This is a genomic window from Bradyrhizobium sp., from assembly GCF_035652035.1.
Classification (GTDB): Bacteria; Pseudomonadota; Alphaproteobacteria; order Rhizobiales; family Xanthobacteraceae; genus Bradyrhizobium.
Map to the genome: position 1 here is coordinate 56,516 of NZ_DASREO010000098.1, position 55,187 is coordinate 111,702.

Here is a 55,187-nt window from a genome sequence, read left to right on the forward strand (position 1 = left end):
AGGCGGCGCTGCTGTCGCCTTCGACCGGCATCATTGACAGCCACGCGTATATGTTGGCGCTACGCGGCAACGCGGAAGACGCCGGCGCTGCCTTTGCGTTTCATACTCCGCTGCTCGGCGCGCGCGCGCGCGGCGGCCGCTTCGAAATCGACGCCGGTGGTGAGGCGCCGATGTCGCTCGAATGCCGGCTTCTGGTCAACGCGGCCGGCCTTGGCGCGACGTCAGTGGCGCGCAGCATCGACGGCATGCCGTTCGAAAAAATCCCGCCGGCTTACCTGGCAAAGGGCAACTATTTCAGCTGCTCGGCCCGCGCGCCGTTCTCGCATCTGATTTATCCGGTGCCCGAGCCCGGCGGTCTTGGCGTGCATCTCACGCTCGATATGGCGGGACAGGCGCGGTTTGGACCGGACGTGGAATGGGTCGATCATATCGATTACGCCGTCGATCCGGCGCGCGCCGAGCGGTTTTATCCGGCGATCCGCCGCTACTGGCCGACGCTGCCCGACGGCGCGCTGATGCCGAGCTATTCCGGCATGCGGCCGAAGATCGTGCCGCCTGCGGTCGCCGTACAGGACTTCATGATCCAGGGGCCGAAGGACCACGGCATCGACGGGTTGATCAACCTGTTCGGAATTGAATCGCCCGGGCTGACGTCGTCGCTCGCCATCGCCGACCATGTCGGCGAATTAGCTGACGCGTAAAAGCGCGTTTCGGCTCCCACAACATGTCGCGCGCACCGGTCGGCACCGACAAAGCCGACCAGACGCGGCGATCAAAGTGAGCGTTGGATCTTGGGCTGCGACTTAATGCAACGTGGCGCTGTTGGAGTGCTTCAAGCGCTCGATTTCGTCCTTGACCATCAGTTTCCGGCGCTTCAGTTCGACAATCTGCAAGTCATCTGTTGAAAGGTGTAGAAGAGCTTCGTGCAATTCGTTTTCGAGAACCTTGTGTTTCCGTTCCAGTTCAACGAGATGTGCATGAATTGCCATTCGAAACCTCCTCGGTTGGGTTAAGACCTCAGATTCGATCCGGACCAAGAAGTCTACACCAAGCCGTGAATCTGTCGATGGCTTTGAAAATGGCTTTCCTCATTTTTCACCGGCATCTGTAACGAATCGTGAGCCGGGCTTGCATCCGTTAATCATGCGCCCCGCAAGGTTCCCGCCTTGCGCTGCGCAAGCGCGGTGGAACAAAAATTTGGCGCTCAAGGCTTGCGGGCGCGAACTGGAAGGTCAGAACTGCCAGCCGCCCGGTCGCCCCACGCTTTCCAAGCCGTGGATGCGGCTCTCGAACTTGCTTGCGGAGCGGCTTGCCAGGGAGGATAGTCACAATTCCGCTTGCCGGAACTTTTCGCAAATCTCATCCGCGTTTTCGATTAAGTAGACCATGACCGACGAAGATGAGCGCGAACTCCAGTCCGAGCTCGCAAGGCTGCAACAGGAGCACCGCGACCTCGACGCGGCGATCGATGCGCTGCATCAGTCGCCGGCGCCCGACCTCCTGCGGCTGCAACGACTGAAAAAGCGCAAGCTGCAGTTGCGCGACCGCATCGCCTTCATCGAAGATCAGATCACGCCCGACATCATCGCCTGAGGCAGCCTGCGCAAAAGCATCGCGCACAAAAATGACGCTTGACTTCGTAAGAACAAAAAGAGAACATTCAGACATCCCCAAACGTCGCTTTCCGAGGACTTCGCCATGCCCGAACCTGCTTCGTTTCCCTTTAGCCCGAGCTACGAACTGGCCTGCGACCGGCTGATCGCCATGTGCAATGGCGACCCGCGCAGCACGATCAAGGCCCTGATCCTGGCGAACGAGTACCTGGAAACCGAATTGAGCGAACTGCGAACCAAAGCCGTGAGTCTCGGCGCCGTGGTCCGGCGGGCGCGTGAAAGAGGCGACGCGGCCTGATCATTGGACAGGAGGAACGTCAATGGCGAACGTCACGTATTACGTCGCAATGCCCTTCTTGCAGGATGAAACCGGCATGCTGGTCGCAGGCGCAGCCGAGGAGTGTCAGCATTCGACCGGCGCGTTGCGGCGCGCGGAAGCGATGTCGCGCGCGGCCGGGAGCATTGGCGCAGTTGCGTTCTGTCGCAGCGGTGATCCGATGGCCGGCGAGTTCGGCGATGCGCGCGTGCTCAGGAAGTTCGGGCAGGTGCCGGACGATCTGGTCGGACTTTAGCTTCAGCGCAGTTCGCGGAAGAACGCGCGCACCTCGCGCGCGAGCAGATCGGGTTGTTCGAGGGCGGCGAAATGGCCGCCCTTTTCCATCACGGTCCAACGCCGGATGTCCTTGAACACGCGTTCGGCGATACTGCGCGGAGGCCTGAGGATTTCGCGCGGGAATTGCGCATAGCCGGTTGGGACCGTGATGGCCTCGCCGGGCGGCACAATCGCTGCCGAGCCATGGAGTCTTGCGTAGTAGGGCCAGAATGACGACCCGATCGCGCCGGTGAACCAATAGAACGAGATATCGGCGAGCATTCGGTCGCGGCTGATCGCACTTTCGACGTCGCCGCCACAATCCGACCAGGCGCGAAATTTCTCGACGATCCACGCCGCAAGGCCCGCCGGCGAATCCGTCAGCGCAAACGACAGCGTCTGCGGGCGCGTGCCCTGAATCCATTGATAGCCGGTCCCCTCGCGCGTCCAGTGCGCGAACTCGCCGAGATAGCGCTTTTCGTCCTCGGACGGATTTTGGATCGCGTTGGGATCGCGGCCGGCGGCCATCATGAAATTGACGTGGATGCCGATCACCTTTTCCGCATGGGCATAGCCGAGCCGGCTGGTGACGCCCGCGCCCCAATCGCCGCCTTGCGCGGCAAAGCGCGAGAAGCCGAGCACCTCGTGCATCAGCAACGCCAGGCAATCGGCCATTTCGGACACGCCATATCTTTTCTGGCCGGGCGTGAACGAAAGCCCGTAACCCGGGAGCGACGGCGCGATCACCGTGAACGCGTCCTTGGGATCGCCGCCGAACCGCGCCGGATCTGTCAGTCGCGGAATGATGTCGAGGAATTCGAATACCGAGCCGGGCCAGCCGTGCAACAGCAACAGCGGCATCGGGTTCTCACCTTTGCCTTCGACATGCAGATAATGCAGGTCGATGCCGTCAATCGGCACACGGAATTGCGGAAAGGCGTTGAGCGCCGCCTCTTCGGCGCGCCAGTCAAACCCATTGCGCCAGTATTCCAGGAAGCCGCGCAAATAAGCGACGTCGGTGCCGTAGGCCCAGGCCTCCCCTGGTGCGGAGTCCGGAAAGCGCGTCCGAGCCAGGCGGTCGCGCAGATCGGCGATCTCGGCATCGGCCACATGAAGCGTGAATGGCTTGGGCTTGTTCATGGAGTTGCTCGTCTGTCTGGAGAGGACGAAGGATACAGCACTTCATGGCGGCGCTGCGCCTTGCGCACGTACATCGCCCGATCGGCATCCGCCAGCGCCTTGGCTGCTTCCGAATGCGGGCCGAGGATCGTCACGCCAGCGGAGACGCCGGTCGCAACCGTGCTGCCGGCGAAGGCAAAACCGAGCCGGTCGATATCCTCCTCGAGCGCGGCCGCCTTTGCATGCGCGTCGGTTTCAGAAAGATTCCACAGCAGCAACGCAAACTCGTCGCCGCCGAGCCGCCCGATCACGTCGGAGGCGCGCACCTGCCGCGACAGCACGGCGACGATGGCCTTCAGCACCTCGTCTCCTGCCGCGTGGCCGAAATTGTCATTGATCGGCTTCAGCCGATCGACGTCGAGCACGATCAGCGCGCCAGAGGCATGATAGCGCTGGATGTAGGAGATGGCGCGGACGAGCTCGCGCTCGAAACCGCGCCGGTTCAGAATTCCGAGCAGGAAATCCGTCTCAGCCGCCGCCTGCAACTGCTCGATGCGCGCGAGCGCCTTGTCCAGTTGACTCCTGAGTCGCCGCACTTCCGCCTTCGCATCGTCTTTCGCCGGCCGATGTCGCCTGACCTCGGCGGAGCGCCGCAGAAGAGCTTTGCCGCTGGCGGAAGCCGGCTTGCGGGAAGCTTTCGACGCCGGTCTTTTGGCTTTCTTCTTCATCGGTCATCCCCGGAGCCATAATCCCGGCTTTTGAATTCGTAGCCCAACTGCTTACATCTGTTAACGCTAGCCGCCGGCCCGACGCGAAGAATGCTTGCGTGTTCGCACCAAGACAGGATAGTCCATTGTCGCTCCCTTGCTAACCTTGCCGAACAGAGGGCCGATCTTATAATCGGACCTAGAGCCATTCTCTTTTCTTCAGAAGAATTAACGATATGTCCGCGCCGATCGCCATCATCATGGGAAGCCAGTCAGACTGGGAAACCATGCGCCACACCGCCGAGACACTGGGTGCGCTGGGCGTGGCTTGCGAAAAGCTCATCGTCTCCGCGCATCGCACGCCGGACCGGCTCTATGCGTTCGCCAAGGGCGCGAAGGCCAAAGGCTTCAAGGTGGTCATTGCGGGCGCTGGCGGGGCCGCACATCTGCCGGGCATGGCGGCGTCGCTGACGGAACTTCCCGTGTTCGGCGTACCGGTCGAATCGAAGGCGCTCTCGGGCGTCGATTCGCTTCACTCGATCGTGCAAATGCCGGCTGGCGTTCCCGTCGGAACGCTGGCGATCGGCAAGGCCGGCGCGATCAACGCGGCGCTGTTGGCCGCAAGCGTGCTGGCGCTGAACGACAAGGCGCTTGCGGAACGTCTCGCCGCCTGGCGCAAGAAGCAGACCGACGCAGTTGCCGAGCGTCCGGAGGAATCCGCGTGACCCTTCCATCACGGGTGACGCTGAAGCCGGGCGACACCATCGGAATTCTCGGCGGCGGACAACTCGGCCGGATGCTGGCCATGGCGGCGGCGCGGCTCGGCCTGCGCTGCCGGGTCTTTTCACCGGATCCGGATTCGCCGGCTTTCGACGTGGTGGCGAACGCCACCTGCGCCGAATATGCCGATGTCGAGGCGCTCGAACTGTTCGCCGGCGATGTCGACGTCATCACCTATGAATTCGAGAACGTCCCCGCAGCCTCGGCCTTGATCCTGGCGGCGCGGCGGCCGGTCCTGCCCGACCGCAAGATTCTGGAGACGACGCAGGATCGCCTGATCGAAAAGGATTTCGTCGCCCGCCTCGGCATCAAGACCGCCGACTATGCCGACGTGTCGTCGCCGCAAACCCTGGTCGCCGCGATCGGGCGGATCGGACTGCCCGCAGTGCTGAAAACCCGCCGCTTCGGCTATGACGGCAAGGGGCAAACCATCATCCGCTCGGGCGACGATCCGGCTCGTGCATGGGAGGACCTCGGCACCAAATCGGCGATCCTCGAGGCCTTCATTCCATTCGAGCGCGAGATCTCGGTGATTGCGGCGCGCTCAGCCGACGGTGAGGTCGAATGCTTTGACGTCACCGAAAACGAGCATCGCGATCATATCCTGAAGGTGTCGCGCGTGCCGGCGGCGGTAACGGACGAGCTCGCTGCGCAAGCCCGCGACGTCGCCAAGCGAATCGCCGCGGCGCTCGACTATGTCGGCGTGCTGGCGGTCGAGATGTTCGTGGTCAACCGCGACGGCACGCAAGAAGTCCTCGTCAACGAGATTGCGCCGCGCGTGCATAATTCCGGGCACTGGACGCTGGATGGCGCGTCGATCTCGCAGTTCGAGCAGCACATCCGGGCAATTGCCGGATGGCCGCTCGGCAAGCCGCTCCGCCACGGCGAGGTCACCATGACCAACCTGATCGGAGACGAGATCAACAGCTACGTCGATTGGCTCGGCGTTCCCGGCGTTACCGTTCACCTTTACGGCAAGGGCGCGCCGCGGCCGGGACGCAAGATGGGGCATGTCACCAAAGTCGTGCCGCCGGGCCAAAAATAGCCCGCCAGACTCGACAATCCCTCGGCCAGAGCTACGCCGACTTCAAGCCTTCGACGACCCCGGTCGGTTCCGTGCTCAGCCAGCGATAGACGACGCCTCCGATTACGCCGCCGATCAGCGGCGCCACCCAGAACAGCCAGAGCTGGCCGAGCGCCCATCCGCCCACGAACAAGGCAGGCCCCGTGCTGCGAGCGGGGTTCACGGAGGTGTTGGTGACAGGAATGCTGACGAGATGGATCATCGTCAACGTCAAGCCGATCGCCAGCGGCGCAAAGCCCACAGGCGCCTTGCCGTGGGTCGCGCCCATGATGATGAACAGGAACATCGCCGTCATCACCACCTCCATGATGAAGCAGACCACCATGTCGTATTGACCCGGCGAATGCGCCCCGTAGCCGTTGGCCGCAAAGCCTTTGCCAAGATCGAATCCCGGAGCTCCGCTCGCGATCACGTAAAGCAGGGCTGCGGCGACAACGGCGCCGACAACCTGTGCGATGACATAGGGCAGGACCTGGCCAGCCGGAAAACGCCCGCCGGCGGTCAGACCGACCGTCACGGCAGGATTGAGATGGCAACCCGAGATATGGCCAATCGCATAGGCCATGGTCACCACACTCAGGCCGAATGTCAGCGCCACCCCGAGCAGGCCGATACCGACCTGCGGAAAAGCGGCGGCAATCACAGCGCTGCCGCATCCCGCAAATGTGAGCCAAAAAGTACCAATCAATTCAGCGGCATATTTTTTCGCTTCCATGGGAGCCTCCCGGATTTCGCCCCCGGCGATCATCCTCGCGAAATTCGTCCAAAAAGTTGCAAATAAAGTTGCAAGTTCCTCAAATCGGGATACCCGCCCAGCGGTTTCCGCGCGGTCCGAACAACCCTGCCCCGACCGAAATTACCGTTCCGCTGGTGGACATTGCACCATTTGTCTGATACATCCGCGCGCTCAAAGGTCAGGAGTGAGGCCCTTTTGCCCGCCCGTTGACCTTACCAGAATCCAATCCGATCAATGGAAAGAGGATGCCGCGTGCAGGTTCTCGTTCGCGATAACAATGTCGACCAAGCCCTCAAGGCGCTGAAAAAGAAGATGCAGCGCGAGGGCATTTTCCGCGAGATGAAGCTCCGCGGTCACTACGAAAAGCCCTCCGAGAAGAAGGCTCGTGAAAAGGCCGAAGCCGTGCGCCGCGCGCGCAAGCTCGCCCGCAAGAAGTTGCAGCGTGAAGGCCTGTTGCCGATGAAGCCGAAGCCGGTGTTCGGCGCCGGTCCCGGCGCGGAGCGCGCTCCGGGTGGCGGCCGCGGCGGTCCGGGCGGATCTCGCGGGCCGCGCTGACCGATCCGATTCGAATAGACGTTTCGACGCGGGCCATCCGGCCCGCGTTTTATTTTGTTTTTATGCCACGGCTTTCCGCATCGATTGTCATTTGGCCGATGCATTTCATTCCGCCTCAGGTTACGAGTAAGCGGGTGAGCGTGTGAGTATCCCGCACGATGATCGTCCCGATCGCTGGAATCGTTTCCAATCATTCGCGTCGCGGACTGCGCGCTTTGACGGCGGCCATCCTGGCCGCGATCGCGCTCGGCGGCTGCTCGATGACGCTGGGATCGCTGACCCCCTCCTCCTCAGAACCCAAGGAGGAGCCCGCGCAAGTCACCTCCTCGGCCAACATCGCCTCGCTCTCTGAAACCATCAAGAAAAACCCCAACGATCCACAGGCCTACAACATGCGGGGATCCGTGCTGGCGCAGGCCGGAAAGACTGAGGAAGCGCTGGCCGATTTCAACAAGGCGATCAGCCTCGATCCCAATTACGGACAGGCCTTCGCCAATCGCGGCCAGATCTACCGCAAGACCAAACGGACCGATCAGGCGATGTCCGATTATGAACGCGCGCTGGCGCTCGATGCCAACTATGCCCCGGCCTGGCTCGGCCGCGGCCTGGTCCACAAGGCGCGCGGCGAGGCCGCGCAAGCGCTGGAGGATTTCAACAAGGCGATCGCGCTGCGTCCGGACGATGCCGACACCTATTACAATCGCGGTCTGCTCTACCAGGGCGAGAAGCAGCATCAATTCGCGATCGAGGACTTCTCGACCGCCAACGGGTTGATGCCGCAACAGCTCGAGCCGCTGCTCGGTCGCGCCTTGAGCTATCTCGCGCTCGGCAAGGCGAAGGAAGCAGCCGCCGATCTCGATGAAGCCGTGCAGGATGATCCGCAAAACGCCCAGGCCTGGATGACCCGGGGCCTCGCCTATGAGCGTCTTGGCGACAAGACCAAGGCCGCCGGCTCCTACGGCCGCGCCATCAACCTGCGTCCGAAGGATGAGGCGGCGCGATCCGCCTTTGCGCGCGTCGGCGGCAAGCCTGGCCAGAGCTACGAAACTTTCTGAAAATGAATTGCTGGCCGGCGCAGCCGCCAAGCCGTTCAGGCGGCGGACCTGCGGTCAGTTTTGCTGCGGCTTTGGCAACACGGAGTTGAACAGTTTCTTGGTGGCCGAAAGCACATCCTCGGCAACCGAAGGCCGCTTCACCGGCTGGTCCACGGCATCGGCCCGCAAATCCAGCGGGGGGTGCGGATCGGGAATATCGGCCGGCGGGGTGGGCCGCATCGGGTCGTCAGTCCGCGCCACGGGGGGCCTGGGGTCCGCGGTTTGCGGCGTCGACACCATGATGGCCGGCGGCAACGGCTGGAGCGAAGGCGCGGTCGCCACCGGCGCTGGCGCGCTCGGAGGTGCGGCCGGCACAGCCAAGGTGCGAGGCGGTTCCGCTGGTTTCGGCGGTTCAGGTGCCCGAACGGCTTCCTGCGTCCGGTTCAGGCGCTCAATCGCCTGGCGCGCCAGATCGTTGGCGTCAGGGGTGGGGGCAGGTTCAGCCGCCGGGGCGGTTGCGGGCGTCGCGACCACCGGCTCGGCCGACGGGACAGGAGCCGGGGTCTTGGAGACAGCTTTGGACTCACGTGGCGCCGGATGGTGGGGGCGCGTCTCAACCGGGGCGGCAGGCGGAATGCTGGCGGTTTCCGCAGGCCGATCGGCCTTCTCAGCCGGCTTCTCCTTTTCGGCAGCCTTTTCGACGGACGCCTTCTCGGCCGCCGATTTCTCGCTGATCGACTTTTCCGAGATGCCTTTCGCACGGACGCCGGGTACTGGAATATTACCGAGATCGGCAGACTTCTCTGCGGGCTTCGAATCGGTCTTCGCGGTGGCCTTCTTGGGGTCGGCGGTGGACACGGCGGCGGCCGGATCGGCGGCGGGCGTCTTGGTGTTGATGTAATGATTAACGATATAGGCGCCGACGACGGTGGCGATCACCGACGGCAAAATATCCATCGCAAATTTGGAGGCTAATTTCAGCATGCCGGCCACTCCCGCGCGGGTCCTGATGCCCAAGGTTTGAGGCATATCGGTGGCAATTCGGTAAACGGCGGGTTTATGACTTCAACTCCACTTCAAGAAAGACGATTTCGGACGCAGTTTCGTTCAGCACGTCATGTTCGACACCGGCCTTACGGAAATATGACTGGCCGACCCCAAGCTGGGCCTTCGAGCGTTCCCCGTTGGGCGCCACGATGGTCATCTCGCCCGCGGTCACGGGAACGATAACATAGTCCATCTCGTGAATGTGGTGTCCCGTGGCCGAGCCGGGAGCGAGCCGCCAGCGCGTCACGCGCACCTCGGGGGTGTCGACCTGAACATCGGACGCGGCGCTGATCATTTTTCGGCTTTTTCTCCCGCTCAGGGAACGAATACCAGGAACATGAATACCGCAAATACCACAAGGTGGACCAGCCCGAAAAGGATGTTGGTCCGGCCGTTTCCAAGCGTCAGCATGCAGAGAATCAGCGTCAGGGCCAAGAGCACCATATTCTGCGCGCTAAGCCCGAGCACGAGCTGCTTGTCGAGCACATAAGCGGCCAGCGCCACCGCCGGCACGGTCAGCCCGATCGTCGCGAGCGAGGAGCCGAGCGCAAGGTTGATGCTCTTCTGCAGATTGTCCTTTCGCGCGGCGGTGACGGCCGCGACGCTCTCCGGCAACAGAATCAGGATCGCCACCAAAACACCGGCAAAGGCTGGCGGCGCGCCGATCATGGCCGCGCCCGCGTCCACCACCAGCGAGAACTTCTTGGCGAGCAGCACGACGGCCAGAAGCGAAACCAGCAACAGGGCGATGCTCAGGAGCAGCGCTCGATTCGATACCGGCGGCCCATGATCGTGATCATCCGCGGGGCTGCCGACGAAATACTCCCGATGCCGCACGGTCTGCGTATAGAGAAACACACCATAGAGCAGGATGGTGACGAAGCTGACGAAACCAAGTTGCCCTGTCGAGAAGACAGGCCCCGGCGTCGTCAGCGTGTAGTTCGGGAGGATCAGCGTGATGGTGGCGAGCACCGCAAGAACGCTGAGATAGAGGTTCGATCCGCTCACCTGGATGTCCTGCTCGCGGTAGCGCAGGCCGCCGGCCAGGATGCAGATTCCGACCAGCGCGTTGCAGACGATCATCACCACCGCAAACACGGTGTCGCGAGCCAGCGCGGTCACCGCCTTCTCGCTCAGCATCAGCGACTCGATCAGCGCAACCTCGATGACGGTGACGGCAAGCGTCAGCAGCAGCGTGCCGAACGGTTCGCCGATCCGTATCGCGATCATGTCGGCATGATGAACCGCGGCAAACACAGTGCCGAAAAGGATCACCAGCAAGACGGTGGCAAATACCAGACCTGCAGCGGAAGGCGCGAAGTCGTAGTGAAGTGCGGTGATAACGGCAAACAGCAGCACGGAAAGCGCCGGAAAAATCCATGCCGAACGCGGCATCGGTTCATGGATGCTCATGCGACGATCCCCCAAGCCGCAGCGACGAACGCAAAGCCGAACACCGAGAGCCGTTAGCCATCTGGAGCTCCAATGAAACGCCGCGCCGTTTCGATGGCGCCGAAGTCGTCGAGGTTCTCGTGACCGCCGCCGGGAAAGCGGACAAATTGCTTGGGCTCATGCGCCAGCGCAAACAGGCGCTCGCCAAAGCGGATATTGATCGCGGGATCGGCGTCCCCGTGCATGACAAGAAGCGGCACGTTGACATGCACAATGCGTTGGTCCGAGCGGAATTGATCGCGCATCAACAGACGCACCGGCGCGATGGGAAAAAGCGAAGCAGCGACGTCTACCGTCGACGTGTAAGGCGCTTCCAGGATCAATTTCCCGACGGGATGTTCGGCTGCGATCGCCACGGCGACGCCGGACCCAAGCGAGAAGCCCCATGCAACGATCGCCCGCGCATCGTAGCGCGCGATCGTGAAGGCATAGGCTGCCGCCGCATCCTTCAAGAGCCCCTCCTCGCTCGGAGAGCCCGTCGATCCGGCATATCCGCGGAACGACAGCGCGACGAGCCCGGTGCCATCGGAGGTTAGTTGACGGAAGCGGCTGACGCGGCCGGCCAGGAAATCGCCATTGCCGTGGAAGAACAGAATGACAGGGCGGCCCTGCCTGGCACGCACATGCCAGACGATGACATTTTCGCCGTCCTCCGTCGTCAGCACATGTTCTTCAGCTTCGCCAAAACCGACCGCGGCCGGAGCCGTACGTCCGACCGGCGGGATCGGAAACAGCATGTCGCGCTGCTTGACGTACAGAAAGACGAGCGCCCCGAGATAGAGGAGCGCGCCGGCAGCCCCAATCCATTTCAGGACGTTCATGTTTCCATCAGGCGGTCACATCGCCTTGACGATGTTCTCGGTGACCTTCTTGGCGTCGCCGAGCAACATCATGGTGTTGTCGCGATAGAACAATGGATTGTCGATGCCGGCATAGCCGGATGCGAGCGAGCGCTTGATGAACATCACCGTGCCGGCCTTCCACACCTGCAGCACCGGCATGCCGTAGATCGGCGAGGTCTTGTCTTCTTCCGCGGCCGGATTGGTGACGTCGTTGGCGCCGATCACAAAGGCGATGTCGGCCTGTGCGAATTCCGAATTGATGTCCTCGAGCTCGAACACCTCGTCGTAGGGCACGTTAGCCTCGGCGAGCAGCACGTTCATGTGGCCGGGCATGCGGCCCGCGACCGGGTGAATGGCGTATTTCACCTCGACGCCCTCTTTCTTGAGGATGTCAGCCATTTCGCGCAGCGCATGCTGGGCCTGCGCCACCGCCATGCCGTAACCGGGCACGATGATGACCTTCGAGGCGTTCTTCATGATGAAGGCGGCATCGTCCGCCGAGCCGAGCTTGGCCGGCTTCTGCTCGCCGCCACCGCCGGCTGCCACCGTCTCGCCGCCGAAGCCGCCGAGGATCACCGAGATGAACGAACGGTTCATCGCGTGGCACATGATGTAGGACAGGATCGCGCCGCTTGATCCGACCAGCGCGCCGGTGATGATCAGCGCCGAATTACCCAGCGTGAAGCCGATGCCGGCCGCCGCCCAACCCGAGTAGGAATTCAGCATCGAGATCACGACCGGCATGTCGGCGCCGCCGATCGGAATGATCATGAGCACGCCGAGCGTGAGCGCGAGCGCGGTGTTGAGCCAGAAATAGACCTCGTTGCCGGTCAGAACGAGACTGACGATGCTGACCACCAGCGCGACGGCGAGCGCAATGTTGATCACATGGCGCGCCGGCAGGATGATCGGCTTGCCACTCATGCGGGCCGACAGCTTCAGAAACGCGATCACCGAGCCGGTGAAGGTCAACGCGCCGATCGCGACGCCGAGCGACATCTCGACCAGGCTCTGCGAATGGATGTGCCCGGGCGTGCCGATGCCGAAGGCTTCCGGCGCATAGAAGGCTCCGGCCGCAACCAGCACCGCAGCCATGCCGACCAGCGAGTGGAACGCCGCGACCAGTTCGGGCATCGACGTCATGGGCACGCGGCGGGCGATGACCGCGCCGATGCCACCGCCGATCACGACCGCGACGATCACGAGCACCCAGGCGGTACCGTCGGCAGGCGGATGGCTCGCCAGCGTGGTGGCGACCGCAATCGCCATGCCGATCATGCCGAACAGGTTGCCCCGGCGCGACGTCGCCGGGCTCGACAGCCCGCGCAGCGCCAGGATGAACAGCACGCCTGCCACCAGATATAACAGCGCAGAAAGATTGGCGCTCATCTCAGGTCCCCCATTTCCTTGTCACCCCGAGGTGGTTGCCGATCACTTGGATTTCTTCTTGTACATTGCGAGCATGCGCTGGGTGACCAGGAAGCCGCCGAAAATGTTCACGCAGGCAAAGATCAGCGCGACAAAGCCGAAGCCGCGCGCCCAACCGGTGCCAGACGAAACCATTGCGACGCCGACCGCCAGCAGCGCGCCGACCACGATCACCGAGGAGATCGCGTTCGTCACCGACATCAGCGGCGTATGCAGCGCGGGCGTCACCGACCACACCACGAAATAACCGACGAACACGGCGAGCACGAAAATCGACAGCCGGAACACGAAGGGATCGACGGCCTGCGCGAGTTGCTCCATGGCTTCTCCTCCTATTTCGGCTGGAAGTTCGGGTGGACGACGGCGCCGTCTTTGGTCAGCGCGGTGGCCTTGACCAGTTCGTCGTCCCAGTTGACGGCAAGCGCCTTGCTCGCCTTGTCGACCATCGTCTCGATGAACGAGAACAGGTTGCGCGCGTAAAGACTGGAGGCGGACGCGGCGACACGGCCGGCGACATTGGTGTAGCCGACGATCTTGACGCCATCGACCTCGGCGACCTCGCCGGCCTTCGCGCCCTCGACATTGCCACCGCGCTCGACCGCGAGGTCGACCAGCACCGAACCCGGCCGCATCGACTTGACCATCTCGGAAGAAACCAGCTTCGGCGCCGGACGGCCCGGGATCAGCGCGGTCGTGATCACAATGTCCTGCTTCTTGATGTGCTCGGCCGTGAGCGCAGCCTGCTTGGCCTGATACTCTTTCGACATTTCCTTGGCGTAGCCGCCGGCGGTCTGCGCGTTCTTGAATTCCTCGTCTTCGACGGCGAGGAATTTCGCGCCAAGCGATTCCACCTGCTCCTTGGTGGCGGGGCGCACGTCGGTCGCGGTGACGACGGCTCCCAACCGCCGCGCGGTTGCGATCGCCTGCAACCCTGCAACGCCGACACCCATGACGAATACTTTCGCCGCCGGCACCGTGCCGGCCGCCGTCATCATCATTGGGAAGGCGCGACCGAAGGCTTCGGCGCCCTCAATCACGGCGCGATAGCCGGCGAGGTTCGCTTGCGAGGACAAAACGTCCATCACCTGCGCGCGGGTGATGCGCGGCATCAGCTCCATCGCAAAAGCGGCAACGCCGGCATCGGCCATCGTCTTCAGCGCGGCGTCATTGCCGTAAGGGTCCATGATGGCGACGACGAGGGCGCCGCGCTTGTATTGGGACAGCTCGGACGCTTCCGGCCGCTTCACCTTGATGACGATGTCGGCGTCCTTGAGCGCGTCCGCAGAGACCGTCGCGCCAGCCGCGGTGAAATCCGAATCGAGCAGGCCCGACCTGATTCCGGCACCCGGCTCGACCGTAACTTCGGCGCCGAGCGCCTTGAATTTTTTCACCGTATCGGGTGACGCGGCGACCCTCGGCTCGGACGGATCGATTTCCTTGGCAACGGCAATCTTCATGGGGCCTCCGGCGGCGCGGAACACTCGCAGGCGTTAATGTGCGCTTAGATTGGCAAATCCGGCACCGGCCTGGCAACCGGGCACGGGCTGGCTTTTCTCGAAATTGCGCCGCAAGCAAGCGGCGCAATTGTCGGAAAATCAGACGAGGAAGATCGCCATCAGGATGAGGATCACGATCACGGCAGACGAGCCGTACTTCACCAGCTTGATGAAGCCCTCATAGGTCTGCTCGTGGGCCACGTAATCGTTGCCGTCGGCCGTCGTGTAGGCCACTTCGCTATGGTCTGCCATCTCTCTGTCCCCAGTGAATCTTGAGTGTTACCGGGGGAATTAGCGCAAACCGAAAGGCGGGGCAACGCCACACTTCCTATCGGGCCATTTGGAAGGCCAATTATCCGAGTTTCCGTCGGAACTTGTGGGATCGCCGGCCGGCTATCCCATCGTCTCCAGCTCATCGATCATGCCGGAAATGACCGACAAGCCCCCGTCCCAGAATTTCGGGTCTTTGGCGTCGAGGCCGAACGGCTTCAATAGTTCGGAATAGTGCTTGGTGCCGCCCGCCGACAGCATCGCAAGGTAACGTTCGGCAAAGCCGCTCTGCGCCTTTTCATAGGCGCCATAGAGCGAGTTCACGAGGCAATCGCCGAAGGCATAGGCGTAGACATAGAACGGCGAATGGATGAAGTGCGGGATGTACATCCAGAAATTTTCATAGCCGGGCCTTATATCGATCGCCGGCCCCAGGCTCTCGCCTTGCACGCCGAGCCAGAGTTCGCCGATGCGCTCGGCCGTGAGCTCTCCATTCTTGCGCTCGGTGTGGACAGCGCGTTCAAACGTATAGAACGCGATCTGGCGCACCACGGTGTTGATCATGTCCTCGACCTTGCCGGCGAGCAGGGCCTGTCGCTGTTTCGCGCTCTTTGTCTCACCGAGCAGCCGACGGAAGGTCAGCATTTCGCCGAACACGCTCGCGGTCTCCGCCAGCGTCAGAGGCGTCGGCGCCATCAGCGCTCCATTTTTGGCCGCAAGCACCTGATGCACGCCATGGCCGAGTTCGTGGGCGAGTGTCATCACGTCGCGCGGCTTGCCCTGATAATTCATAAGCACGTAAGGGTGCGCTGACGGCGTCGTCGGATGTGAGAAGGCGCCCGGCGCCTTGCCCGGCCGCACCGGCGCGTCGATCCAGCGATCGGTGAAAAAGCGCTCGGCGATGGCGGCCATGTCCGGCGAGAAGCCGCGATAGGCCGAGAGCACCATGTGCCTCGCATCGCCCCACGCGATCGCGCCGGTCGCCGCAAACGGCAGCGGCGCATTGCGGTCCCAGTGCGGCAGCTTCTTCTTTTTGAACCAGCCGGCCTTCAGCCGATAGTAGCGGTGCGAGAGTTTCGGATAGGCGGCGCGCACCGCGGCCACCAGCGCATCGACCACCTCGCGCTCGACACGGTTATTGAGATGACGCGAATCTGCGACATCCTTGAAGCCACGCCAGCGGTCGGAAATTTCCTTGTCTTTGGCCAGCGTGTTGGTGATGAGCGCAAAGGTCCGCTCATTGGCCTTGAAGGTCCTGGCCAGCGCCTCGGCAGCCGCCTTGCGCTTTGCTCCGTCACGGTCCTGCAGGAAGTTGAGCGTCGGCTCGATCGCCAGCTCCTTGGCCGCAACCTTGAAGCGCAGCGATGAGATGGTCTGATCGAACAGCCTGTTCCAGGCGCTGTAGCCACTCTGCGACTTCTCGTGAAACAGCTGCTCGACGCGATCTTCCAGCTGGAACGGCTTGTCCTTGCGCTGGTCCTCGATCCAGGGACGGTAAAGCGCAAGCTGCGCGTCGGCCATCGCGTTCTCGATCACGGCGTCATCGATGCGGTTGAGCTCGAGTGAAAAGAACAACAGATGCAGCGAAGCGTTCGTGAGCCTCTCTGAGACATCGCCATAGAATTTCGAGATCACGGGATCGACGCTGTCGCCGGCATGCACCAGCCCCGCATAGGAGGCGAGACGGCCGGCAAGATCGTCGATCGCCTCATAGCGCTTGACGGCTCCCGCCAGCCATAGACCGCCGCCCTCGCCTGCGGTTCGCTCCGCCAGTTTACCTTTGTAGTCGTTCTCAAACGCGACACATTCGCCATCCAACGTGTCGAGATCGCGCGTCACTTCCGGCGCACCGATCCCGGAATAGAGATCGGACAGATTCCATTCCGGCAGCTTGTCCGCTCTGGAGGCTGCTTTCCTGGAATTGGTCTTGCGTTGGGAGGTCGACTTGCGAAGGGCGGATGAGGAGCGCGAGGTCATCTTGTTCGAAATCCGTATTCGTTCAGAAAGGCGGCAGGCGAGATGCCGGGGACGGGAAGGTTTAAGCGGTCGTTAATCGACGTCCGCCACAGTGCCCCGATTCGAGACAGATAGTTGTTGCGTGCGAGGAACACCATGCCTGCCACCATTTTGATCGCCGACGACGATGCGGTGCAACGCCGCCTGGTCGAGAATATGGTGCAAAAATGCGGTTATGAAGCTGTCACAGTCGATTCAGGTGATGCCGCGATTGCGCTGTTGACCGCCCCCGATGCCCCCGTCATCGACGCCCTGGTACTCGATCTTGTGATGCCCGGCCTGGACGGCATGGGCGTTCTCGCCAAAATGCGCGAAGCCGGCCTTGCCGTCCCGGTGGTGGTGCAAACCGCCCATGGCGGCATCGATAATGTCGTCTCGGCGATGCGGGCGGGCGCGCAGGACTTTGTCGTCAAGCCGGTCGGGATGGAGCGGCTCCAGGTCAGTCTGCAAAATGCGCTCACCACCAGCGCGCTGAAGGGTGAACTGCAGCGCATCCGTCACAGTCGCGAAGGCCGCCTGACCTTTGCCGATATCATCACCCGCAGTGAAGCGATGGCGGGCGTGATGCGCACGGCGAAAAAAGCCGCGGCCTCGACCATTCCGGTCTTGATCGAGGGCGAATCCGGCGTCGGCAAGGAACTGTTCGCCCGCGCCGTTCACGGCAGCGGCGAGCGCAAGTCAAAGCCGTTCGTCGCCGTCAATTGCGGCGCGATCCCCGACAACCTCGTCGAGTCCATCCTGTTCGGCCACGAAAAGGGAGCTTTCACCGGCGCGACCGAACGCCATGCCGGCAAGTTCGTCGAAGCTTCCGGCGGTACGCTGTTTCTCGACGAAGTCTCGGAATTGCCCCTGTCAGCTCAAGTGAAACTGCTCCGCGCATTGCAGGAAGGAACGGTCGAGGCGGTCGGCGGACGCAAACCGGTGAAGGTCGATGTGCGGATCATTTCCGCGACCAACCGCAAATTGCTCGACCGGGTCAAAAGCGGCCACTTCCGCGAAGATCTGTTTTATCGGCTTCACGTCTTGCCGCTAACGGTCCCGCCATTGCGAATGCGCCGCGAAGACATCCCGCATCTGGTGCGGCACTTCCTCGCCCGCTTCTGCGCCGAGGAAAACCGCCACATCACCGGCGTCAGCGGCGAGGCGATGGCGCATCTCTCTCAGCTCGACTGGCCCGGCAACATCCGGCAGCTCGAGAACGCCGTTTATCGCGCGGTGGTGATGAGCGACGGCGATCAACTGACGGCGTCTGACTTCCCCCAGATGGCGGGCCCTCCGGCGACGATGTCGACGACATTCAGTGAGCCGCTGATCGTCGAGCCGGGATTTCATGCGACCGCCCCGGATATTGTCTCGGGTAACGAAATACCGATTGCGCCTCACCCTGTGACGGCGGCAGGTTCGCTCGCAATGCTGACCGGCGACGGTGAAGTCCGGGCGCTGGAGGAGTTGGAGAGCGAGATCATCCGCTTTGCGATTTCGCATTATCGCGGCCAGATGTCCGAGGTGGCGCGCCGCCTGAAAATCGGCCGCTCGACGCTTTACCGCAAACTGGACGAAGAGGCCTCCGACTCCACGAGCGGTGGAGCGGATCGGGCAGGCTAGCGCTTGCGATGAGCGCTACGCCGCTAACGCACGGATGCAGCGATCGAAATTCCACCGGGCCGGAACATTTGAACCGTTGCCCGCAGGTGACAGACAAATGGCGGCCCTCATGGCAAAAACTCCGGGCAAAGCGATGCAAATGGGCGCTTCCTGGTCAGTTTGTCGTGAGTTGGGTCTCCGGCTGCTGGCCGCATGAGGGGTGCGCATGTATCGTCTGGACATGAATCGTTGCGGCAGCCATGCCAAATCAGGAACGCTGGGGCACAATTTCAACGAAATGAGCTTCAGAATCCGACTGGGCCGCGCTTTCGCGAAAGCTTTGACGGACAAACCAAAGCTGCCTCGCTAACGGGGCAGTTCACCCAAGGGGTGTGATAATGCGTGACTGTTGGAAGAACCGTAGGGGATACGACCGCGTCTTGATGACGGTCGCAGCAACCTTCCTCACGGTATCGGCGGGATCGGCGCTGGCGCAAAACGATGGCCCGCGAAGCTCGGCCGCCGAACTTGCGATCGACGCCGCAGTCCCCCGCCCCGAGCCCGCCAACGTCCCGCCGCCCACCGCCGCCGATTTCAAGATGGACACTGCATCGCCGGATGCGAACAAAGCCGCTGCAGCGCCGGCGACGACCACGACCAAGCCGGCAGATGTCGCGACTGTTCCGACCTCCGAGCCCGCCAAGGCGGACGCCGCCAAGTCCGAACCTGTGAAGGAAGAGGCAAGCAAGGCGCCCGCCGACGCTCCCAAGAACGACACCGCGACCGTGGCCCCGCAGGCGCCGGCGCCGGCCGCTGCGACTGCTTCGCCCGAGCCGGCCAAGGAGCCTGTCAAAGCGGCAAGCAACGTTCCGCCTGAGGATCAGCCCGTCGCCGACAAGCTGCACGAACTGTTCGGAGCGAAGTCGGCGCGCTATTTCGACCGCAAGGCGGAGCGGGCGGCGGTGGAAAAATTCTACACCGCGCGCGACTTCGCACCGATCTGGACGCAGAGCGGCAAGCTGACCGACAACGGCAAAGGCGTCGTGGCCCGGCTGAAGGATGCGGCTTCCGATGGACTGAACCCGGCCGACTATCCGATTCCGGATTTCGCTGCGGCGACCACGCCCGATGCGCTGGCGGAAGCGGATCTGAAACTCACCGCCAGCATGCTCGACTATGCGCGCCACGCCCAGAGCGGCCGGATGCACTGGTCTCAGGTGTCGGGTGACATTCAATATCCCGAACATCCGGTCGACCCGAACGAAGTGCTCGCCAACATCACGTCGGCCAAGGACGCGTCAGTTGCCCTCGACGGCTACAACCCGCCGCAGAAACTCTATCAGGCGCTGAAGAAGAAGCTCGCCGAGTTGCGTGGCGAAGGCGACGGGCCCGTGGTCCAGATCGCCGATGGCCCGGCGTTGAAATATACGCCGGCGCGCAAGAAGCAGGCAGAGGTCGTCGAGGAAGACGACCGCGTGCTGCAGCTGCGCGCCAAACTCGGCATCACCGAGAATGCCGATGACCGTCACTACGACGCCAAGGTCGCCGAAGCCGTCCGCAAATTCCAGGCGACGGTCGAACTGAAGCCGACCGGCGTGCTCGACGAGCGCACCGTCAAGGCGATCAACAGCCCGAAGCGCGATCGCCAGATCGATACGGTCATCGTCAACATGGAGCGCTGGCGCTGGCTGCCGCGCGACCTCGGCGCGGCCGCGATCGGCGACGCCTATGTCATCCTCAACATTCCGGACTACACGCTCAAGGTCATGCAGAACGGCGCGCAGGTCTGGACCACGCGGGTCGTGACCGGCCAGCCCGGCATTCACGCCACCCCGCTTTTGACGGAGACGATGAAATTCATCACCGTCAACCCGACCTGGAACGTGCCGCCGTCGATCATCTACAACGAGTACCTGCCCGCCTTGCAGCAGGACCCGACGGTGCTGGAGCGCATGGGACTCAAGCTCGAGCACAACCGCGACGGCAGCATCCATATTTCGCAGCCGCCGGGAGAGCGGAATGCGCTCGGCCGCATCCGCTTCAATTTCCCGAACAAGTTCCTGGTCTATCAGCACGACACGCCGGACAAGAATCTGTTCGCCAAGGAGGATCGCGCCTTCAGCCATGGCTGCATGCGGGTGCAGTATCCGGATCAATACGCCGCGGTCCTGCTCAACATCACCGAGCCGAACGGCCACTACACGCCGGAAAAAATCCGCAGCATGTATGGGCAGAGCGAAATTGACCTGAAATTCCCCACCCCGATTCCGGTCAACATCACCTACCAGACCGCGTTCGTGGATGACGCAGGCAACCTGCAGATCCGCAAGGACGTCTATGGCCGCGATGCCACCATGCTGTCGCTGCTGCGCGGCAAGGGCAAGGATCTGGAGAACGTCGTCGCCCACTCGCAGCCGAACTACGTGAAGCCGGTCGGCGACTTGCGGATCGCGAGCGACAACTCATTCTCCTCCGGACCGTCCTTCTTCGAGCGGCTGTTCGGCGGCCCGAGCCAGTACCCGCCGGCCCCGACCAGCCGCCGCCGGGTCTATCCGCAACAACAGCCGCAGGGCTGGTACCAGCGCTGAATCGGCAGCCTGAATTACCGAGCTAAATCAAAGGCCTCGCCGCCCGGCGGGGCCTTTGATGATTAACCATTGTCCACCCCGAATTAACCACTGGGCTAGCTTTCGCCACACTCGCTGGGTTAACTTTGTTCGTCGCATTGGGGAAAACGGGTTAAGCCTCACTTAACCCTCCCGCGTTAAGGTTGCATTTACCCTATTTCGCCACACGGGGTCGCGAAGGGGTTTAACGCGTAAGTCTGTTGGGGTGGCTTGTTACGTGCTGACCGGTTTCGCACGACAATCTGGTTTGTTGTCCTGGTCCAAGGCCGGCTGTCAGCTCGGGCTGACCTCGGCGCTGCTGCTCGCCGGGATGGGCTCCGTCCACGACGCGACCGCCTTGAACGAAACCCGCACGCTGTCCTTCCATCACACGCATTCCGGCGAAGACCTCACCGTCACCTTCAAGCGCGACGGCCGCTTCGACGAAGACGCGCTGAAGCAGCTCAACCACTTCCTGCGTGACTGGCGCAGCCAGGACCAGACCACGATGGATCCCCACCTGTTCGATATCATCTGGGAGGTCTATCACGACGTCGACGGCAAGAAGCCGATCCAGATCATCTCCGCCTACCGCTCGCCCGAGACCAACGCGATGCTGCGTCACCGCTCCGCCCACTCAGGCGTGGCGCGCTTCAGCCAGCACATGCTTGGCCACGCGATGGACTTCTACATCCCGGATGTGCCACTCGAGCAGATCCGTTTCGCCGGCCTGCGCCTGCAGCGTGGCGGCGTCGGCTTCTACCCGACCTCGGGATCGCCGTTCGTGCATCTCGACACCGGCAATATCCGCCACTGGCCGCGCATGACCCACGACCAGCTCGTGCGCGTCTTCCCTGACGGACGCACCGTCCACGTTCCTTCCGACGGCACGCCGCTGAAGGGCTATGAACTTGCCCGGGCCGACATCGAGCGGCGTGGCGACGGAGATAGTGCAGCCAAGGTCGGCAAGCCGAACCTGCTGGCACGCCTGTTCGGCAACAAGCCGAGCGATGACGAGGACGAAGGCATAGCGCCGGCTCAACAGGGACCGATTGCCCAAGGCAAGCCGGTCGCGACCGTCCAGGTCGCCGCCGCGAAGCCGACTGAGGCGGCACCGACGCCGCGCGCCAAGCCAGCGGCGGCTACGCTGCAACTCGCCGCAGCTGATGTACAGACCGTGCAGCCGGCGAAACCGAGGCAAACGACCACTGGCGAAGCCAAGACACTGACTTCGGCACTAACTGCGGCGCTGACCCCGGCCGATATCATCAACGCGCGCGGTTTCTGGGATGACATGCCGGCTGCGCCAAACCAGGCTACGCCGGCACAGGTTGCCGCCATCAGGGCCCGTCAGGTCCTGGCTTCAACCGACCCGCAATCGACGTCCAGCGTTCCTGCCGTCTATCAGGCGATGGCTTATGCGCCCGATGCGGCCGCGCCGGTTGATCATCCCGTTGCCCGTAGCGTGCGCACCGCGCAAGCCAGCCACAACACTGGAGCTTCGAGCGACCTCACCAGCGTCGCAAAGAGCCAGAGCGGCGTCGTGGCGACCTCAACGCATACGGCAGCCGCAGCTGACGATGTGTGGACACGGATGATGATGCTGGCGCCGAGCGCGAGCACGTCGATGTCGGTGACGATGCTCGGCGATCCCAACATGACGCAGTTGAGCAAGCTGTTCGCCAAGCCGCAGACCGTGATCGTGATGGGCTTCTCGGACGATCCGCAAGCAGGCCTCGCCACCGATCATTTCAGCGGCCCGGCGATTGCGCCGCTGACGACACAATCCTTCCGCACGGCGTCGCTGCGCTGACGTCAAGGCCGCTACCGGCGGCCCTGGAAGCGAAGCCTCACAGCATCCCCAACGCCTGCAAATACGTCTCCAGGATGGTTTCCTGTTCCGCGCGTTCGTTCGCATCCTGCTTGCGCATGCGGATGATGGTGCGCAGCGCCTTGACATCGAAGCCGTTACCCTTGGCTTCAGCATAGACGTCGCGGATATCGTCGGAGATGGTCTTTTTCTCTTCTTCGAGACGCTCGATGCGTTCGATGATGGCCTTGAGCTGATCCTTGGCGAATCGCGTCGCGGGGGCTTCGTCGTCCTTGACGGCGGCAGCAGAGGTGGCCATCGCATACTCCTGAAATCGACTGGTGTTGAGGCTGAAAAAGAATGCGCCGCACGTTTCATCGCGAGGCGCATGTCGTGAAATGACCCTCAAGATTAAGGTCGCTTACGTCAAGGCAACATCATAGCTCATCCACAGCGCGCCCACAGGAAGACGGCCGCTCACCGTCTCAACGGCTGCTCGCAAGGCGGCCGATCAATGTCCCGGATTGACTTTGCTCATCGCCGCGAGTTGCTCCGGTGATGCCTTTCCCTGAAATTTTTCTTTCCAGGTCTCATAGGGCATGCCGTAGATGGCTTCGCGGCTTTCGTCCTTGCTCATGGTCACGCCCTTGGCGTCGGCCTCTTCCTTGAGCCAGTTGGACAGGCAGTTGCGGCAGAAGCCAGCCAGATTCATCAGCTCGATGTTCTGCACGTCGGTGCGGGAACGCAGATGCTGCAGAAGGCGCCGAAAGGCTGCGGCTTCGAGTTCCGTTCTGGTTTTGTCGTCGATTGCCATGACCAGTTCCGTCCTTGATCCCTTGATCTCACGGCATGACATCGCAAATCGTCATGCTTCAACAGAGGTAAGAAACTGTCACATATTTTTCCACATCGCGACGCAAATATTGCGCCGCTTTTCAGGGCCTTGGCCCCGACCAATGGCCCGACACGCATGCGAAAATCCGCTTGACCCCCGGGCCAGCCCCACGCGAAACCGTCAATATCTTGATATAGCTTGGCCGCAATGATCCCTAGAGATTCGCTTTTTCCGCCCCAGACCGCGAAGCGCCTCGGCGCTGCCTTGATACCTGCCCTGTCGTTTGTGGTGGCCTGCCTGTGGAACGGATCGGCGGCGGCTGACTTTCGTCTCTGCAATAATACATCCAGCCGGGTCGGCATCGCCCTCGGCTACAAGGACGCGGAGGGCTGGACCACCGAAGGCTGGTGGAACGTGTCCTCGCGAGCCTGTGAGACGCTGCTGCGCGGCACGCTTGTCGCTCGGTACTATTATATCTACGCGATCGATTACGATCGCGGCGGAGAATGGTCGGGACAGGCTTTCATGTGCTCGCGCGACAAGGAGTTCACGATCCGCGGCGCGGATAATTGTCTGGCGCGGGGGTTCGACCGGACCGGCTACTTCGAGGTCGACACCGGCGAGCAGCGCGCCTGGACGGTGCAGCTGACCGATTCCAACGAACAGCCGGCGCAGCGCGTCCCCGGCCTTCCCGGACCGATCGGTCCGGATGGCGCCGGCAATATTCCGGGAATCTCGGGTTCGCCGGGCGGCCTCGCCCCTGGCACGGGCCTGCCGCCAGCCGCAGCGCCTGGGACCAAGCCATGAGGCGGCTGCGCCGTATCAAGATCCTTGCAACGCTTGGCCCCGCCTCTTCCGACAGCGCAGTCATCAGGAAGCTGTTCGAGGCGGGCGCCGACGTTTTCCGGATCAACATGAGCCATACCCCGCATGACAAGATGCGGGAGCTGGTCAAGACCATTCGCAATGTCGAGAGCAGCTACGGCCGCCCCATTGGCATTCTGGTCGACCTGCAAGGTCCAAAACTCCGCCTCGGCTCCTTTGCCGAAGGCGCCGTGCAGCTCCATAACGGACAGAGCTTTACGCTCGATTCCGACAAGGCGCCCGGCGACAACACCCGCGTTCAACTGCCGCATCCGGAAATTCTCGCAGCGCTGAAGCCCGGCCACGCGCTCTTGCTCGACGACGGCAAGGTGAGGCTGATTGCCGAGGAAACCTCGCCCGATCACGCCGTCACCCGCGTCGTGATCGGCGGCAAGATGTCGGACCGCAAGGGCGTCAGCCTGCCCGACACCGATCTTCCCGTCTCGGCCATGACGCCGAAAGACCGGGCCGATCTCGAAGCCGCGCTCGTAACCGGTGTCGACTGGATCGCGCTCTCTTTCGTGCAGCGCGCAGAGGATGTCGTCGAAGCCAAGAAGCTCATCCGCGGCCGCGCCGCGGTGATGGCAAAGATCGAAAAACCGCAGGCGATCGACCGCCTCGCCGAGATCATCGATGCCTCCGATGCGCTGATGGTGGCGCGCGGCGATCTCGGCGTCGAACTACCGCTGGAGCGTGTGCCCTCCTTGCAAAAGCAAATGACGCGGATGGCGCGCCGCGCCGGCAAGCCGGTGGTTGTTGCGACGCAGATGCTGGAATCGATGATCCAGTCGCCGGTGCCGACGCGCGCCGAGGTCTCCGACGTCGCGACCGCGGTCTATGAAGGCGCCGATGCCATCATGTTGTCGGCGGAATCGGCAGCCGGCAAATATCCGGTCGAAGCGGTCTCGACCATGAATCGCATCGGCGAAGAGGTCGAGCGCGACCCGACCTATCGCGGCGTGGTCAATGCGCAGCGCGCCGAGCCCGAGCCCACTGTCGGCGACGCCATCGCCGACGCTGCGCGGCAAATCGCCGAAACGCTCGACCTTTCCGCGATCATCTGCTGGACCAGTTCGGGATCGACGGCGCTCCGTGTCGCGCGCGAGCGGCCCAAGGTTCCGGTGGTCGCGATCACGCCGAACCTCGTCACCGGGCGCAAGCTCTCAGCCGTGTGGGGCGTGCACTGCGTCGTCGCCGAGGATGCGCATGATCTCGACGACATGGTGAGCCGGGCCGGCAGCATCGCGTTTCGCGACGGCTTTGCGCGCGCCGGCCAGCGCGTCATCATCGTCGCCGGCGTGCCGCTGCGCGCACCCGGCACCACCAACATGCTGCGCATCGCCTCCGTCGGTCCGGACGACGACGCCGATATGTGAGCGCGCGCTCCTGCGCGCGTCAGAGCAGCTTCGCGTCCAGCATGATCTTGGTGTTGAGAAGCTTCGAGATGGGGCAGCCGGCCTTGGCCATGCCGGCCAGCTCCTGAAACTTCGCGTTGTCGGCGCCCGGAATTTTCGCACTCAGCGCAAGATGGACCGAGGTGATGGCAAAGCCGTCGCCGACTTTTTCAAGCGTGACGTCGGCTTTGGTTTCCATCGCTTCGGCGGTGAGCTTGGCTTCGCCCAGGATTAACGACAGAGCCATGGTGAAACAGGCCGCGTGCGCGGCGCCGATCAACTCCTCCGGGTTCGAACCCGGCTTGCCCTCGAAACGGCTGCCGAAGCCGTATGGGTAGTCTTTCAGGGCGCCGCTCTTGGTCGAAATCGCGCCTTTGCCGTCCTTGATACCGCCTTGCCATTTGGCAGATCCCGATGTGGTCGTCATGTCGGAGCTCCACAGGCTTGAGGTGAACGAAGATGATATTGGCTGGTTAATGCGGCGGAATTTTCTTGGTTTCTTTTCCCTCACCGCTCGCCGTCGGAGTTCCACTCAGCATTCGTTAACCAGAATGCTCCTTCGGCCAATCGTGACCGAGACACGTTGGCGACTTTTACCCGCCCTTAGACCGATCCGGCCTAAAGCAGCTGATATTTGGCACCTTGCAAGCGTCGATCGCCGGAGAGCCACGTCATGTCTGCGCTGGAGGCTTACGGCTCGAAGTTCGATCAAAAGCCAAAGACGATCGGGACCCATGTCCAGACGTCCGGCGTCTACACCTTCCTGATCGCTGTCACCGGCATCTACTACCTCGCAAACGCGTCGCTGCTGCTCTGCCACTATGACCTGGGATGGCACCTGGCCGCAGGCGACCTGATCAGAGAGCGCGGCAGCGTTCCGTTCCAGGATCCCTGGGCGTTCACCCTTGGCGACCGGCAATGGTACAATCTGTCGTGGCTCTGGGACGTGATCGCGAGCGTCCTGCTTGAGTACACGGGCTTTAGCGGCCTCACGCTGTTCGCCGTCGCATGCGGCGCCATCATCGTCGGCTATCTGACGTCCGTCTGCCTGAGCCGCAGCGCTTCGCCGCTCGCAGTCTCGATCGCCGTTTTGTCCGCATGTCTGCTTTACCCGGCTTTTGCGACGCCGCCCAACGTCTACCTCGCCGTCTCGCCGAATACGGCGACGATGGTGTTTTCCGTCATTTTTTACGCGCAATGCCTGAAGCGAACGCGGCTTCTTTTGTTACCAGTGATGATGCTGCTCTGGGTCAACCTGCACGGCGGCTTTCCACTCGGCTTCCTGATCCTCGGCATCTTTGGCGGCGTTGCGCTGCTCAAGCGCGATTGGGCAGATTTCAAAGCCTACAGCTTTGCGGCAGCCGGCTGTATCGTTGCGATCTTCATCAATCCGCTCGAATGGCACATCTACGACGGTGTCGCGGCGACACTGGGCCACTTCGTGCAGGCTCACATCACCGAATGGGAGTCGTTTGCCCACAACGCATCCATGCCCGGAAGCATTCCGGGCATCGTCTGCGTTTCGATCTTCGTTGTGCTCGAACTGCTGCACCGGGATTCACGCCCCATTCCCATCGAGGCGCGGTTGCTTGCCTGGCTGTTCTTGTTTCTGGGACTTTATCAGTATCGATACATGTCCTTCTTCTTCCTGTTCTCGGCGGTGCCGTTAGCCCTTCATCTTGATCGGTTGCTTCCCGAAAAGCTGAATCATTCTGACGTCCAGCGGTCGCTACTCGCCGCTGGCATCGTCGGAATATGCGCGCTGCTTGCAACCTTCATGCACGTACGGCCGACCCTCGGGCTTGCGGACGATCTCCTTTCGGAGCAGGACGCACGCTATCTCCAGACGAATTTTTCCCATACGCGGATCCTCAATCACTGGAACGTCGGCGGACCTCTCATTTTCCGCACACACGGCACCGTGCCGGTGTTCATCGATGGCCGGGCGGCGACCGCCTATCCCGATCAGCTCTTGCGCGACTACCTCACGCTGCCCAAGTGGGACATCGACGAGGCCGCCTGGGACAGCGTGATCGAGAAATACAAGATCGAGGCGGTGTTCTGGCCGACGGCGCATGACGTGCTGAAGCACTTCCTCGTCGACAAGCGCGGCTGGAAAGAACAATACGTGGGCCTGCACGAGACACTCTACGTCAAGCCATAGGGCCCCGTCAGATGACGCGAGGACTCGCGGTCGCTTACGCCCCCGCGACCGCCTTGGCAGGAAGCGCGGCCTGCACCACGAGGCCACGGGCGCGGGCATCCATCACGCCCACCGCGCGAAGCGCGAGCAGCGTCACGGTCTGAACCGCATCGCGCAGTTTGCCCGGATCATCCATGTTTTCCGCGGCGAGCGGCCCCACCAATGCTTCGTGCAGGGCGCCGAGCAGCGCGGTCGCGGCGAGGTTGGTGTCCTGCGCCGGCAGATGGCCGGCACGGACCGCCGCTTCGATCCGGCTTGCAATCTCGTCAACCACCGCGCGGCGGCTTGCCAGGCGCGATGCCGTGACGTCGACATCGACGGGCTCGGCCAAGATGCCCCAGGAGAGTTTTCGCTGTGACAACGTATGCACCGCGACCGTGGTGACGGCGGCTGCAAGCGCCGACGACGGCCCGGGCGCGGCATCCGCGGCGCGGCGGATCGCCGACAATTCATCGCGCGAAACATCGGCGATCAGTTCGGAAATCAGATCGGCCTTGGACGGGAAATAGCGATAGACGGTGCCGGCGGCGACATTGGCGCGGACCGCGATCGGCGCGATCTGCACCGCGGCCATGCCTCCTTCGGCCGCAGCATGTCGCGCCGCCGCCAGAATGGCGCTGCGGCGCGCCGCGAGGCGTTTGACGACCTGGTGGGTCCGTCGATAGACCATGATTGCGTTTCTCGCTCCCGGCGCCCTTCTGACCGAAAAGCTGGCCGAGGTGCGTTCAGTTCTTGGCAGCCAAAGGCCGCTTCTCAAGAAGTGAACAATAATTCATGACGGATGACAAGCTGTTTTGGAATCTAGTGTCCCGATTCCGAAGTTCGTAGCATCTTGCGGAGCCACGTTTCGAACTTCGGAATCGAAGGGACACTAGCAAACCTATAAATCTAGTGTGGCTTTGGTTCGGAAGTCCCCATGACGAACTCGCGGCAGCAAAGATGCGGACTTCCGAACCGCCACACTAGGCCTGACCGGCCGGCACTGCTGGTGATTTTCCGTCGCGCCACCACGGCCCCACGCGTTGAACAATCAGCGCCGTGACCACCAGCGTCGCTCCAAAACCGGTCGGCGCGCCGAGGAATGGAAAGATGATGCATAACGCCGCGGCAAGGCCGAGCGCTGGCAATTCGTGCCGCTCAAACCCCTCGTCCAGTCCGACGCGAACGACAAACGCGATCGCAATTGCGAGCACCATCTCATCGTAGAGAAAGAGATAAGGCGTCACCAGCAACGTACCGGCCGCCAGCGCAGCGGCTTTCAGCTCATGCCGGACCTCGCGGCTGCGCCAGAGGCACACGAGCAGAACGGCGACAGCAGCGCTCATGATCCACTGCAACGCCCAGGCGAGCGATTCCGACCCGCCGAAATAACGCGTCAGCCCGAAGATGCTCTGCAGCTTACCCCAGGGCGCACGCCCCTCGACCAGGAAGGCCTTGTTGAACATCGGCAGCCAATGCACGAACGCCTGCCAGCTTTCGGTCCCGAAGGCGAACCACGAGAGCGCGGCCAGCAGCACCGCGACGATACCTGCGGTGACGAACACGCGCCATTGCGAGGCCGCGATCAGCACGAGCGGAAACAGCAATCCATATTGCGGCTTGTAGCTCAGAAGTCCCAGACAGATGCCGGACAGAACCGGCCACCGCGGCATCAGCACCAGCGTGCCGCCGATCAGCGATGCCGTGAGAAATCCGTTCTGTCCGACCAGCGCATTGGTGAACACGACCGGAAAGGCGGCGGCGAGCAGGAAGCCAAACGAGCGGCCGACGATCGCGCGCATCGCGGCGAGATAAGGCAGGAAGCTGATCGCCGCCCAACCGGCAAAGGCGACCGCGTAGGGAAAATGCGCAAGCGTTGCTGCGACGAACAGAAACGGCGGCGGATAATGCCAGGCGAAGTTGCCAGGATAGCTCTGGCCGAGGACGGCGACCTGAACCTGCTTCTGGAGGTCCCAGTCATAGGCGAGTGCCGGATGGCCATCGAGCACGAAGCGACCTGCGGACCAGACATTAACGAAATCGGTCGGGACACCGAGCCCGTTTCCATCAAAGATCCACCAATGGGCGGTGAGTGCATTTTGCAGCAGCGCTGCGTTGATCACGCACAGGATAAGACAGCCGATCAGGAGCGCCGGCGGGACCGCGCTCCTGCCTGCGGGCATGGTGATATCGGATGTCAGCATGGCCATGCGAGGTCCTAAGGCTGCTGAAGAGGCACCTCCCATCAGCTTTAGGCCGGCCGGCTTGCCGAAATCTTAAGATATCTGCACTTGTCGCGGCGAATGGGCGCCTTCAGGCGACGGCCCCCTTCGAAGCGACCACTTCCCGGCCATGCATCAACGCCATGTAGAACAACGCGCCCAGAGCAGCCCCGATCAGCCAGCCCCAGTCTCCGACACTGGCGATTGCGCCATAGGCGCCGGCGAGCGACAGCCCGATCGAAACCGCGGCTGAGCCCGCGAGCGCCAGCAGCGCCCGCGCGTTCCAGCCACCCTCGAAGTGCAGCGAGCCTTTCGGCGACATCGTGTAGAGGTCGTTGAGGACGACCTGCTGGCGCTTCACGAGGTAATAGTCGGACACCATGATGCCGAACATCGGTCCCAGCGCTGCGCCGAAGATGCTGACGAAGATCGTGATCGCCTGCGGGCTCGAGACGAAGATCCACGGGCACACCATCACCGACAGGATCGATGTGATAAGACCGCCGAGGCGGAAGTCGATCTTCTCCGGATAAAGGTTGGAAATATCATAAGCGGGCGAGACGAAGTTGGCGACGATGTTGATGCCCATGGTCGCCACGATGAAGGTGATCGAGCCGAGCGCCACCACGATCGGATTGCCGATGCGCTCGACGATCCCGACCGGGTCCATGATCGCTTGCCCGAACACCTTCACGGTGCCTGCCGTGACGATCACGGTGACGATCGCGAACACGATGAAGTTGACGGGAAGGCCGAGAAAGTTGCCGACCCTCATCGCCCGCTCGTCCTTCGCGAACCGGGCGAAGTCGCCGAAGTTGAGGAGCAGCGCAGCGAAATAAGCGACGATCAGCATCGCCGCATTGGCCATGTGGGCCAATGTCGAACCTTCGGCCGGCGGAGCCAATTGCAACGACAGGCTCGAGACGCCGCTCTGCGCCACGACCCAGATCGCCAGCGCAAACATCACGACGTAGACGGCGGGTCCGCAGAAATCGATGAACTTTCGAATCGTCTCCATGCCGTTGAGGAAGATCAAAAGCTGGAACAGCCACATGAATAGAAAGCTGGCCCAGCCCAGCATCGAAAGTCCGACCAAACTGGAGTGTGTCCACGCTTCGGCGGGTGGATAGAACGTCAGCACCAACACCTGGACCGCCTTTGAGGCAAAATAGGTCTGCACGCCGTACCACACGATGCCGACAATGCCGCGAATGCCGGCGGCAAGATTGGCGCCCATCACGCCGAACGACATCCGCGCCACCACCGGAAACGGCGTACCGTATTTCAGCGAGGGTCGCCCGATCAGGTTCATCAGGAAGTAGACGGCGATGATGCCGACCGTCATCGCCAGCAGAACTTCCCATCCCGTCAGCCCGAGAAAGAAAAGGCTCGCCGCAAAAGTGTAGCCGCCGACCGAATGCACATCCGACATCCACATCGCAAAGATGCTGAAGGTGCCCCAGGTGCGCCCGTCAGGTGCCACCGGCGCCAGATCGTGATTGTAAAGCCGGGCGTCTGCATCCGGCACGGCAATGACGGGCGTGGCGTTCGAATGGCCTGACATCGGCAGCTCCTGTGCTAGTGCCCGCTTTTCGAAGTTCGTACTCCATCGCAGCACCCACTTTTACGAACTTCGAAAAGTCACGGGCACCAGCGAATTTAGAGTTCTAGTGCCGCTTCCTATTTGAACTTCCCGAAGAGCATTCGCCGCTTGCGGTGCAGGAACTTCAAATAGGCGGCACTAGCAGGAAGACTGGCAGATTATTTCAGGCAAGTCCCGCGCCAAGGAGACGCAAGTCACATAATCCCTTCGCTTGAAAAGGGCCGGAACGCTTACCGCTGATCCTTCGGAATGACGAACTTCAATCCGGACCAGACGTCGTCGATGGCGCAGACCTTGATATCGACGAGACCGAGCGGAAGCGCGGTGTCGCGCACGACGATGTCGCTGAGATCGGTTGCAACGCCGGAAGATTTCTTCGGCCAGGAGACCCAGATCATGCCATCCGGTGCGATGACCTTGCGATAGAAGCGCAGCTTGGTGGCGAGCCCGCTGGCTTGCGTGACGAATACGTGCACTACGTCGAGTGGCGGCTTGGCTTTGGCCTGCACCGAGGCGCCAGACGGCAACGGACCCACGATCTTGTCGTAAGCCGACGGCGCGCCATCCGCAAAAATGCAAAAGCCCGGCTTGATGCCGAGCTTCTGCGCTACAGGTTTGCCGGAGTAACCAGCCATCCCGCTGATGTCTTAAGCTTGCGGCTGCGGCTCCAATCCCGGATCCGGGTCGGGACGCGGACGCGGCTTGCCGGCGGGCGGCACCGCCGAAGCACGCGGCGTCGACGGCTCGAGCACCGACTCGCGGTTCGGCTTCTTGCCCTTCAAGAGATCGACGATCTCATCGCCGGTCAGCGTTTCGTATTCCAGAAGGCCCTTGGCCAGGGCTTCCAGATCGGCGCGCTTCTCCGTCAGGATCTTGGTCGCATGTTGATAGCCTTCCTCGACCAGCCGCTTAATCTCGCTATCGATCTTCTGCACCGTCGCCTCGGAGGCGTTCTGGGTGCGCGACACCGACATGCCGAGGAACACCTCGTCCTGGTTCTCACCATAGGACACCGTGCCGAGTTCCTCCGAGAGGCCCCAGCGAGTGACCATCATGCGCGCCAGCCGCGTCGCCTGCTCGATGTCCGAAGCGGCACCCGACGTCACCTTCTCGCGGCCGAACACCAGCTCTTCCGCGACACGGCCGCCCATCATGATAGCAAGGCGCGAGGTCATCTGCTCCAGCGACATCGACAGCTTGTCGCGCTCCGGCAGCTGCATCACCATGCCGAGCGCACGGCCGCGCGGAATGATGGTCGCCTTGTGGATCGGATCCGTCGCAATCACGTTGAGGCCGACGATGGCGTGGCCGCCTTCGTGATAGGCGGTCAGCATCTTCTCTTCCTCGGTCATGACCAGCGACTTGCGCTCGGCGCCCATCATGACCTTGTCCTTGGCCTCTTCGAACTCGGCCTGCGTCACCATGCGCTTGTTGCGCCGTGCGGCCGTCAGCGCCGCCTCGTTGACGAGGTTCATCAGGTCGGCGCCGGAGAAGCCGGGCGTGCCGCGGGCGATGGTCTTGAGGTTGATATCCGGCGCGAGCGGCACCTTGCGGACGTGAACCTTGAGGATCTGCTCGCGGCCGACGACGTCGGGATTGGGCACCACGACCTGACGGTCGAAGCGGCCGGGCCGCAGCAGCGCCGGGTCGAGCACGTCGGGCCTGTTGGTGGCCGCAATCAGGATCACGCCCTCATTGGCCTCGAAGCCGTCCATCTCAACCAGCAACTGGTTCAGCGTCTGCTCGCGTTCGTCGTTGCCGCCGCCAAGGCCTGCGCCGCGATGCCGGCCGACCGCATCGATTTCGTCGATGAAGATGATGCACGGCGCGTTCTTCTTGGCCTGCTCGAACATGTCACGGACGCGGCTCGCACCGACGCCGACGAACATTTCGACGAAGTCCGAACCTGAAATGGTGAAGAAGGGCACATTGGCTTCGCCGGCGACCGCGCGCGCGATCAGCGTCTTGCCGGTGCCGGGAGGGCCGACCAGCAGCACGCCGCGCGGAATCCGTCCGCCGAGCCGTTGATACTTGCCGGGGTCACGCAGGAATTCGACGATCTCCTGCAAATCCTGCTTGGCTTCGTCGACGCCGGCGACATCCTCGAACGTCACGCGGCCATGTGCTTCGGTCAGCATCTTGGCGCGCGACTTGCCAAAGCCCATCGCCTTGCCGGCGCCGCCCTGCATCTGGCGCGACAGGAAGATCCACACGCCGATCAGCGCAATGAAGGGCAGCCACGAGACGAGCAGCGAGACGAACCACGGCACGTTGTCGCCCGGCGGCTTCGCCGTGATCGAGACCTTGCCGTTGTACAGGCGCGAGACCAGCGTCGGATCGTTCGGCGCATAGGTCTGGAAGCTCGAGCCGTTGCTGAAGGTGCCGTGAATCTCCGGGCCCTGGATCACCACGTCGCGAACGTGGCCCTGATCGACCTCGGTCAAGAGCTGCGAGAAGGAGATATCCTGCGAGGCGGCGCGCTGACCAGGATTCTGGAAGAGCGTGAACAAGGCCAATAGCAGCAGAACAATAATAACCCAGAGGGCGAAATTGCGCAGATTGGCGTTCATTGATTTTCCTTCGTGGTCGCGCGGATCGCGGCCCTATTCCCTTGGGTCAGCGGCTTGCAGAGAATCCCTTTAAAGCGCCTCGCGTTAATCTAGGTGCCGGGGCGGTTGCTGCCAAGGGAACTACATAGGACTATTTAGCCTATTCCGGGACTGTTGCGCTTCAAATCATGTCCTGAAAACGGGGTGAATTCCGGGGTGGTTAAGGCCCGCAAAACACAGGACTTTGCCAGCCGGGCCGTTTCAACCCCGGTGGTGGCGGCGCGGCGGAGCCGGCGCGATGACGATTCGCCCCTCCGCAAGGCTGACGACGGCGCCCGCAAGCGTTTGTTTCAGCCGCACCTGACGCGTTTTGGAGACCAATTGCGATGCGCGGTCCAGGTGAGCGAGCAAGGCCTCCGCTTTGCCAAGTTCCGCCGGCCCTTCATGACCGATCCGGTCGATTGCACGCAACAATAGCCGCAACCTGATCTCATCGGGCAGGCCAGCGAAAGCCTCCGCCTCAAACGTTGCCTGCGGCGTTGTTGCGGCCGGTCGCGATCCCGTCACCTGATCGCGAAGCGCGAGGTAGCGCGCAGCGCCATCGGCCAGAACTTCAATTGCCGCGTTGGCGCGCGCCAGCCGCGACGCCAGCCTTGCGAGATTACGCGCATCGCCACCCTCGGCGCTCAAGCCGTCGATCACGCTACGGATGCGCGGCCGGGCAAAGCGCGTGTCGCGGTTGGTCGGATCGTCAGCATAGCCGATCCCGGCTTTTTGCAGCGTCGCGATCAGCTGCGATTTCGAAATGTTCAGAAACGGCCGGGCAATCAGCACGCCCTCTCGTTCGCTCTCGCGCGCCATCGCCGCAAGGCCACCGATGCCGCTGCCGCGGAGCAGCCGCATCAACAACGTTTCAGCCTGATCGTCGCGGGTATGCGCGGTGAAGATATGACTGGCGCCGTGTTGCCGCGCGGCGCTGGCGAGCAGACGATAGCGGGCGGCGCGCGCCGCGGCTGGCACTCCGGATTTGGGTTTCTCGCCGCTCCAGCGCATCGTTCGATGGGCGACGCCGAGACTGCTTGCAAGGCGTTTGACGTCGCGCGCTTCGCGCGCGGACTCGCCCCGCAAGGCGTGATCGACGGTCACCGCCAACAGATCGGGGCCGCGCGCCAATGCTTTGCGCCAGCGCGCCGCAAGCCACATCAAGGCAATGGAATCGGGACCGCCCGAAACGGCAAGGACGACGGCCGGCGCGCCCTTCCAGTCCGCAAACAGGGCCTTCGCCTGCCGCACCGAGATCGGAGATTTGTCATCCTCGGACATGTCACCACCGGCTGACGGGAAAGGGCGAGGCCCTCCCCTTGCGCCGTAAGCTAGCACTTCGTCCGCTTTTGCTCACGCTCGACGGTCGACTTGATGCTGCCGGCCGCGCGCGGATATTTCCGCGTTACCTCGCCGAAGGCGGCGCAGGCGGCTTCCTTCTCCTTCAGCGCGGCGAGCGACTGCCCAAGCCGCAGCAGCGCATCAGGAGCTTTCGCGGAGCGATCGTATTTGGTCGTCACCGAAAGAAAGGCTTCGGCGGCCTCTCGGTAGCTCTGGCGCTGGAAGAAGCTTTCGCCGAGCCAAAATTGCGCATCGGCCACCAGAGGATCGGCAGGATATTTCCGGGTGAAGTTGCGCATGGTTTCTTCGGCCAGCGCATAGTCCTTGCGCTCGATATAGCCGACGCCGAGATCGAACTCGTCCCTTGGCGTTGCCGAAGGCGGCAGCGTGGTCAGCGCGCCGGTCGCGTTGGTGTTACGCGGCGGTGGCGGCGGCAGCCCTGCCCCGGAAGCCCCGCCGTTATTGGCGATGTCGAGCGGGCCACCCGCTCCACGCCCGCCCGGTGCGCCGATCGGCGCGTCAGGCGAAATCGGCATTTGGCCTCCGCCGAGCGCCCGCGGTGCGCCGGGGGCATTCGGATTCTGGGTCGGATCGAAAGCATCGCCGCGCCGGCCGCCGCCGCGTGGGCTGGCCTGCTCCTGGACGATGGGTGCGGGAGCCGCAACCTGCGACGGATACCCTCCGGGCGCGGACTGATAGCCGCCAGGCGGCGGTTGGTAGCCTCCCGGCCCCGGCTGCGCGGGGGGCAGCGCCGCCGCATTGGCCACAGGCGCAGGCGATCCCGCCTGACCAGGCGCACCTGGCTGGGCGTTGCCCTGAAGCATCCGCAAACGCTCTTCCAGCTGCCGGTTGCGATATTGCAGTTCCTCGTTCTGCCCGGTGAGCTGACGCAGCTGGCCTTCCAGCTGCTGGATCCGGACCTCCGGATCGACCTCGTCGGATTGCGCCAGCGCCGGCGCCGACCACGCGAGCGCGCTCAGCCCGAGCAACACTGCCGACGCAGCAGCGCGGGTGGTTCTATGAATAGTGGGTGACATTTGAGCCTGACAGGCGGTGATGACGGATCAGCTTGAGTGAGGGAGTACGCCAAAAATGTGACTGAAACAAATCACAAAGCCTACTCACAAAGCACAACCGGCACCGTCCAGGGTGAACGGCGCCGGCGAAATCACGCTTCCGGTCAAACGGCCTTATGAGCTCGCGTTCAGCACCGTGACCGCGCGACGGTTCTGCGACCAGCAGGAAATGTCGTTACAAACCGCAACAGGACGTTCCTTGCCGTAGGAGATCGTGCGCATCCGCGACTGATCGATGCCGCGCGAAGCAAGGAAGGTTCGCACCGACTGGGCGCGCCGGGCGCCGAGCGCAATGTTGTATTCGCGGGTACCGCGCTCGTCGGCATGACCTTCGATGGTGAAAGTGTAGCGCGGATAGCTCTGCAGCCACTGCGCCTGCTTCTCGAGGGTCGCAATCGCCTGCGGCGACAGATCGGTCTGGTCGCTTTCAAAGAAGACGCGATCGCCGACATTGACCACGAAGTCCTGCTGGCTGCCGGGCGTGGCGGCATTCGCCATCGAGTCGCCGAGCGGATTCTGCTTCGCGCAGGCTCCCATCGACAGTGCCACCGCAAGCACTGCGGCCAGCTTCAAACCCTGGAGGATACGCATAGGGTGATTCATTCGGGAGCCTCCACGCTCACGTTTTCGACTTCGATCCGGTCTACAGGGCGATGGTTAAACGAACGTTCCGTCAACCTTGATGGGACGTTGCCGAACCCCCTCAAATGCCCCAGGTCGGCGAAAAGCGGCTGCGATGGTTAATGAGTTGTAAATGTGGCACGAGGGTGAAGGCAAGGCCATTCGGCGGATTTTACCGCCTTTTCAAGACCATGGCCTGTGGGCAGGCAAATGGAGCACGGCCCGGGGCCGGGCCGGCATCAGGCGGTCGGCGAGATGGGAGCCTGCACGAACGGGAACTCCGGCAGATCGATCACCGGCGGCAGGCCGCCACGGCGCTCAAACAACATCTCCCGCTCCACAGCCGTCGAGCGCATGATCGGAAAGCGTTCGAAGATCCTGTCGCGAACGGCGCGATAGTCCGCCGCCATCAGGCACAGCGGTTTGACCAGGGTCGGATAGGGCCGCGGCTCGCACAGCGCCTCTTGCAGAAACAGGCGGCGATAGAATGCCCGATGTTCGGCGCGCACAGTTGCCGTTCCGATATCGGCATCGAAGTGGCCGCAAGCGAGATAGCCGAGCCGCACGGTGAGATAAGGCAACTCGGGATATTCCGCTCTGCTCTCGGGATCGGCGACGAAGCGGTTGGGGTCGACGATAATCTTGCCTTTGGCGAGCTCCGGCTCGAGCAAATCGCGGAAGGCATCGACGGCCGGGGTCTCCTCGTTGTCGGGTGTCGCAACGCTGACGCGAAGCGAGCTCCTCAACTTGCCATCGAGATAGACGCCGAAAAGCCAGGAGTTCGGTAGGTCGTCAAAGCGATCGGTGAGGCGCTGATCGGCGCGCGGCTCGATCGCCCCCTCGTGCAGATAGGCATTATACCGCAAGCGGTAAATTGCCTCTCTTTCAACTTCCGAGATTGCCAACCGGTAGTCGACTTGATCCAGGAGGTCCGTTTTACGCTCGACGAGGCCGCTTCTTGTTTCTTGCACCAAACTCAACCAGGCCTCCTCGGGGCGACCCACTTGGCCACCTACAACCGAAGGTTAATGGTTTCTTACCGCAAGTGCAAACAAATCGGCGGAAAAGGGTTAATCCCCGCGTCACGGAAATTTGCCGGCCACCGCGATACTACGGTAGCGGAAGGGCAAATCGCGACGCGCGAAGGCGCGTTCAGGCGATCGATCTGGTGGGCAGGATTTCTTCGGCCGCGCGTCGGCCGTGAGATGCATTCAGCAATTGCAGGATGCGCGGCGCCGGGACCGGCCGGCTGAACAGGTAGCCCTGAGCCTCGCTAACCGTGCCATCGGCGTTGACGAGTTCGAGCTGTTCGTTGGTCTCGATGCCTTCGACCACGACCGACATGCCGAGGTCTGCGCTCAGGCGCGCCACGCCGCGGAGCAGCCGCAGCGGACGATCGGTGTCGATTCCTTCCAGGAACGAACGATCGATCTTCACCTTTTGCAGCGGGAAGTTATGCAGGTAGCTGAGACTCGAATAGCCGGTGCCGAAATCGTCCAGTGAAATACGCACGCCGAGCTCGCGCAACTGAGCCAGCGCCTCAAGGGTGAACTGCGTGTTGCGCAGCAGCGCCGATTCCGTGATCTCAATCTCGAGCCGATGCGCCGGCAAGCCGGAAACGTCGAGCGCGTAGCGAACTTCGCCCAGCACGTCCCGCTGATGAAACTGCTGCGGCGAGAAATTGACCGCAACGCTGACGGCGTCCGGCCACTTCGTGCACTCCAGGCACGCCTTGCGCAGGATCCAGCGGCCGAGATCGACAATCATGCCCATATCTTCGGCGACCGGAATGATTTCCGCCGGCGAAACCACGCCGCGAACCGGATGATTCCAGCGCAGCAGCGCCTCGCAAGTCGATATCCTCCCGCTCTGCAGATTGACGAGCGGCTGATAGAACAGCTCGAACTCCTCGTTCGCGATCGCCCTGCGCAGGTCGAGCTCGAGGATGCGGCGCGCCTCGACGACTTGCGCCATCTCTTCGCGGAAGAAGCAGAAGGTGCCGCGGCCGTCCGCCTTGGCGCGATAGAGCGCCATATCGGCGTTCTTCAAAAGCGTATCGGCGCTGACGCCCGAGGTCATCGCGATGCCGATGCTGGCGCCGATCTCGACCAGGTGGTTGTCGATCTTGTAGCGCTCGCTGAGGTGATCGACGACGCGGTGCGCCAGCGCCGCTGCCTCGTCCGGCGACTTGATGTTCTGCTGGAACACGACGAATTCGTCGCCGCCGAAGCGCGCCACGAAATCCTCAGGCCGCAACATCGCGCGCAACCGGTCGGCGACCGCGCACAAAAGCTGATCGCCGCAGGGATGGCCGAGCGTATCGTTGACCTGCTTGAACTGGTCGAGGTCGATGAACAACAGCGCCGACATCTCGTTGGCGTCGTGCGGGGCAGCGAGAAGATGCTCGATCTCGTCGCGGAAATTGACGCGGTTCGGCAATCCCGTGAGTTCGTCATAGCGCGCCAGATGCGTGATCCTGGCCTCGGCATTGCGCCGCTCGGTGACGTCTTCCAAAAGCACGACCGCGCCGCCATCGGCCATCGGCTGGAATGCCCAGGACAGCGAGCGGCCGCGGGCCACGTCGGGGTCACTCGTGATGATGCCCTTGGCTTGCGAATTCTCGATTTCGGACAGGATGACTTTCCCGCTCGCTTCCGACAGCGAGCCCGCGCGAACGCTCGCCTCGACCACGTCGGATGCGGTGGCGCCAGCGTGCACAAGATCGTCCGGCAGGTTCATCATCGCGCTGAAGCGATGATTCATCACGGCAAGACGCCCGTCGGCTGTGAACATGCACAGCCCGTGCGGCATGTTGTTGAGCGCGGTGTCGAATTGATTGGCGATCGACGCAATGGTTTCGCCGGCGATCAACGCCCTGACGTGGACCTGGTGAAGATCCTGCGTGATGCGCTTGAAGGAAATGAAGAACAGCGCGTTCAGCAACCCTAAGGAAACGTAGTACACGCCACCATGCAGAAACAGCGCAAGACACATCGGCACGCAGGCATAGAAAACCTGCTGATGGGCGATCGACGGACGCCCGTAATTGCGGCCGGTGCCGGCGGCGATGTAGCCGATGGTCACGGACAGCGCCAGCAGTTGGGCGACCGGATCGTCTTTCGCGAGCAGTGTGATCCAGCACCAAATGCCGAGGGCCGACGCATAAAGCACGGCGCCGATCCTGTAGCGCCGCTCCCACTGAACGGCCGCTTCCGGCGTCAGCGTCGACTTGCTGCTTTCGTAAGCATGCATGTCGTGGGCGCGCGCCGCGCCGACCGCGATGATGAAAATCGCGCACGGCCATAGCAGCACGATGCCGGTCTTCCACGCCGTCAGCAAAGCTGCGATCGCGGCGCAAACCGTTCCGGCGAACGACGCCAGATAGTTCTGGAAGAGCGAATCCACCAACGCGACATAAATCGCCGGCGGTAACGCCGTCGAAGGTCCGCCTCGCCGAAGTCCTAGCAGATGCATTCTTGTCTCGTGAAACGCGTCGGGCTCGCTTTAAATACGGCACGAGGCGTGAAGTATTCCTAAGCCAACATCGTTAGCAAAACATTGGGCTCGCTGGCCTTTCCGGCGGAGCTGCCTCGCCGCCGACGCGCTGCTCAGAAAGGCGGCATTCGGCTGCAAATCTTAACCACACGTTAAAATTTGACCTTAACGCCGCCTTAACAGCTGTTGTAAACTTGAGGGGTCGCGGTAGATATTCGCGCAACCGTTGTGGCGTTCAGAGGTTCGAGATGGCCGAGAAGGAAGTGGCGCGCTCTGCAAGGATGGGCGACGCCTGCGTACGGGACATCCCGCGTCTTCTGACCAAGGAAGAAATTCGCGACCTGTCGCAGATCGACAGCGTGAAATTTACCGCCGCCGTAGCGCTTGAGTTTGGCCTGATCGCCGCAGCGATCTGGATCAGCCAGACCTGGTGGAATCCGCTGGTCTATATCGCGGCGATCATCGTCATCGGCTCGCGGATCAACGGTCTTGGCGGATTGATGCACGAGGCCGCGCACTATCGCGCTTACGCCAACCGCACGATCAACGATATTGTCGGCGAGATCACTGCATTTTTGACTACGGCTTCGATGGCCGGCTACCGCAACAGCCATTTCGCCCATCATCGCGAATTGAACGGCGAGATGGATCCGGACTGGATGCGGAACGTCGGCCTGCACGAGTTCGAATTTCCCGCCCCCCGCAGCAGCGTGCTGTTGCACGTGGCGCAGTATTTCTTCGGCCTCAAGGTCGCAACTGCGCTTGGCGGATTTCACAAGAACAAGGAAACACGCGACGTGCCGGCCATCGTCACTCGCGGCCGCCTGATCTTCATGGCCGTGCTGCTGGTCGCTTCAATTGTGCTCGGCTTCTGGAAGCTCTTGCTGCTGTACTGGATGGTGCCGCTGATGACGGTGTTCCTTGGCATCCGCTATGTCCGCAACGTCGCGGAGCACTATGCGGTCGAACACGAAAGCGTCCTGAGCGAAAGCCGTACGGTGATCGCCCCGTTCTGGCAACTCTGGCTGATCGCGCCCTGGGGATTGAACTATCACCTCGAGCACCACCTGTTTCCGGGCGTGCCCTGCTTCCGTCTCGCCGAGCTTCATCAGTTGTTGATGACGCGCAACCCGTATCCTCAAATGGCGCACGTCACCCACGGCTATTTCGGCGGGTTGCTGCGTGACTGCGAGTCGGTCCATCCGGGCGAAGTGGCAACGTCCAAGCCATAAATCTGCACCGACCGGCGCTGACCTGTGCGCCGGACTCCTCGCGGCCTGATCTCCTGAAAATCAGGATAGCAGCGGCGACCACGCTGGATCGGAAGCAAATCCGGGCGTCGGAACTTTCTGTTCGAAACGGCCGGAAATATCCACCGTGAACAGGTTCGGACCCGGACCGAGATCGCGGAAGAACATCACGACTCGCCCGTTTGGCGCAAAGGTCGGCCCTTCATTGTGGAAGCCCGAAGTGAGAATGCGCTCGCCCGATCCGTCGGGCTTGATGATGCCGATCGAGAACTGTCCGCCGCCCTGCTTGGTGAAGGCGATGTAATCGCCGCGCGGCGACCACACCGGCGTCGAGTAGCTGCCACCTTCGCCAAAGGAGATGCGCTGGGCCTGGCCGCCGCCGGCCGGCATCACATAGATCTGCGGCTTACCGCCGCGGTCGGACTCGAAGGCGATGTGGGAGCCATCCGGCGAGTAGGACGGCGAGGTATCGATCGCCGGCGTGTCGGTGAGACGCGTGGTCGATTTCGACCGCAGGTCCATCACGAAGAGGTTAGAGTTGCCGCCCTGTTGCAGGCTCATGATCACGCGCTGGCCGTCCGGCGAGAAACGCGGCGAGAACGTCATGCCCGGGAAATTGCCGACGATTTCGCGCTGCCCGGTTTCGATGTTGAGCAGATAGACCCGCGGATCGCCCTGACCGAACTCCATATAGGTGATTTCCTGGGTCGAGGGCGAGAAACGCGGTGTCAGCACGAGATCGCTGCCGCGGGTCAGGTAACGGACATTGGCGCCGTCCTGGTCCATCAGCGCGAGCCGCTTGACGCGCCGCTCCTTGGCGCCGGTCTCATCGACGAACACGACGCGGCTGTCGAAGTAGCCCTTCTCGCTGGTCATGCGCTCATAGATCTTGTCGGAGATGATGTGCGAGATCCGCCGCCAGTTTTCCGGCTGGGTGAAATATTGCTGGCCATCCAGCGGCTGGCCGGTCGCGACATCCCAGAGGCGGAATTCGGCCTTCAGCCGTCCGTCACCTTGCCGCGTCATGCGACCGGTGACCAAAGCTTGCGCGTTGATGGACTTCCAGTTGTTGAATTGCGGCACCACGTCGAAGTTGACGACCTTGTCGATGTAGGCCGCCTGATCGATCGGCGCGAACAGCCCGCTGCGCTTCAGGTTGTTGGTGATGACCTGCGTCACGCCGACGGCAACATCGCCATCTGCCGGCGTGCCGCCGGCGAAATTCGGTATAGCGATCGGCAGCGGGGCGAATTCGCCCTCGGGGACAATGATTTTTTTCTGCGCGCTGGCAGGCCGCATCGGAACGCCCGCGAGCACACCAAGCGAGGCCATGCCGGAAACAAGCTGCCGGCGGCTTAAGCGAAACGGCATTGGTCGGATCAAGTCTTTGTCGGTCATGTGCAGGGCTTCATTTCATATACGAACTTCGCAACAGGCGCGTTTCAGCTTCTTCGCTCGGTGAACACCGGCGAAAAGAACTTCCACTCCTCGAACATGCCGGGAGGAAGATGATAAGGCTGGCAATCGACGATCGCGCGCAGCGCGCTCTCCTGATAGACGCGCAAGTAAGGCGTCGCCGGCGTGCCTTCCGGAACCGGCGCTGCTTCCAGCGTGCCGTCGCGCCTCAGGCGGATCGTGAATGCGGCTTCCGGGTGCTGGCTTTCGAGTGCGCCCATCGGCTTGTTCCAGCAGCGCTCGACCTGCTGCTGAAACATCGCGCCCCATGTCGCGGAATTGTCCGCCGCAGTGCCTTTGGTCGTCCCGAGCGCGGCGTTGGAATTGAGCGTATCGCCAGTCGCAGCCTGATGCGATGGCTCGCGCTTGTCGAGGAGTGCTGCGATCTTCGTCGAGTCGAAGGTGCGCTCCTTCGGCTTTTGCTGCTCGACCGGTTTGGCCGCTTGTTGCTGCGGCTTTGGCGGCGGCTTCTTCTCTTCCTTCTTGATGGCTTCCGCGATCGGATCGGGCTTGTCCGGCTTTTTCTCGACCGGCTTCGGCTCTTCCTTTGGCTTGGCCTCGGCCACCGGCTTCGGTGGATCCGGCTTTTTCTCGACGGGCTTTTCGACCGGTTTCGGTTGCGGCGCCGGCGCAGTCTCCGTGACGACCGGCGCCTTCTCGGTGATCTTGCCAACGGCATCATCGACCGGTTTCGCTTCGGCGACCTTCTCCACCAACGGCTTGGGATTCTTCTTGTCGCCCGACTTCATGCCTTGGGTGACATGCGACATGTTGTCGTCGGAGACGACGTCGACGGCGACGACGTCCTCTTCCGGCATGACGAAGGCCTTGGTCGAAAACGAAAGCATCATCCACCCGATCACGAGGACGTGCAGGAGAACCGAGGCTGCTATTGTCTTGTCGACTTTGACCTTCAAGTCAGGCCTTCCGTTTCAACCCCAAGCCGTCTCGTGCGATCGTCACGCTCAGGAACCTTGCTCGGGAATGATGACAATATTGGCTTTGTATCCGGCGGTGCGGATCTGTCCGAGCAGTTTCATCATGTCGGTGTAGCAGACATCCTTGTCGCCGCGCAGGAAAACCACGCTTTCCGCCTCCGACCGCGTCTCGCGGATCGCCTTGATTTTAGGCAACAAATCGGCAGGAGCAATCTGGCTATCCCCAAGATAGAGCTCGACATTCGAGTTGCAGCCGCCGCCCGTGCGCTTGACCGACAGCGTGAGCGGCGGCGTGTTGGACGCAGCCGATTTGCCGCCGCTCGCAATCGGAAGATCGATATCGATGTTCGAGGTCATCAGCGGCGCGGCCACCATGAAGATGATCAGGAGCACCAGCATCACGTCCACCATCGGCGTGACGTTGATCTCCGCCATCACGGCGTTGCGGCGACCGCGACGCCGGCCGCCGCCGGACGAGCTCGCCATGTTCATCGCCATGTTTCGGTGCTCACATCTGGCTCATGATATTCATGCACGCTCGTCGATCTGGCGCGACAGGATGGCCGAGAACTCGTCCGCAAACCCTTCCAGCCGCTGAGCCTGCCGGTTCACCTCGGAGGTGAACTTGTTATAGAAAATGGTCGCCGGGATGGCGGCGATAAGGCCTATCGCCGTGGCAAACAGCGCTTCCGCAATGCCCGGCGCAACGACCGCCAGCGACGTATTCTTCGAGGCGGCGATCGACTGGAAGCTCGACATGATGCCCCAGACGGTGCCGAACAGACCGACGAAGGGACCCGCCGAACCAACGGTCGCAAGCACCAGAAGCCGTCGCTCCAGCCGCTCGATTTCACGCGCGATCGACACGTTCATCACCTTCTCGATCCGCATTTGAAGCCCGGCAAAGGAGCGCGCATGGCTCTCGAAAGAGCGTTTCCATTCGCGCATCGCCGCAACGAAACAGGCCGCCATCGATTGCGTCGGCTTTGCGGCGAGCGTGCGATAAAGCTCCTCGATCGACTGACCCGACCAGAACGCCTGCTCGAAACGATCCATGGCGCGGCGGGTGCGCGAGTAGAGAATGAGCTTGTCGATCGCGATCGCCCAGACCCAGACCGAGCAGGACAACAGCCCGAGCATCACGCATTTCACGATCCAGTGAGCCTGCCAGAACAAGGCAATCAGCGAGACGTCAGCGGATGGTAGCGGCAAGACAGCCTGCGCCACGTCAGCCGGATTCATAAGCGATGTCCTCTCAAATATCCCAATTCTCCGTTCGCCACGCGCTCGCGAATGCAATGACTTGCGATCCTTGACGGCCGCGTGAAAAGCGCGGGCGATGAATGCCGGCGCGAATGCCGTGATCTGTCACATGGGAGGCCCGTCCAAAGCCGAGGCTGGCTTCCCCCGCCAACGTGTCAAAACAAGGGCTTTCCGCGCGTCTTTTCGTCTCTCACCAGACGCCAAGCGTGGTTAACGCCCGGTTACCAAAGGGGATTTTGAATACGGGAAATGGCGCCCGGACAAGGCCTTAAAACTGCCCCCAAGCGGCTGTTTTGGGGGCAAAAACGCAAAACCGCCCGTCTGCTCTCGGCAGGCGGGCGGCTTGAGGGCCTCAAGGTCGTAAGGGGCGTTACGCCTTAAGTCCTGGTTCCAGTCTCAACTCTGGGGATGATCGTCGGACGGCGGCGGCGTCGGACGGGTGCGGTGCTGCGCCATGAAGGCATCGAACTCTTCCTTGTCCTTGGCGTGACGCAGGCGATCGAGGAAATTCTTGAACTCGACCTGCTCCTCTTCGAGCCGCCGGAGCGTATCGGAGCGGTACTCGTCAAAGGCGCGGTTGCCGCTCGAGGGCGGGCCGAAGCCGAAGCCGTGCCGCTCCATGCGATTGCGCATCCGCTCCATCTTGTACTGCATCCGCTCCATCTTGTTCGCCCAGCGATCCTGATGACTCCAGCAACCCATTTTTCTGCTCCCGAGTGTGAAAAAGAGAAGGGCAAGTCCGATCGGCCACCAGATCAGGAAGCCGAGTATCGTCACGGCAATCCAACCGGGATGCCAGGGCGAATGCAGCATGTGGGGGTGGTGGTACTCTTCGGTGGGGCCGCGCCATCGATTGACATCTGCGCTGTAGGCCATCTGCCTTCTCCATCACGGCTTATGCCGTTGTGAATGTAAATAACATTTACATAGGTAGACCTTTCTAAATTTTTGTCAAGCTGGGCTTCCCACAGCCCGTCGAAAATTATTTTTGGCGGCCCCAAGGCCCTGAAGGAGAGCCGGAAGGCGGAACAGGCGGCGGACCCGGCGGATTTTTTCCCGCAGCTTCCTGGCCTGCCGGCCTGCGATCGGTCGGAAAGCCGAGGCCGCGCAAATAGATCAACACTTCGGCTTCTAGAAGTTCCTCCGCCGACATCGGCAGTTTGCGCCTCGCCGCGTCGCCGCGCGCAAACAATGAGGCGATGCCGTGCGACATCGACCAGATGTGCAGCGCCATCATCAATGCCGGCGGACGCGGCGAGCCCTGAGGTGCAAGTGCCGCGAGCCGCTCCGCGGCCGCGCGGATCACGGCAAAGGCGCGCTCCGCGGCGGCGTGCAAGCCGGCGCTGGCATCGGTCGCAAGGCCGGATTCGAACATCGCGGAATAGAATGACGGCTGCTCGCGTGCGAAAGCGAGATAGGCCTTGCCGACCCGCTCGAACGCGGTGACGGTATCGGGACGGCCGTCGTCCCAGGCCTGCGACAGCGCCGATTCAAATTGCTCGAAGCCGCGCTGCGCGATGCTCGACAAGAGTTCGTCGCGGTCGCGAAAGTGCCGGTACGGCGCAGCCGGACTGACACCCGCGATGCGCGCTGCATCGGCAAAGGTGAAACCCGCCGCGCCTTTTTTCGCAATCAGATCAAGCGCCGCCTGCAGCAGCGCCTCTTTCAGATTGCCGTGATGATAGCCGCGCTCGTTGCGGCCCTGATCCTTCCAGCTCATGTAAAAGATGTTTACATGAAGCCGGCACCGATTTGAAGCCCGCAAGCGTGCTTGCAGGCCTCAAACCAGAACGCGGTTAGCGAAATTCGAGTCCAGGCCTAGCCGCCGGGAATCGGCAGCACCGGCATGATCTCGACGGCCTCGCCGGGGAAGATCGAGAAATGCGGATGGTCCTCGAACATCTTGGCGGCCGCTTCATGCGAGGCGGCGCGAACCACAGTGAAGGCGCCCATCGCGTTGGTGATGTCCGAGATCCCTTTTGAGTCGACCTTCTTGGTCTTGCCGAGCGGCCCGCCCATCTGGACGAGCGAAGCCTGGCGCTTGTCCACCCAGGCCTTCCACGCGGCCATGCCGCGCATCTCTGCCGCCTTGCGATCGGTCTCCGACAGCGCGTTCCACGCCGCCCACTTCGGACTGTTCCTGCTGCCAAGGAAGACAGCGAGATAGGTGTCATTCGTGCTCATCTGATTTCTCCTCGTTTGTAGTTGGCTGGTCGAACGAGTTCAGCTCAGCGCTTGCCGTTCATTAGTTCGTTGAAGCCGGCCGCCGCTTCCTGAACATCCGGCGGGAAGTCCGACATCTCCTGAACTTGCCGAATTTCGATGATTTCATTGGCGGAAGCGGGACACCGCTTGGCCCAGGCGATCGCCTCCTCGCGCGAGTTCACGTCAATCATCCAGTAGCCGCCGATCACTTCCTTGGACTCGGTGAACGGACCGTCGGTCACGACCGGCTTGCCGTTCTCGAACGAAACCCGCACCCCCGTTGACGGAGGGTGCAATCCGTCGAGCGTAATCAGGACACCGGCTTCCTTCAGAGCCTCGTTGTATTTCATCATCGCGGCGACGGCGTCCGCCGGCGGCATTGTGCCTGGCGCGGCCGTCTCGTACCCCCGCGGGATCATCAGCATCATAAATCGCATTCCACTCTCCGTTCGAAAGTTCAGCCTCGACAGACCCCGGCTAGTACCGTCGATCTGAAGTCCCTGCACCACAAGCGGCGAATTCGATCAGGGACTTCAGATCGATAGAGCGGTACTAGAATCAATAAGTTTGCTAGTGCCCATGACTTCCCGAAGTTCGTGAAAGTGGTTGTCACGATGGAGCACGAACTTCGGAAAGTTGGCACTAGACCGGCGCTATCGGATAGAAGACGATTGACGTTTGGCCGTCCCGACACGGCCCAGAGAATTATTTTGCCAGTCAGCCGCCGGCAGCGATCTCGCCGAGCGTCGTCCAGAAATCCGAAAATGCTGCCGGCGGCTTCGGCGAATCCATGACCCGCTGGGTCAACAAAATGCCGGTGAGCTGCGCTTGCGGATCGGAATACCAGGATGTTCCGTAGCCGCCATCCCAACCGAAACGGCCGGGCGCAGCAAAGGTGCCGTCGAGCCCGGTGAAGACCGACAGGCCAAAACCCCAGCCCCTGGTGCTGCCGAGGAACAATTGCGATTCGCGCTTCTCATCCGCCACGATGTGGTTCGTCGTCATCAACGTCACGGATTCCGGCGACAATACGCGCGTTCTCCCGGCGCTGCCGCCATTGAGCAGCATCTGGGCGAAGGCGTTGAAATCATCCGCTGTGGAAACAAGGCCCGCGGCGCCGTTTTCGAAAGCAGGTGGATTTGAAAACCGGCCCGTCACCGGAGGATCGAACACCTTCAACTGCCTTGCCGCGTTGTCCTGCATATAGGCGGTCGCGAAGCGGTGGTGTTTATCCTTGGGCGCGTAGAACGCGGTGTCTTTCATGCCGAGCGGCGCAAAAATACGCTCGTTCAGGAATTCCGACAGCGTCGTGCCGGCGATCCGCGGGATCAGCACGGAAAGGATTTCGCTGCCGCCATTGTAGAGCCAGCTTTCGCCCGGCTGGAACACCATCGGCAGGCTGGCGTAGCGCTTGATCAATTCGTCGGGCGGAAAGGACGGAAACACAGGACCTGGTGCAAGGCCCGCTTCCGCATAGGCCCGCTGGATCGGAAGACGTTCGGGAAAAATCGGAATGATGCCGTAGCCGCAGCGGAAGGTGAGCAGGTCGCGCAACGTGATTGCACGGCGCGCCGGCACGGTTTGATGGATCAGCGCATCCAGGCGGAGCAGCACCTTGCGATTGGCCAGCTCCGGCAGCCATCGTTCGACCGGATCATCGAGGGCGATCTTTCCGTCCTCAACCAGGATCATCGCGCCCGCGGCGGTGACCGGCTTGGTCATCGAGGTGATGCGGAAAAGCGAATCGCGCGTCATCGGCGAGCCTTCGAAGGCAAGGCGCCCGATCGCATCGGCATGAACTTCGCCATGATGGCTGACAAGCATCACCAGTCCCGGCAGGTCGCCGCGCTCGACAGAGCCGACCATCACGCCGCGGAGGCGGTCAAATGTCGCTTTCAAAGCCTTGCCGTCAGCCGTCATCTTCATCCTGTCCTTTGTCTTGAGGCGCGCCTAGTTACACCGGAACCCAGCGCCGCACCAACTCGGCCGCGCCTTCCGGCAGGGCTTCGAAAATGGGCGATGCCAGCACCGCGTGAAGATGGAGGGTATCAGCGCCGGAGTTGCGAAAACCGTGCAGGCGGCGCGCAGGCACGATCAGCGACTGGCCGGCCTTGACCATGATCTTTTCCCGATCGAGCCACATCTCGGCTTCGCCCGAGAGCACCGTCAGCACCTCTTCCACTGGGTGGGAATGCGTCGGCGCGCCATTTCCCGGCGTGACCCATTGCTCGAAAAAGCAGAGTTGCGTCGCGCCGTTCTGAGCCGAGACCAGCATCCGCGTCTTGACGCCCGGCCGCCACTCTTCAATCGGAAGGTCATTTGCGTCGTTGATCTTCATCGCATTCATTCCCGGCTTTTGGCAGCCCGAACCAAAGCAGAGGCCGCTCTTGCGTGCTAGAGACAAGAATCGATAAGGAATACGCATGGCGGTCGTTTCGCAAAAAGTAGCTCTGATCACAGGCGCCGCGCGCGGCATCGGACTTGCCGTGGCAAGGCGCTTTCTCGCCGATGGCTTCCGGGTCGCGCTGCTCGATATCGAAAGCGAGCTCCTGGCAAAGAGCGTGGCGGCGTTGGCAAGCCCCGACGCCACGCTGGCCCTGACCTGCGATGTCTCCGACGCCAGCGCGGTCGCTTTGGCGTTTGCCGAGATCGAGCGCCGCTTCGGCCGGCTCGATGTGCTCATCAACAATGCCGGCGTTGCCGTATTTTCGCCGTTGATGGAGACATCCGACGCCGACTGGAGCCGCGTGCTCGCGGTCAACCTCACCGGGCCGTTCCTCTGCACCAAAGCGGCGGTGCCGCTGATGCGACATCACGGCGGTGGCGCAATCGTCAACATCACCTCGATCTCGGGATTGCGCGCCTCGACGCTGCGCTCGGCCTATGGCTCCAGCAAGGCTGGCCTGGCGCATCTGACCAAGCAGCTTGCGGTCGAACTCGCCGAGCTCGGAATCCGCGTCAACGGTGTCGCTCCGGGGCCGGTCGACACCGCGATGGCGAAAGCGGTTCACAGCGCTGAAATCCGCGCCGACTATCACGACGCGATCCCGCTCAACCGTTACGGCCTCGAGGAAGAACTGGCGGAGGCGGTGTTCTTCCTTTGCAGCGACCGGGCGAGCTACATCACCGGCCAAATTCTCGCCGTTGATGGCGGCTTCGATGCGGCCGGCATCGGGTTGCCGACGCTGCGCGGCGCGCGGCGCAACGGATAGAGCTTGTCTCTCCCGCGGGCGGCCTCGCCTATTTTTCATTTTCCTTCGCTGGCGCAGCGTGACCTTCGCCGGCCAACCACCTAAGGTTGGGCTGTCCGGCGATGGTCCGGCGCTGGCGAACAGGCTGAAACTGAACACCGGATCGCGGGAGTTTCGTGCCATGTCGGGTATGCTCATCAACCTTATTATCCAGATCATCGCCGGCGCAGTCGGCGGTAACGTCGCCGCGGGCGCGGCCAAGAACATCGATCTCGGAACGATCGGAAACACCATCGCCGGCGCGATCGGTGGTGGCGCCGGAGGCCAGCTTCTCGGGATGTTGATTCCGCTGCTCGCCAATTCAGCATCCGCGCCGGATATCGGTAGTATCATCGGTCAGGCGGCTGGCAGCGGTGTTGCAGGCGCGGTTCTCACCGCGATTGTCGGCGCGATCAAGAATCGGGCCGCGGCCTGAACCGGCCGTAATTCCGGCTTGCCGATGATGACAACTATCGCGCCGTGACGGCGGATGACGGAACTTTGCCTGCGGGATGATCATTGATAGTCTCGTTGGTACAATTGTGTAGAGTCTTCATGGCGCGAACGACAATCTGGAACGCAGTCCTCCTTGCTGCAATGCTCTGCGCCATTGCAGCGCCCCGGGCCCAGGCCGAGGTCCGGATCCTGGGGAGTCGAGGCGGCCAGGTCGGTCCCTTTCTCGATCTGTTTGAGCGCGTGCGCGACTCCGGTGAACGCGTCGTCATCGACGGCCCCTGTCTTTCCGCCTGCACGCTCGTCCTCAGCATGGTGCCGAGTTCGCGCATCTGCATGACGCGCCGCGCCGTGCTCGGTTTTCATGCCGCACGTTCGATGGACCGGCGCGGCCGAATGTACGCGGAGCCGGAGGCCTCCGCCTTGGTGCTCCAGGCCTATCCGGCCGGCGTGCGCGACTGGATCGTTCGCCGCGGCGGGTTGACATCGCACCTGCTCTTGTTGCGCGGGCGCGAACTGGCGGCGCTTTATCCGACCTGCCGCTGACCCGTTGAGTTAGGCGCCCTACATTCCCTCGAGTGGCGAGTTCACCATCCACGGGATGCCGAACTTATCGACGCACATGCCAAAGCCCTTGGCGAAGAAGGTCTTGCCAAACGGCATATTGGGGCTGCCGCCATCGGCCAGCGCGTTGAACTTGCGCTCGGCTTCCGCGGGATCCGCGATCGTGAGGCAAACCGAAAAGCCTTGCGGCTTGTTGAAATGCTCGGGCGGTGAATCCGATCCCATCAGCAACTGGCCGCCGATCGACATGCGCACATGCATGATCAACTTCTCGCGGCCGGGGCCTGGCTTCATATCGGCCGGCCCTTCGTCGGCTCGCAGCATCATCTCGATCTTGCCGCCCAGCGCCTTCTCATAGAACTTGAAGGCAGCCTCGCAATTGTCGTTGAAAAACAGATAGGGGTTGAGTGGCATCACTTCCTCCTGCTGTTAACTGTTGCGCCTATTTCTCGGTGAGCTTCTTCAGACTGGCAAGGCCGGCTTCGAAATCCCTGCCAATCATGGCGTCGAAGTTCATGAACACCTGCATCACCTTCGACATGAAGGGCGAAGGGCCCTGCATGACCCAGATGACGTTGGTGGCGGAGCTGTCGCGCTCGGGCACAAAGGCGAACTCCGCAGTGTTGTGACCTTCGAACGGCTTGATGAAGTCGAGTTTGATCACAATTTTTGACGGCGATGAGGCATCGAGAATTTCCATGCGGCCGGAACCGACATTCCTGTTCCCGTCCCATGCGTAAGCCGCACCCTTTCCGCTCTCGGGTCCGCTGAAGCTGCGCTTCATTGCGGGATCCCGGTTTTCCCACGGAGACCAACTGGCCCACTGCTGAAAATTATTGACCAGCGGAAAAATTCGTTCCGCCGGCGCCTGCATAAGCGCCGACCGCCGGACCGTGAAACTATCCGGCTTCGCCGCGGCGAGGATCAGAACTGCGGCAATGGCGATCGCCAGCACGACAGCGACGATAGCGACGGTCTCAAGCATCGATGCTTCCTTTCATGGTCAGTCACAACAAGCGGTGGTTACGCCTCTGCAGAAGCCTGCTTGTTGCAGCGATCCCACCAGACGCCGGCCCACAGCGCCACGCCGATATAAAATGCAGAGACAATGTAGCTGAACGCAAGGCCGCCACGGGATACATGCGATGGAACGACGCCGACGACGTAACCGGCGAATGCGGGCCCAAAGACAGAGGCTATTGCAATCAAACCGAGACCCGCAATCGCTGGCGTTGCCAATTTAAGGCCGTGGATGAAGCCTTCGCTCAATCCATAACCGATCCGGCCCAACGCTTGCGTGACAGTCCGCCACGGCGCGAGCTTGATGAAAGCATCAAGCAGCAGGATCATGATCTGGAAGGTCTGCATGTTCATCTCGCGTCCCCTGTCTCAGCGGGCTCTCTGCCCTAAAGACGAACGGGGGGACGGCGGACCGACAAAGTTTTCGAATTATTTTTTGCTCTTTGTGACGGCGGCGCTGGTGGAGTGGATTTGACATTCGCTACCCGCCCCGCCGCATACTCGGGATGCGAATGTCAAATCCTAAACTTCACTAGAAACCTGTATTTTCCAGTGGTCCTGTGATTCCAACATTCGCAAAGGCGCCCGCTGAGAAGGGATGCGAATGTTAGAATCGGACCACTGGCGATTGGCAGTCGCGCATCAGGCGATCCAGATGCATGCGGATATGGGCGGCTTCCGCCGAGGTGTTGGCAAGCGCGATGGCGCGATCGAAGGCGACACGCGCCTCGTCGTTACGGCCGAGTTGCATCAGGAAAGCGCCGCGCACGCCGAAATAATGAAAGTAACTGGAGAGCCGCTCGCCGAGCGGCTCGATCATCGCAAGCGCTGCCTCCGGCCCGCGAACTTTCGATACCGCGACCGCGCGGTTGAGCGTGACCACGGGCGAAGGCTGCATGACCTCAAGCGCGCCATAGAGCAGATCGATCTGCGCCCAATCGGTATCTTCGAACTTTGCCGCGCGCGAATGCAGCGCCGCGATCGCCGCCTGCACCTGGTACGGCCCTGAGCGGCGATGCCGCATCGCCTTGTCGATCAGCGCCACGCCCTCGGTGATCAATTTCTGATTCCACAGCGTGCGGTCCTGATCCTCAAGCAGCACCAGTTCGCCATTTGCATCGAATCGCGCTGCCGCGCGGGCGTGCTGCAACAAGAGCAGCGCTGTGAGCCCCATGATCTCCGGTTCGCTCTGAAACAGCCGTAGCAACAGCCGCGTCAGCCGGATCGCCTCCTCGCACAGCGGCATCCTGATTTCGGAGGTCTCGCCGCTCGCCGAGTAGCCCTCGTTGAAGATCAGATAGATCATCGCGGCGACAGCCGCGAGCCGCTCGCTTCGTTCGACCGCCCCGGGCGTCTCAAAGGGAACACCGGCCTTGGCGACGCGCGTCTTGGCACGGGTGATCCGCTGCTCCATCGCCGCTTCCGAAATCAGAAATGCGCGCGCGATCTGCTTTACGGAGAGGCCCGAGACGATGCGCAGCGCCAGCGCGATCTGTTGCGTCGCCGGCAAGTCCGGATGGCAGCAGATGAACAAGAGCCGCAGGATGTCGTCGCGATAATGCGAGCCGTCGAGCCGCTCTGCGATTTCCTCCTCGGCGTCATCGAGATCGGAAATGGCAGCGTCCTCTGGCAGCGCCTCCTGCTTGTTCGAGCGGCGCACCTCGTCGATCGCCGCATTGCGGCCGACCATGATCAGCCATGCCGCCGGATCGCGCGGCGGGCCATTCTGCGGCCAGCTTTTCAGGGCGCGCAGGCTGGCGTTCTGGAATGCTTCTTCCGCGGTATCGAGATTGCGGAAATAGCGCAGAAGTGCG

58 protein-coding genes (2 of these 58 running past the window's edge) are annotated in these 55,187 nt (G+C 62.3%); 18 read left to right on the forward strand and 40 right to left on the reverse strand.

The window, feature by feature from the left end:
- Positions 1–701 carry the 3' portion of an NAD(P)/FAD-dependent oxidoreductase gene (locus tag VFB05_RS26840; protein ID WP_325018087.1) on the forward strand. 403 nt of this gene lie to the left of the window's left edge, so only the last 701 of its 1,104 coding nucleotides appear in the window; the start codon falls outside the window, past its left edge; the stop codon is at positions 699–701.
- 102 nt (positions 702–803) lie between these two features.
- On the opposite strand, the gene VFB05_RS26845 is transcribed toward VFB05_RS26840, so the two are convergent.
- On the reverse strand, positions 804–989 hold the full coding sequence (locus VFB05_RS26845; RefSeq protein WP_325018089.1) for a YdcH family protein: 186 nt from the start codon (positions 987–989) through the stop codon (positions 804–806).
- 397 nt (positions 990–1,386) lie between these two features.
- On the opposite strand from VFB05_RS26845, the gene VFB05_RS26850 reads away from it, so the two are divergent.
- The 3 genes from VFB05_RS26850 (at position 1,387) to VFB05_RS26860 (ending at position 2,185) form a co-directional block, all read left to right on the forward strand.
- The gene (locus tag VFB05_RS26850) at positions 1,387–1,593 is read left to right on the forward strand and encodes a YdcH family protein (RefSeq protein WP_072817426.1); all 207 of its coding nucleotides are present in this window, start codon (positions 1,387–1,389) and stop codon (positions 1,591–1,593) included.
- A 105-nt stretch (positions 1,594–1,698) separates the two neighbouring features.
- A complete protein-coding gene (locus VFB05_RS26855; protein ID WP_325018094.1) occupies positions 1,699–1,911 on the forward strand; it encodes a hypothetical protein in 213 nt (70 codons plus the stop codon).
- Between the two features lie 22 nt (positions 1,912–1,933).
- Positions 1,934–2,185, forward strand: a complete 252-nt coding sequence (locus VFB05_RS26860; RefSeq protein WP_325018096.1) for a hypothetical protein — start codon at positions 1,934–1,936, stop codon at positions 2,183–2,185.
- 2 nt (positions 2,186–2,187) lie between these two features.
- On the opposite strand, the gene VFB05_RS26865 is transcribed toward VFB05_RS26860, so the two are convergent.
- On the reverse strand, positions 2,188–3,345 hold the full coding sequence (locus VFB05_RS26865; RefSeq protein ID WP_325018098.1) for an epoxide hydrolase: 1,158 nt from the start codon (positions 3,343–3,345) through the stop codon (positions 2,188–2,190).
- Positions 3,342–4,052, reverse strand: a complete 711-nt coding sequence (locus VFB05_RS26870; protein ID WP_325018099.1) for a GGDEF domain-containing protein — start codon at positions 4,050–4,052, stop codon at positions 3,342–3,344. The genes VFB05_RS26865 and VFB05_RS26870 overlap by 4 nt, the downstream gene beginning before the upstream one ends.
- Before the next feature lie 215 nt (positions 4,053–4,267).
- Here VFB05_RS26870 and purE point away from each other — a divergent pair, with 215 nt between their 5' ends.
- Complete coding sequence (gene purE, locus VFB05_RS26875; RefSeq protein WP_325018101.1) at positions 4,268–4,756, forward strand: 5-(carboxyamino)imidazole ribonucleotide mutase; 489 nt, start codon at positions 4,268–4,270, stop codon at positions 4,754–4,756.
- A complete protein-coding gene (locus tag VFB05_RS26880) occupies positions 4,753–5,856 on the forward strand; it encodes a 5-(carboxyamino)imidazole ribonucleotide synthase (RefSeq protein ID WP_325018103.1) in 1,104 nt (367 codons plus the stop codon). Before purE ends, VFB05_RS26880 begins: the two co-directional genes overlap by 4 nt.
- A 31-nt stretch (positions 5,857–5,887) precedes the next feature.
- On the opposite strand, the gene aqpZ is transcribed toward VFB05_RS26880, so the two are convergent.
- Positions 5,888–6,610: an aquaporin Z gene (aqpZ, locus tag VFB05_RS26885; RefSeq protein ID WP_325018105.1), complete on the reverse strand. Its 723-nt coding sequence runs from the start codon at positions 6,608–6,610 to the stop codon at positions 5,888–5,890.
- A gap of 273 nt (positions 6,611–6,883) precedes the next feature.
- On the opposite strand from aqpZ, the gene rpsU reads away from it, so the two are divergent.
- Both rpsU and VFB05_RS26895 read left to right on the forward strand, forming a co-directional pair.
- Positions 6,884–7,186, forward strand: coding sequence for a 30S ribosomal protein S21 (gene rpsU / locus VFB05_RS26890; RefSeq protein WP_325018107.1), 303 nt, complete (start codon positions 6,884–6,886; stop codon positions 7,184–7,186).
- A gap of 215 nt (positions 7,187–7,401) precedes the next feature.
- On the forward strand, positions 7,402–8,241 hold the full coding sequence (locus tag VFB05_RS26895; protein ID WP_325018109.1) for a tetratricopeptide repeat protein: 840 nt from the start codon (positions 7,402–7,404) through the stop codon (positions 8,239–8,241).
- A 54-nt stretch (positions 8,242–8,295) separates the two neighbouring features.
- Here VFB05_RS26895 and VFB05_RS26900 read toward each other — a convergent pair whose 3' ends face one another.
- The 9 genes from VFB05_RS26900 to VFB05_RS26940 form a co-directional block, all read right to left on the reverse strand.
- Positions 8,296–9,204 (reverse strand): hypothetical protein, encoded by a 909-nt coding sequence (locus VFB05_RS26900; protein ID WP_325018373.1) that lies wholly within the window; start codon positions 9,202–9,204, stop codon positions 8,296–8,298.
- Between the two features lie 73 nt (positions 9,205–9,277).
- Positions 9,278–9,562, reverse strand: a complete 285-nt coding sequence (locus VFB05_RS26905; RefSeq protein ID WP_325018111.1) for a cupin domain-containing protein — start codon at positions 9,560–9,562, stop codon at positions 9,278–9,280.
- Between the two features lie 20 nt (positions 9,563–9,582).
- On the reverse strand, positions 9,583–10,680 hold the full coding sequence (locus VFB05_RS26910; RefSeq protein WP_325018114.1) for an ionic transporter y4hA: 1,098 nt from the start codon (positions 10,678–10,680) through the stop codon (positions 9,583–9,585).
- A 53-nt stretch (positions 10,681–10,733) separates the two neighbouring features.
- Positions 10,734–11,540, reverse strand: coding sequence for an alpha/beta hydrolase (locus VFB05_RS26915; RefSeq protein ID WP_325018116.1), 807 nt, complete (start codon positions 11,538–11,540; stop codon positions 10,734–10,736).
- A gap of 15 nt (positions 11,541–11,555) precedes the next feature.
- Positions 11,556–12,950: an NAD(P)(+) transhydrogenase (Re/Si-specific) subunit beta gene (locus tag VFB05_RS26920; protein ID WP_325018118.1), complete on the reverse strand. Its 1,395-nt coding sequence runs from the start codon at positions 12,948–12,950 to the stop codon at positions 11,556–11,558.
- A gap of 42 nt (positions 12,951–12,992) precedes the next feature.
- Positions 12,993–13,310: a proton-translocating transhydrogenase family protein gene (locus VFB05_RS26925; protein ID WP_325018120.1), complete on the reverse strand. Its 318-nt coding sequence runs from the start codon at positions 13,308–13,310 to the stop codon at positions 12,993–12,995.
- 11 nt (positions 13,311–13,321) lie between these two features.
- Entirely contained in the window at positions 13,322–14,446 is a 1,125-nt protein-coding gene (locus VFB05_RS26930) for a Re/Si-specific NAD(P)(+) transhydrogenase subunit alpha (protein ID WP_325018122.1), read from the reverse strand.
- A 138-nt stretch (positions 14,447–14,584) separates the two neighbouring features.
- Positions 14,585–14,737 (reverse strand): aa3-type cytochrome c oxidase subunit IV, encoded by a 153-nt coding sequence (locus VFB05_RS26935; protein ID WP_325018125.1) that lies wholly within the window; start codon positions 14,735–14,737, stop codon positions 14,585–14,587.
- Between the two features lie 141 nt (positions 14,738–14,878).
- Positions 14,879–16,732, reverse strand: coding sequence for a M3 family oligoendopeptidase (locus VFB05_RS26940; RefSeq protein ID WP_325018127.1), 1,854 nt, complete (start codon positions 16,730–16,732; stop codon positions 14,879–14,881).
- Positions 16,733–16,867: 135 nt separating this feature from the next.
- Between VFB05_RS26940 and VFB05_RS26945 the strand changes: the two genes are divergently transcribed.
- From VFB05_RS26945 to VFB05_RS26955, 3 genes are all read left to right on the forward strand, one after another.
- Positions 16,868–18,376: a sigma-54 dependent transcriptional regulator gene (locus VFB05_RS26945; RefSeq protein WP_325018129.1), complete on the forward strand. Its 1,509-nt coding sequence runs from the start codon at positions 16,868–16,870 to the stop codon at positions 18,374–18,376.
- A gap of 377 nt (positions 18,377–18,753) precedes the next feature.
- Positions 18,754–20,943 (forward strand): L,D-transpeptidase family protein, encoded by a 2,190-nt coding sequence (locus tag VFB05_RS26950; RefSeq protein WP_325018131.1) that lies wholly within the window; start codon positions 18,754–18,756, stop codon positions 20,941–20,943.
- A gap of 256 nt (positions 20,944–21,199) precedes the next feature.
- On the forward strand, positions 21,200–22,774 hold the full coding sequence (locus VFB05_RS26955) for a DUF882 domain-containing protein (protein ID WP_414643326.1): 1,575 nt from the start codon (positions 21,200–21,202) through the stop codon (positions 22,772–22,774).
- A gap of 37 nt (positions 22,775–22,811) precedes the next feature.
- Here VFB05_RS26955 and VFB05_RS26960 read toward each other — a convergent pair whose 3' ends face one another.
- Positions 22,812–23,090: a DUF2312 domain-containing protein gene (locus VFB05_RS26960; protein WP_325018136.1), complete on the reverse strand. Its 279-nt coding sequence runs from the start codon at positions 23,088–23,090 to the stop codon at positions 22,812–22,814.
- A 192-nt stretch (positions 23,091–23,282) separates the two neighbouring features.
- Positions 23,283–23,585, reverse strand: a complete 303-nt coding sequence (locus VFB05_RS26965) for a DUF1244 domain-containing protein (RefSeq protein WP_325018138.1) — start codon at positions 23,583–23,585, stop codon at positions 23,283–23,285.
- Between the two features lie 228 nt (positions 23,586–23,813).
- Between VFB05_RS26965 and VFB05_RS26970 the strand changes: the two genes are divergently transcribed.
- Positions 23,814–24,413 (forward strand): DUF1036 domain-containing protein, encoded by a 600-nt coding sequence (locus VFB05_RS26970; RefSeq protein ID WP_325018140.1) that lies wholly within the window; start codon positions 23,814–23,816, stop codon positions 24,411–24,413.
- Complete coding sequence (gene pyk / locus VFB05_RS26975) at positions 24,410–25,846, forward strand: pyruvate kinase (protein WP_325018142.1); 1,437 nt, start codon at positions 24,410–24,412, stop codon at positions 25,844–25,846. The genes VFB05_RS26970 and pyk overlap by 4 nt, the downstream gene beginning before the upstream one ends.
- 19 nt (positions 25,847–25,865) lie before the next feature.
- Here pyk and VFB05_RS26980 read toward each other — a convergent pair whose 3' ends face one another.
- Positions 25,866–26,291 carry an OsmC family protein gene (locus tag VFB05_RS26980; protein WP_325018144.1) on the reverse strand — a complete coding sequence of 142 codons (426 nt, stop codon included), beginning with the start codon at positions 26,289–26,291 and terminating at the stop codon, positions 25,866–25,868.
- A gap of 246 nt (positions 26,292–26,537) precedes the next feature.
- Between VFB05_RS26980 and VFB05_RS26985 the strand changes: the two genes are divergently transcribed.
- Positions 26,538–28,028 (forward strand): hypothetical protein, encoded by a 1,491-nt coding sequence (locus VFB05_RS26985; RefSeq protein WP_325018146.1) that lies wholly within the window; start codon positions 26,538–26,540, stop codon positions 28,026–28,028.
- A 34-nt stretch (positions 28,029–28,062) separates the two neighbouring features.
- Here the strand turns inward: VFB05_RS26985 and VFB05_RS26990 are convergent, their stop codons facing one another.
- The 10 genes from VFB05_RS26990 to VFB05_RS27035 all read right to left on the reverse strand — a co-directional run bounded on the left by VFB05_RS26990 (position 28,063) and on the right by VFB05_RS27035 (position 40,974).
- A complete protein-coding gene (locus tag VFB05_RS26990; RefSeq protein ID WP_325018148.1) occupies positions 28,063–28,737 on the reverse strand; it encodes a helix-turn-helix domain-containing protein in 675 nt (224 codons plus the stop codon).
- Between the two features lie 292 nt (positions 28,738–29,029).
- Positions 29,030–30,256 carry a glycosyltransferase family 87 protein gene (locus tag VFB05_RS26995; RefSeq protein WP_325018150.1) on the reverse strand — a complete coding sequence of 409 codons (1,227 nt, stop codon included), beginning with the start codon at positions 30,254–30,256 and terminating at the stop codon, positions 29,030–29,032.
- A 103-nt stretch (positions 30,257–30,359) separates the two neighbouring features.
- The gene (locus tag VFB05_RS27000; protein ID WP_325018152.1) at positions 30,360–31,832 is read right to left on the reverse strand and encodes an NCS1 family nucleobase:cation symporter-1; all 1,473 of its coding nucleotides are present in this window, start codon (positions 31,830–31,832) and stop codon (positions 30,360–30,362) included.
- A 269-nt stretch (positions 31,833–32,101) separates the two neighbouring features.
- Entirely contained in the window at positions 32,102–32,506 is a 405-nt protein-coding gene (locus VFB05_RS27005; protein ID WP_325018154.1) for a DUF3052 domain-containing protein, read from the reverse strand.
- Between the two features lie 12 nt (positions 32,507–32,518).
- Positions 32,519–34,441, reverse strand: coding sequence for an ATP-dependent zinc metalloprotease FtsH (ftsH, locus tag VFB05_RS27010; protein WP_325018156.1), 1,923 nt, complete (start codon positions 34,439–34,441; stop codon positions 32,519–32,521).
- A gap of 240 nt (positions 34,442–34,681) precedes the next feature.
- Positions 34,682–35,743: a tRNA lysidine(34) synthetase TilS gene (gene tilS, locus VFB05_RS27015; RefSeq protein ID WP_325018159.1), complete on the reverse strand. Its 1,062-nt coding sequence runs from the start codon at positions 35,741–35,743 to the stop codon at positions 34,682–34,684.
- 50 nt (positions 35,744–35,793) lie between these two features.
- Complete coding sequence (ybgF, locus tag VFB05_RS27020; RefSeq protein WP_325018161.1) at positions 35,794–36,840, reverse strand: tol-pal system protein YbgF; 1,047 nt, start codon at positions 36,838–36,840, stop codon at positions 35,794–35,796.
- A gap of 153 nt (positions 36,841–36,993) precedes the next feature.
- Positions 36,994–37,482, reverse strand: a complete 489-nt coding sequence (gene pal, locus VFB05_RS27025; RefSeq protein WP_325018163.1) for a peptidoglycan-associated lipoprotein Pal — start codon at positions 37,480–37,482, stop codon at positions 36,994–36,996.
- Positions 37,483–37,739: 257 nt separating this feature from the next.
- Positions 37,740–38,480 carry an N-acyl amino acid synthase FeeM domain-containing protein gene (locus tag VFB05_RS27030; protein WP_325018165.1) on the reverse strand — a complete coding sequence of 247 codons (741 nt, stop codon included), beginning with the start codon at positions 38,478–38,480 and terminating at the stop codon, positions 37,740–37,742.
- Between the two features lie 172 nt (positions 38,481–38,652).
- Positions 38,653–40,974: a putative bifunctional diguanylate cyclase/phosphodiesterase gene (locus VFB05_RS27035; protein ID WP_325018167.1), complete on the reverse strand. Its 2,322-nt coding sequence runs from the start codon at positions 40,972–40,974 to the stop codon at positions 38,653–38,655.
- A 269-nt stretch (positions 40,975–41,243) separates the two neighbouring features.
- Between VFB05_RS27035 and VFB05_RS27040 the strand changes: the two genes are divergently transcribed.
- Positions 41,244–42,227, forward strand: coding sequence for a fatty acid desaturase family protein (locus VFB05_RS27040; protein ID WP_325018170.1), 984 nt, complete (start codon positions 41,244–41,246; stop codon positions 42,225–42,227).
- A 60-nt stretch (positions 42,228–42,287) separates the two neighbouring features.
- Here the strand turns inward: VFB05_RS27040 and tolB are convergent, their stop codons facing one another.
- The 10 genes from tolB to VFB05_RS27090 form a co-directional block, all read right to left on the reverse strand.
- A complete protein-coding gene (gene tolB / locus VFB05_RS27045) occupies positions 42,288–43,643 on the reverse strand; it encodes a Tol-Pal system beta propeller repeat protein TolB (RefSeq protein WP_325018172.1) in 1,356 nt (451 codons plus the stop codon).
- A 44-nt stretch (positions 43,644–43,687) separates the two neighbouring features.
- Positions 43,688–44,617 carry a protein TolA gene (locus VFB05_RS27050; protein WP_325018174.1) on the reverse strand — a complete coding sequence of 310 codons (930 nt, stop codon included), beginning with the start codon at positions 44,615–44,617 and terminating at the stop codon, positions 43,688–43,690.
- 48 nt (positions 44,618–44,665) lie between these two features.
- Positions 44,666–45,136 (reverse strand): biopolymer transporter ExbD, encoded by a 471-nt coding sequence (locus tag VFB05_RS27055; protein WP_325018176.1) that lies wholly within the window; start codon positions 45,134–45,136, stop codon positions 44,666–44,668.
- A 30-nt stretch (positions 45,137–45,166) separates the two neighbouring features.
- A complete protein-coding gene (gene tolQ, locus VFB05_RS27060; protein WP_325018178.1) occupies positions 45,167–45,880 on the reverse strand; it encodes a protein TolQ in 714 nt (237 codons plus the stop codon).
- 417 nt (positions 45,881–46,297) lie between these two features.
- Complete coding sequence (locus VFB05_RS27065; protein WP_325018182.1) at positions 46,298–46,777, reverse strand: DUF2852 domain-containing protein; 480 nt, start codon at positions 46,775–46,777, stop codon at positions 46,298–46,300.
- A gap of 106 nt (positions 46,778–46,883) precedes the next feature.
- On the reverse strand, positions 46,884–47,621 hold the full coding sequence (locus tag VFB05_RS27070) for a TetR/AcrR family transcriptional regulator (protein ID WP_325018184.1): 738 nt from the start codon (positions 47,619–47,621) through the stop codon (positions 46,884–46,886).
- Positions 47,622–47,719: 98 nt separating this feature from the next.
- Complete coding sequence (locus tag VFB05_RS27075; protein ID WP_325018186.1) at positions 47,720–48,085, reverse strand: hypothetical protein; 366 nt, start codon at positions 48,083–48,085, stop codon at positions 47,720–47,722.
- A gap of 44 nt (positions 48,086–48,129) precedes the next feature.
- Positions 48,130–48,543, reverse strand: a complete 414-nt coding sequence (locus tag VFB05_RS27080; RefSeq protein WP_325018188.1) for a YciI family protein — start codon at positions 48,541–48,543, stop codon at positions 48,130–48,132.
- Positions 48,544–48,823: 280 nt separating this feature from the next.
- Entirely contained in the window at positions 48,824–50,032 is a 1,209-nt protein-coding gene (locus VFB05_RS27085) for a serine hydrolase domain-containing protein (RefSeq protein ID WP_325018191.1), read from the reverse strand.
- Positions 50,033–50,060: 28 nt separating this feature from the next.
- Positions 50,061–50,444 carry a cupin domain-containing protein gene (locus VFB05_RS27090; RefSeq protein WP_325018193.1) on the reverse strand — a complete coding sequence of 128 codons (384 nt, stop codon included), beginning with the start codon at positions 50,442–50,444 and terminating at the stop codon, positions 50,061–50,063.
- 85 nt (positions 50,445–50,529) lie between these two features.
- Here VFB05_RS27090 and VFB05_RS27095 point away from each other — a divergent pair, with 85 nt between their 5' ends.
- The 3 genes from VFB05_RS27095 (at position 50,530) to VFB05_RS27105 (ending at position 52,335) form a co-directional block, all read left to right on the forward strand.
- Entirely contained in the window at positions 50,530–51,318 is a 789-nt protein-coding gene (locus tag VFB05_RS27095; protein ID WP_325018195.1) for an SDR family oxidoreductase, read from the forward strand.
- Between the two features lie 160 nt (positions 51,319–51,478).
- Positions 51,479–51,772 carry a hypothetical protein gene (locus VFB05_RS27100; protein WP_325018197.1) on the forward strand — a complete coding sequence of 98 codons (294 nt, stop codon included), beginning with the start codon at positions 51,479–51,481 and terminating at the stop codon, positions 51,770–51,772.
- A gap of 119 nt (positions 51,773–51,891) precedes the next feature.
- On the forward strand, positions 51,892–52,335 hold the full coding sequence (locus VFB05_RS27105; RefSeq protein WP_325018199.1) for a hypothetical protein: 444 nt from the start codon (positions 51,892–51,894) through the stop codon (positions 52,333–52,335).
- A gap of 18 nt (positions 52,336–52,353) precedes the next feature.
- Here VFB05_RS27105 and VFB05_RS27110 read toward each other — a convergent pair whose 3' ends face one another.
- From VFB05_RS27110 to VFB05_RS27125, 4 genes are all read right to left on the reverse strand, one after another.
- Positions 52,354–52,767: a VOC family protein gene (locus tag VFB05_RS27110; RefSeq protein WP_325018200.1), complete on the reverse strand. Its 414-nt coding sequence runs from the start codon at positions 52,765–52,767 to the stop codon at positions 52,354–52,356.
- A 28-nt stretch (positions 52,768–52,795) separates the two neighbouring features.
- The gene (locus VFB05_RS27115; protein WP_325018202.1) at positions 52,796–53,338 is read right to left on the reverse strand and encodes an SRPBCC family protein; all 543 of its coding nucleotides are present in this window, start codon (positions 53,336–53,338) and stop codon (positions 52,796–52,798) included.
- Between the two features lie 38 nt (positions 53,339–53,376).
- Positions 53,377–53,727: a hypothetical protein gene (locus VFB05_RS27120; RefSeq protein WP_325018204.1), complete on the reverse strand. Its 351-nt coding sequence runs from the start codon at positions 53,725–53,727 to the stop codon at positions 53,377–53,379.
- 253 nt (positions 53,728–53,980) lie between these two features.
- A protein-coding gene (locus VFB05_RS27125) for an RNA polymerase sigma factor (protein ID WP_325018206.1) crosses the window boundary here: on the reverse strand, positions 53,981–55,187 show its 3' portion. Its footprint extends 59 nt past the window's final position; the window shows 1,207 of its 1,266 coding nt (coding positions 60–1,266); its start codon lies beyond the right edge, outside the window; it ends in the stop codon at positions 53,981–53,983.

Bases quoted from the DNA above. Each gene is read 5' to 3' on its own strand.
- VFB05_RS27070 (WP_325018184.1), bottom strand. From the start codon at position 47,621: ATGAGCTGGAAGGATCAGGGCCGCAACGAGCGCGGCTATCATCACGGC.
- aqpZ (WP_325018105.1), bottom strand. From the start codon at position 6,610: ATGGAAGCGAAAAAATATGCCGCTGAATTGATTGGTACTTTTTGGCTC.
- VFB05_RS26935 (WP_325018125.1), bottom strand. From the start codon at position 14,737: ATGGCAGACCATAGCGAAGTGGCCTACACGACGGCCGACGGCAACGAT.
- VFB05_RS26950 (WP_325018131.1), top strand. From the start codon at position 18,754: ATGCGTGACTGTTGGAAGAACCGTAGGGGATACGACCGCGTCTTGATG.
- VFB05_RS26980 (WP_325018144.1), bottom strand. From the start codon at position 26,291: ATGACGACCACATCGGGATCTGCCAAATGGCAAGGCGGTATCAAGGAC.
- VFB05_RS26860 (WP_325018096.1), top strand. From the start codon at position 1,934: ATGGCGAACGTCACGTATTACGTCGCAATGCCCTTCTTGCAGGATGAA.
- VFB05_RS27000 (WP_325018152.1), bottom strand. From the start codon at position 31,832: ATGTCAGGCCATTCGAACGCCACGCCCGTCATTGCCGTGCCGGATGCA.
- tilS (WP_325018159.1), bottom strand. From the start codon at position 35,743: ATGTCCGAGGATGACAAATCTCCGATCTCGGTGCGGCAGGCGAAGGCC.
- tolQ (WP_325018178.1), bottom strand. From the start codon at position 45,880: ATGAATCCGGCTGACGTGGCGCAGGCTGTCTTGCCGCTACCATCCGCT.
- VFB05_RS27080 (WP_325018188.1), bottom strand. From the start codon at position 48,543: ATGCGATTTATGATGCTGATGATCCCGCGGGGGTACGAGACGGCCGCG.
- VFB05_RS26905 (WP_325018111.1), bottom strand. From the start codon at position 9,562: ATGATCAGCGCCGCGTCCGATGTTCAGGTCGACACCCCCGAGGTGCGC.
- VFB05_RS27095 (WP_325018195.1), top strand. From the start codon at position 50,530: ATGGCGGTCGTTTCGCAAAAAGTAGCTCTGATCACAGGCGCCGCGCGC.
- VFB05_RS26965 (WP_325018138.1), bottom strand. From the start codon at position 23,585: ATGGCAATCGACGACAAAACCAGAACGGAACTCGAAGCCGCAGCCTTT.
- VFB05_RS26985 (WP_325018146.1), top strand. From the start codon at position 26,538: ATGTCTGCGCTGGAGGCTTACGGCTCGAAGTTCGATCAAAAGCCAAAG.
- VFB05_RS26995 (WP_325018150.1), bottom strand. From the start codon at position 30,256: ATGGCCATGCTGACATCCGATATCACCATGCCCGCAGGCAGGAGCGCG.
- VFB05_RS26915 (WP_325018116.1), bottom strand. From the start codon at position 11,540: ATGAACGTCCTGAAATGGATTGGGGCTGCCGGCGCGCTCCTCTATCTC.
- VFB05_RS27115 (WP_325018202.1), bottom strand. From the start codon at position 53,338: ATGCTTGAGACCGTCGCTATCGTCGCTGTCGTGCTGGCGATCGCCATT.
- VFB05_RS27100 (WP_325018197.1), top strand. From the start codon at position 51,479: ATGTCGGGTATGCTCATCAACCTTATTATCCAGATCATCGCCGGCGCA.
- pyk (WP_325018142.1), top strand. From the start codon at position 24,410: ATGAGGCGGCTGCGCCGTATCAAGATCCTTGCAACGCTTGGCCCCGCC.
- VFB05_RS27105 (WP_325018199.1), top strand. From the start codon at position 51,892: ATGGCGCGAACGACAATCTGGAACGCAGTCCTCCTTGCTGCAATGCTC.
- purE (WP_325018101.1), top strand. From the start codon at position 4,268: ATGTCCGCGCCGATCGCCATCATCATGGGAAGCCAGTCAGACTGGGAA.
- VFB05_RS26970 (WP_325018140.1), top strand. From the start codon at position 23,814: ATGATCCCTAGAGATTCGCTTTTTCCGCCCCAGACCGCGAAGCGCCTC.
- VFB05_RS26865 (WP_325018098.1), bottom strand. From the start codon at position 3,345: ATGAACAAGCCCAAGCCATTCACGCTTCATGTGGCCGATGCCGAGATC.
- VFB05_RS27075 (WP_325018186.1), bottom strand. From the start codon at position 48,085: ATGAGCACGAATGACACCTATCTCGCTGTCTTCCTTGGCAGCAGGAAC.
- VFB05_RS26920 (WP_325018118.1), bottom strand. From the start codon at position 12,950: ATGAGCGCCAATCTTTCTGCGCTGTTATATCTGGTGGCAGGCGTGCTG.
- VFB05_RS27090 (WP_325018193.1), bottom strand. From the start codon at position 50,444: ATGAAGATCAACGACGCAAATGACCTTCCGATTGAAGAGTGGCGGCCG.
- VFB05_RS26925 (WP_325018120.1), bottom strand. From the start codon at position 13,310: ATGGAGCAACTCGCGCAGGCCGTCGATCCCTTCGTGTTCCGGCTGTCG.
- VFB05_RS27085 (WP_325018191.1), bottom strand. From the start codon at position 50,032: ATGAAGATGACGGCTGACGGCAAGGCTTTGAAAGCGACATTTGACCGC.
- VFB05_RS27065 (WP_325018182.1), bottom strand. From the start codon at position 46,777: ATGGCCTACAGCGCAGATGTCAATCGATGGCGCGGCCCCACCGAAGAG.
- VFB05_RS26855 (WP_325018094.1), top strand. From the start codon at position 1,699: ATGCCCGAACCTGCTTCGTTTCCCTTTAGCCCGAGCTACGAACTGGCC.
- VFB05_RS26850 (WP_072817426.1), top strand. From the start codon at position 1,387: ATGACCGACGAAGATGAGCGCGAACTCCAGTCCGAGCTCGCAAGGCTG.
- VFB05_RS27035 (WP_325018167.1), bottom strand. From the start codon at position 40,974: ATGCATCTGCTAGGACTTCGGCGAGGCGGACCTTCGACGGCGTTACCG.
- VFB05_RS26900 (WP_325018373.1), bottom strand. From the start codon at position 9,204: ATGCTGAAATTAGCCTCCAAATTTGCGATGGATATTTTGCCGTCGGTG.
- VFB05_RS26930 (WP_325018122.1), bottom strand. From the start codon at position 14,446: ATGAAGATTGCCGTTGCCAAGGAAATCGATCCGTCCGAGCCGAGGGTC.
- ybgF (WP_325018161.1), bottom strand. From the start codon at position 36,840: ATGTCACCCACTATTCATAGAACCACCCGCGCTGCTGCGTCGGCAGTG.
- VFB05_RS26945 (WP_325018129.1), top strand. From the start codon at position 16,868: ATGCCTGCCACCATTTTGATCGCCGACGACGATGCGGTGCAACGCCGC.
- tolB (WP_325018172.1), bottom strand. From the start codon at position 43,643: ATGACCGACAAAGACTTGATCCGACCAATGCCGTTTCGCTTAAGCCGC.
- VFB05_RS27040 (WP_325018170.1), top strand. From the start codon at position 41,244: ATGGCCGAGAAGGAAGTGGCGCGCTCTGCAAGGATGGGCGACGCCTGC.
- VFB05_RS26940 (WP_325018127.1), bottom strand. From the start codon at position 16,732: ATGACCTCGCGCTCCTCATCCGCCCTTCGCAAGTCGACCTCCCAACGC.
- ftsH (WP_325018156.1), bottom strand. From the start codon at position 34,441: ATGAACGCCAATCTGCGCAATTTCGCCCTCTGGGTTATTATTGTTCTG.
- VFB05_RS27005 (WP_325018154.1), bottom strand. From the start codon at position 32,506: ATGGCTGGTTACTCCGGCAAACCTGTAGCGCAGAAGCTCGGCATCAAG.
- VFB05_RS26870 (WP_325018099.1), bottom strand. From the start codon at position 4,052: ATGAAGAAGAAAGCCAAAAGACCGGCGTCGAAAGCTTCCCGCAAGCCG.
- VFB05_RS26845 (WP_325018089.1), bottom strand. From the start codon at position 989: ATGGCAATTCATGCACATCTCGTTGAACTGGAACGGAAACACAAGGTT.
- VFB05_RS27055 (WP_325018176.1), bottom strand. From the start codon at position 45,136: ATGGCGATGAACATGGCGAGCTCGTCCGGCGGCGGCCGGCGTCGCGGT.
- VFB05_RS27120 (WP_325018204.1), bottom strand. From the start codon at position 53,727: ATGAACATGCAGACCTTCCAGATCATGATCCTGCTGCTTGATGCTTTC.
- VFB05_RS26910 (WP_325018114.1), bottom strand. From the start codon at position 10,680: ATGAGCATCCATGAACCGATGCCGCGTTCGGCATGGATTTTTCCGGCG.
- VFB05_RS27110 (WP_325018200.1), bottom strand. From the start codon at position 52,767: ATGCCACTCAACCCCTATCTGTTTTTCAACGACAATTGCGAGGCTGCC.
- VFB05_RS26960 (WP_325018136.1), bottom strand. From the start codon at position 23,090: ATGGCCACCTCTGCTGCCGCCGTCAAGGACGACGAAGCCCCCGCGACG.
- pal (WP_325018163.1), bottom strand. From the start codon at position 37,482: ATGAATCACCCTATGCGTATCCTCCAGGGTTTGAAGCTGGCCGCAGTG.
- VFB05_RS26990 (WP_325018148.1), bottom strand. From the start codon at position 28,737: ATGGTCTATCGACGGACCCACCAGGTCGTCAAACGCCTCGCGGCGCGC.